63 protein-coding genes (2 of these 63 cut by a window edge) are annotated in these 52,813 nt (G+C 70.2%); 28 read left to right on the forward strand and 35 right to left on the reverse strand.

Translation table 11 applies throughout. From position 1 onward, the window contains the following. From plsX to ACFSC0_RS17105, 3 genes are all read right to left on the reverse strand, one after another. Positions 1–112 carry the 5' end (the start) of a phosphate acyltransferase PlsX gene (plsX, locus tag ACFSC0_RS17095; RefSeq protein ID WP_377282072.1) on the reverse strand. 944 nt of this gene lie to the left of the window's left edge, so the window shows 112 of its 1,056 coding nt (coding positions 1–112); its start codon is at positions 110–112; its stop codon lies off the left edge, out of view. A gap of 99 nt (positions 113–211) precedes the next feature. Next, positions 212–724 carry a YceD family protein gene (locus tag ACFSC0_RS17100; protein ID WP_377282073.1) on the reverse strand — a complete coding sequence of 171 codons (513 nt, stop codon included), beginning with the start codon at positions 722–724 and terminating at the stop codon, positions 212–214. After that, positions 721–1,254 (reverse strand): ubiquinol-cytochrome C chaperone family protein, encoded by a 534-nt coding sequence (locus ACFSC0_RS17105; protein ID WP_377282074.1) that lies wholly within the window; start codon positions 1,252–1,254, stop codon positions 721–723. Before ACFSC0_RS17105 ends, ACFSC0_RS17100 begins: the two co-directional genes overlap by 4 nt. Positions 1,255–1,364: 110 nt before the next feature. On the opposite strand from ACFSC0_RS17105, the gene ACFSC0_RS17110 reads away from it, so the two are divergent. After that, positions 1,365–1,850 (forward strand): outer membrane protein assembly factor BamE, encoded by a 486-nt coding sequence (locus tag ACFSC0_RS17110; RefSeq protein ID WP_377282075.1) that lies wholly within the window; start codon positions 1,365–1,367, stop codon positions 1,848–1,850. A gap of 88 nt (positions 1,851–1,938) precedes the next feature. Next, positions 1,939–2,334: a hypothetical protein gene (locus ACFSC0_RS17115; RefSeq protein WP_377282076.1), complete on the forward strand. Its 396-nt coding sequence runs from the start codon at positions 1,939–1,941 to the stop codon at positions 2,332–2,334. A gap of 85 nt (positions 2,335–2,419) precedes the next feature. Here ACFSC0_RS17115 and ACFSC0_RS17120 read toward each other — a convergent pair whose 3' ends face one another. Together ACFSC0_RS17120 and ACFSC0_RS17125 are read right to left on the reverse strand one after the other, a co-directional pair. After that, positions 2,420–4,546 (reverse strand): sodium-translocating pyrophosphatase, encoded by a 2,127-nt coding sequence (locus tag ACFSC0_RS17120; RefSeq protein WP_377282077.1) that lies wholly within the window; start codon positions 4,544–4,546, stop codon positions 2,420–2,422. Between the two features lie 188 nt (positions 4,547–4,734). Next, positions 4,735–5,172: a hypothetical protein gene (locus ACFSC0_RS17125; RefSeq protein ID WP_377282078.1), complete on the reverse strand. Its 438-nt coding sequence runs from the start codon at positions 5,170–5,172 to the stop codon at positions 4,735–4,737. Positions 5,173–5,234: 62 nt separating this feature from the next. Between ACFSC0_RS17125 and ACFSC0_RS17130 the strand changes: the two genes are divergently transcribed. Continuing rightward, entirely contained in the window at positions 5,235–5,597 is a 363-nt protein-coding gene (locus ACFSC0_RS17130; RefSeq protein ID WP_377355211.1) for a hypothetical protein, read from the forward strand. A gap of 165 nt (positions 5,598–5,762) precedes the next feature. On the opposite strand, the gene ACFSC0_RS17135 is transcribed toward ACFSC0_RS17130, so the two are convergent. From ACFSC0_RS17135 to glyA, 10 genes are all read right to left on the reverse strand, one after another. Continuing rightward, the gene (locus ACFSC0_RS17135; protein ID WP_377282080.1) at positions 5,763–6,287 is read right to left on the reverse strand and encodes a LysM and BON domain-containing protein; all 525 of its coding nucleotides are present in this window, start codon (positions 6,285–6,287) and stop codon (positions 5,763–5,765) included. Between the two features lie 100 nt (positions 6,288–6,387). Further along, on the reverse strand, positions 6,388–6,648 hold the full coding sequence (locus tag ACFSC0_RS17140) for a GlsB/YeaQ/YmgE family stress response membrane protein (RefSeq protein ID WP_377282081.1): 261 nt from the start codon (positions 6,646–6,648) through the stop codon (positions 6,388–6,390). 279 nt (positions 6,649–6,927) lie between these two features. Then, a complete protein-coding gene (locus tag ACFSC0_RS17145; RefSeq protein WP_377282082.1) occupies positions 6,928–7,224 on the reverse strand; it encodes a hypothetical protein in 297 nt (98 codons plus the stop codon). A gap of 94 nt (positions 7,225–7,318) precedes the next feature. After that, a complete protein-coding gene (thiL, locus tag ACFSC0_RS17150; RefSeq protein WP_377282083.1) occupies positions 7,319–8,260 on the reverse strand; it encodes a thiamine-phosphate kinase in 942 nt (313 codons plus the stop codon). Then, positions 8,247–8,693, reverse strand: a complete 447-nt coding sequence (gene nusB, locus ACFSC0_RS17155) for a transcription antitermination factor NusB (RefSeq protein WP_377282084.1) — start codon at positions 8,691–8,693, stop codon at positions 8,247–8,249. Before nusB ends, thiL begins: the two co-directional genes overlap by 14 nt. Then, positions 8,690–9,154, reverse strand: coding sequence for a 6,7-dimethyl-8-ribityllumazine synthase (ribH, locus tag ACFSC0_RS17160; protein WP_377282085.1), 465 nt, complete (start codon positions 9,152–9,154; stop codon positions 8,690–8,692). Before ribH ends, nusB begins: the two co-directional genes overlap by 4 nt. A 30-nt stretch (positions 9,155–9,184) precedes the next feature. Beyond that, a complete protein-coding gene (locus tag ACFSC0_RS17165) occupies positions 9,185–9,775 on the reverse strand; it encodes a riboflavin synthase (protein WP_377282086.1) in 591 nt (196 codons plus the stop codon). Further along, positions 9,775–10,419, reverse strand: a complete 645-nt coding sequence (locus ACFSC0_RS17170) for a RibD family protein (protein ID WP_377282282.1) — start codon at positions 10,417–10,419, stop codon at positions 9,775–9,777. Before ACFSC0_RS17170 ends, ACFSC0_RS17165 begins: the two co-directional genes overlap by 1 nt. 3 nt (positions 10,420–10,422) lie before the next feature. Then, positions 10,423–10,887, reverse strand: coding sequence for a transcriptional regulator NrdR (gene nrdR / locus ACFSC0_RS17175; protein ID WP_377282087.1), 465 nt, complete (start codon positions 10,885–10,887; stop codon positions 10,423–10,425). Between the two features lie 32 nt (positions 10,888–10,919). After that, positions 10,920–12,209, reverse strand: a complete 1,290-nt coding sequence (gene glyA / locus ACFSC0_RS17180; RefSeq protein WP_377282088.1) for a serine hydroxymethyltransferase — start codon at positions 12,207–12,209, stop codon at positions 10,920–10,922. A 179-nt stretch (positions 12,210–12,388) separates the two neighbouring features. On the opposite strand from glyA, the gene ACFSC0_RS17185 reads away from it, so the two are divergent. Then, positions 12,389–12,820 (forward strand): Ros/MucR family transcriptional regulator, encoded by a 432-nt coding sequence (locus ACFSC0_RS17185; protein WP_377282089.1) that lies wholly within the window; start codon positions 12,389–12,391, stop codon positions 12,818–12,820. 2 nt (positions 12,821–12,822) lie between these two features. On the opposite strand, the gene ACFSC0_RS17190 is transcribed toward ACFSC0_RS17185, so the two are convergent. From ACFSC0_RS17190 to ACFSC0_RS17210, 5 genes are all read right to left on the reverse strand, one after another. Next, positions 12,823–13,113 (reverse strand): hypothetical protein, encoded by a 291-nt coding sequence (locus ACFSC0_RS17190; protein WP_377282090.1) that lies wholly within the window; start codon positions 13,111–13,113, stop codon positions 12,823–12,825. A gap of 47 nt (positions 13,114–13,160) precedes the next feature. Continuing rightward, a complete protein-coding gene (gene hemA / locus ACFSC0_RS17195; protein WP_377282091.1) occupies positions 13,161–14,393 on the reverse strand; it encodes a 5-aminolevulinate synthase in 1,233 nt (410 codons plus the stop codon). A gap of 152 nt (positions 14,394–14,545) precedes the next feature. Beyond that, on the reverse strand, positions 14,546–15,439 hold the full coding sequence (gene mmsB / locus ACFSC0_RS17200) for a 3-hydroxyisobutyrate dehydrogenase (RefSeq protein ID WP_377282092.1): 894 nt from the start codon (positions 15,437–15,439) through the stop codon (positions 14,546–14,548). 116 nt (positions 15,440–15,555) lie between these two features. Then, positions 15,556–16,293: a class I SAM-dependent methyltransferase gene (locus ACFSC0_RS17205; RefSeq protein WP_377282093.1), complete on the reverse strand. Its 738-nt coding sequence runs from the start codon at positions 16,291–16,293 to the stop codon at positions 15,556–15,558. A 55-nt stretch (positions 16,294–16,348) separates the two neighbouring features. Then, positions 16,349–17,395, reverse strand: a complete 1,047-nt coding sequence (locus ACFSC0_RS17210; RefSeq protein WP_377282094.1) for an enoyl-CoA hydratase/isomerase family protein — start codon at positions 17,393–17,395, stop codon at positions 16,349–16,351. Positions 17,396–17,487: 92 nt separating this feature from the next. Here ACFSC0_RS17210 and ACFSC0_RS17215 point away from each other — a divergent pair, with 92 nt between their 5' ends. Then, on the forward strand, positions 17,488–17,853 hold the full coding sequence (locus tag ACFSC0_RS17215) for a nuclear transport factor 2 family protein (RefSeq protein WP_377282095.1): 366 nt from the start codon (positions 17,488–17,490) through the stop codon (positions 17,851–17,853). A gap of 211 nt (positions 17,854–18,064) precedes the next feature. Continuing rightward, positions 18,065–18,874 carry a helix-turn-helix domain-containing protein gene (locus ACFSC0_RS17220; protein WP_377282096.1) on the forward strand — a complete coding sequence of 270 codons (810 nt, stop codon included), beginning with the start codon at positions 18,065–18,067 and terminating at the stop codon, positions 18,872–18,874. Between the two features lie 221 nt (positions 18,875–19,095). Here the strand turns inward: ACFSC0_RS17220 and ACFSC0_RS17225 are convergent, their stop codons facing one another. Then, the gene (locus ACFSC0_RS17225) at positions 19,096–20,235 is read right to left on the reverse strand and encodes an acyl-CoA dehydrogenase family protein (RefSeq protein ID WP_377282097.1); all 1,140 of its coding nucleotides are present in this window, start codon (positions 20,233–20,235) and stop codon (positions 19,096–19,098) included. A gap of 3 nt (positions 20,236–20,238) precedes the next feature. Then, positions 20,239–20,592 carry a DUF805 domain-containing protein gene (locus ACFSC0_RS17230; RefSeq protein WP_377282098.1) on the reverse strand — a complete coding sequence of 118 codons (354 nt, stop codon included), beginning with the start codon at positions 20,590–20,592 and terminating at the stop codon, positions 20,239–20,241. A 76-nt stretch (positions 20,593–20,668) separates the two neighbouring features. Between ACFSC0_RS17230 and hemB the strand changes: the two genes are divergently transcribed. After that, positions 20,669–21,685 (forward strand): porphobilinogen synthase, encoded by a 1,017-nt coding sequence (gene hemB, locus ACFSC0_RS17235; protein ID WP_377282099.1) that lies wholly within the window; start codon positions 20,669–20,671, stop codon positions 21,683–21,685. A gap of 138 nt (positions 21,686–21,823) precedes the next feature. Here the strand turns inward: hemB and ACFSC0_RS17240 are convergent, their stop codons facing one another. Further along, on the reverse strand, positions 21,824–22,678 hold the full coding sequence (locus ACFSC0_RS17240; protein WP_377282100.1) for an NAD(P)-dependent oxidoreductase: 855 nt from the start codon (positions 22,676–22,678) through the stop codon (positions 21,824–21,826). A gap of 86 nt (positions 22,679–22,764) precedes the next feature. On the opposite strand from ACFSC0_RS17240, the gene ACFSC0_RS17245 reads away from it, so the two are divergent. The 7 genes from ACFSC0_RS17245 (at position 22,765) to ACFSC0_RS17275 (ending at position 30,656) form a co-directional block, all read left to right on the forward strand. After that, positions 22,765–23,664 carry a flagellar motor protein MotB gene (locus ACFSC0_RS17245; RefSeq protein ID WP_377282101.1) on the forward strand — a complete coding sequence of 300 codons (900 nt, stop codon included), beginning with the start codon at positions 22,765–22,767 and terminating at the stop codon, positions 23,662–23,664. 71 nt (positions 23,665–23,735) lie between these two features. Further along, positions 23,736–24,497, forward strand: a complete 762-nt coding sequence (locus ACFSC0_RS17250; RefSeq protein WP_377282102.1) for an arginyltransferase — start codon at positions 23,736–23,738, stop codon at positions 24,495–24,497. A gap of 43 nt (positions 24,498–24,540) precedes the next feature. Further along, positions 24,541–25,110: a TetR/AcrR family transcriptional regulator gene (locus ACFSC0_RS17255; protein ID WP_377282103.1), complete on the forward strand. Its 570-nt coding sequence runs from the start codon at positions 24,541–24,543 to the stop codon at positions 25,108–25,110. Between the two features lie 95 nt (positions 25,111–25,205). After that, complete coding sequence (locus ACFSC0_RS17260; RefSeq protein WP_377282104.1) at positions 25,206–26,195, forward strand: aldo/keto reductase; 990 nt, start codon at positions 25,206–25,208, stop codon at positions 26,193–26,195. Positions 26,196–26,265: 70 nt separating this feature from the next. Further along, positions 26,266–26,937, forward strand: a complete 672-nt coding sequence (locus ACFSC0_RS17265) for a P-loop NTPase family protein (RefSeq protein ID WP_377355212.1) — start codon at positions 26,266–26,268, stop codon at positions 26,935–26,937. A gap of 55 nt (positions 26,938–26,992) precedes the next feature. Further along, positions 26,993–29,182 (forward strand): RNA degradosome polyphosphate kinase, encoded by a 2,190-nt coding sequence (locus tag ACFSC0_RS17270; RefSeq protein WP_377282106.1) that lies wholly within the window; start codon positions 26,993–26,995, stop codon positions 29,180–29,182. Continuing rightward, on the forward strand, positions 29,163–30,656 hold the full coding sequence (locus ACFSC0_RS17275; protein WP_377282107.1) for a Ppx/GppA phosphatase family protein: 1,494 nt from the start codon (positions 29,163–29,165) through the stop codon (positions 30,654–30,656). Before ACFSC0_RS17270 ends, ACFSC0_RS17275 begins: the two co-directional genes overlap by 20 nt. A 150-nt stretch (positions 30,657–30,806) precedes the next feature. Here the strand turns inward: ACFSC0_RS17275 and rnd are convergent, their stop codons facing one another. Continuing rightward, on the reverse strand, positions 30,807–31,985 hold the full coding sequence (gene rnd, locus ACFSC0_RS17280) for a ribonuclease D (RefSeq protein WP_377282108.1): 1,179 nt from the start codon (positions 31,983–31,985) through the stop codon (positions 30,807–30,809). Between the two features lie 83 nt (positions 31,986–32,068). Between rnd and purM the strand changes: the two genes are divergently transcribed. Then, complete coding sequence (purM, locus tag ACFSC0_RS17285) at positions 32,069–33,094, forward strand: phosphoribosylformylglycinamidine cyclo-ligase (protein ID WP_377282109.1); 1,026 nt, start codon at positions 32,069–32,071, stop codon at positions 33,092–33,094. Between the two features lie 101 nt (positions 33,095–33,195). On the opposite strand, the gene ACFSC0_RS17290 is transcribed toward purM, so the two are convergent. Then, positions 33,196–33,690 (reverse strand): GNAT family N-acetyltransferase, encoded by a 495-nt coding sequence (locus ACFSC0_RS17290; protein ID WP_377282110.1) that lies wholly within the window; start codon positions 33,688–33,690, stop codon positions 33,196–33,198. Between the two features lie 266 nt (positions 33,691–33,956). Between ACFSC0_RS17290 and ACFSC0_RS17295 the strand changes: the two genes are divergently transcribed. Further along, a complete protein-coding gene (locus ACFSC0_RS17295) occupies positions 33,957–34,637 on the forward strand; it encodes an HAD family hydrolase (RefSeq protein WP_377282111.1) in 681 nt (226 codons plus the stop codon). A gap of 8 nt (positions 34,638–34,645) precedes the next feature. On the opposite strand, the gene ACFSC0_RS17300 is transcribed toward ACFSC0_RS17295, so the two are convergent. The 3 genes from ACFSC0_RS17300 to ACFSC0_RS17310 all read right to left on the reverse strand — a co-directional run bounded on the left by ACFSC0_RS17300 (position 34,646) and on the right by ACFSC0_RS17310 (position 36,241). After that, positions 34,646–35,266 (reverse strand): class I SAM-dependent methyltransferase, encoded by a 621-nt coding sequence (locus ACFSC0_RS17300; RefSeq protein WP_377282112.1) that lies wholly within the window; start codon positions 35,264–35,266, stop codon positions 34,646–34,648. A 45-nt stretch (positions 35,267–35,311) separates the two neighbouring features. Further along, positions 35,312–35,731, reverse strand: a complete 420-nt coding sequence (gene ndk / locus ACFSC0_RS17305; RefSeq protein ID WP_377282113.1) for a nucleoside-diphosphate kinase — start codon at positions 35,729–35,731, stop codon at positions 35,312–35,314. A gap of 78 nt (positions 35,732–35,809) precedes the next feature. After that, positions 35,810–36,241: an SRPBCC family protein gene (locus ACFSC0_RS17310; protein ID WP_377282114.1), complete on the reverse strand. Its 432-nt coding sequence runs from the start codon at positions 36,239–36,241 to the stop codon at positions 35,810–35,812. A gap of 186 nt (positions 36,242–36,427) precedes the next feature. Here ACFSC0_RS17310 and ACFSC0_RS17315 point away from each other — a divergent pair, with 186 nt between their 5' ends. The 4 genes from ACFSC0_RS17315 to lpxA all read left to right on the forward strand — a co-directional run bounded on the left by ACFSC0_RS17315 (position 36,428) and on the right by lpxA (position 41,336). Beyond that, positions 36,428–38,308: an ABC-F family ATP-binding cassette domain-containing protein gene (locus ACFSC0_RS17315; protein ID WP_377282115.1), complete on the forward strand. Its 1,881-nt coding sequence runs from the start codon at positions 36,428–36,430 to the stop codon at positions 38,306–38,308. A 202-nt stretch (positions 38,309–38,510) separates the two neighbouring features. Further along, positions 38,511–39,449, forward strand: a complete 939-nt coding sequence (locus ACFSC0_RS17320; protein ID WP_377282116.1) for an aldo/keto reductase — start codon at positions 38,511–38,513, stop codon at positions 39,447–39,449. Between the two features lie 27 nt (positions 39,450–39,476). Continuing rightward, entirely contained in the window at positions 39,477–40,340 is an 864-nt protein-coding gene (locus ACFSC0_RS17325; RefSeq protein ID WP_377282117.1) for a TauD/TfdA dioxygenase family protein, read from the forward strand. 186 nt (positions 40,341–40,526) lie between these two features. Next, positions 40,527–41,336: an acyl-ACP--UDP-N-acetylglucosamine O-acyltransferase gene (lpxA, locus tag ACFSC0_RS17330; RefSeq protein ID WP_377282118.1), complete on the forward strand. Its 810-nt coding sequence runs from the start codon at positions 40,527–40,529 to the stop codon at positions 41,334–41,336. A gap of 13 nt (positions 41,337–41,349) precedes the next feature. On the opposite strand, the gene ACFSC0_RS17335 is transcribed toward lpxA, so the two are convergent. After that, positions 41,350–41,916, reverse strand: coding sequence for a histidine phosphatase family protein (locus tag ACFSC0_RS17335; protein ID WP_377282119.1), 567 nt, complete (start codon positions 41,914–41,916; stop codon positions 41,350–41,352). Between the two features lie 97 nt (positions 41,917–42,013). Between ACFSC0_RS17335 and ACFSC0_RS17340 the strand changes: the two genes are divergently transcribed. Continuing rightward, positions 42,014–42,373, forward strand: a complete 360-nt coding sequence (locus tag ACFSC0_RS17340; protein WP_377282120.1) for a hypothetical protein — start codon at positions 42,014–42,016, stop codon at positions 42,371–42,373. Here the strand turns inward: ACFSC0_RS17340 and ACFSC0_RS17345 are convergent. Both ACFSC0_RS17345 and ACFSC0_RS17350 read right to left on the reverse strand, forming a co-directional pair. After that, positions 42,370–42,861 carry an EF-hand domain-containing protein gene (locus ACFSC0_RS17345; RefSeq protein WP_377355213.1) on the reverse strand — a complete coding sequence of 164 codons (492 nt, stop codon included), beginning with the start codon at positions 42,859–42,861 and terminating at the stop codon, positions 42,370–42,372. The genes ACFSC0_RS17340 and ACFSC0_RS17345 overlap by 4 nt on opposite strands. A gap of 77 nt (positions 42,862–42,938) precedes the next feature. Further along, positions 42,939–43,415, reverse strand: a complete 477-nt coding sequence (locus ACFSC0_RS17350) for an RcnB family protein (RefSeq protein WP_377282122.1) — start codon at positions 43,413–43,415, stop codon at positions 42,939–42,941. Between the two features lie 125 nt (positions 43,416–43,540). On the opposite strand from ACFSC0_RS17350, the gene ACFSC0_RS17355 reads away from it, so the two are divergent. The 4 genes from ACFSC0_RS17355 to ACFSC0_RS17370 all read left to right on the forward strand — a co-directional run bounded on the left by ACFSC0_RS17355 (position 43,541) and on the right by ACFSC0_RS17370 (position 45,818). Beyond that, positions 43,541–44,347, forward strand: coding sequence for an acyl-CoA thioesterase domain-containing protein (locus ACFSC0_RS17355; protein WP_377282123.1), 807 nt, complete (start codon positions 43,541–43,543; stop codon positions 44,345–44,347). Between the two features lie 6 nt (positions 44,348–44,353). Next, positions 44,354–44,737 (forward strand): DUF2784 domain-containing protein, encoded by a 384-nt coding sequence (locus ACFSC0_RS17360; protein ID WP_377282124.1) that lies wholly within the window; start codon positions 44,354–44,356, stop codon positions 44,735–44,737. A gap of 534 nt (positions 44,738–45,271) precedes the next feature. After that, on the forward strand, positions 45,272–45,478 hold the full coding sequence (locus ACFSC0_RS17365) for a hypothetical protein (protein ID WP_377282125.1): 207 nt from the start codon (positions 45,272–45,274) through the stop codon (positions 45,476–45,478). Position 45,479: 1 nt separating this feature from the next. Then, positions 45,480–45,818 carry a hypothetical protein gene (locus ACFSC0_RS17370; protein WP_377282126.1) on the forward strand — a complete coding sequence of 113 codons (339 nt, stop codon included), beginning with the start codon at positions 45,480–45,482 and terminating at the stop codon, positions 45,816–45,818. On the opposite strand, the gene ACFSC0_RS17375 is transcribed toward ACFSC0_RS17370, so the two are convergent. The 4 genes from ACFSC0_RS17375 to ACFSC0_RS17390 all read right to left on the reverse strand — a co-directional run bounded on the left by ACFSC0_RS17375 (position 45,815) and on the right by ACFSC0_RS17390 (position 48,829). Beyond that, positions 45,815–46,345: a sigma-70 family RNA polymerase sigma factor gene (locus tag ACFSC0_RS17375; RefSeq protein ID WP_377282127.1), complete on the reverse strand. Its 531-nt coding sequence runs from the start codon at positions 46,343–46,345 to the stop codon at positions 45,815–45,817. The two genes, ACFSC0_RS17370 and ACFSC0_RS17375, sit on opposite strands and share 4 nt — an antisense overlap. A gap of 213 nt (positions 46,346–46,558) precedes the next feature. After that, positions 46,559–46,879 carry a peptidase inhibitor I78 gene (locus tag ACFSC0_RS17380; RefSeq protein WP_377355214.1) on the reverse strand — a complete coding sequence of 107 codons (321 nt, stop codon included), beginning with the start codon at positions 46,877–46,879 and terminating at the stop codon, positions 46,559–46,561. After that, a complete protein-coding gene (locus tag ACFSC0_RS17385) occupies positions 46,876–47,322 on the reverse strand; it encodes a DNA polymerase III subunit chi (RefSeq protein WP_377282129.1) in 447 nt (148 codons plus the stop codon). Before ACFSC0_RS17385 ends, ACFSC0_RS17380 begins: the two co-directional genes overlap by 4 nt. A 22-nt stretch (positions 47,323–47,344) precedes the next feature. Beyond that, entirely contained in the window at positions 47,345–48,829 is a 1,485-nt protein-coding gene (locus ACFSC0_RS17390; RefSeq protein ID WP_377282130.1) for a leucyl aminopeptidase, read from the reverse strand. Positions 48,830–48,957: 128 nt separating this feature from the next. On the opposite strand from ACFSC0_RS17390, the gene lptF reads away from it, so the two are divergent. The 3 genes from lptF to ACFSC0_RS17405 all read left to right on the forward strand — a co-directional run. Then, on the forward strand, positions 48,958–50,097 hold the full coding sequence (lptF, locus tag ACFSC0_RS17395) for an LPS export ABC transporter permease LptF (protein ID WP_377282131.1): 1,140 nt from the start codon (positions 48,958–48,960) through the stop codon (positions 50,095–50,097). Continuing rightward, entirely contained in the window at positions 50,094–51,197 is a 1,104-nt protein-coding gene (gene lptG / locus ACFSC0_RS17400) for an LPS export ABC transporter permease LptG (protein ID WP_377282132.1), read from the forward strand. The genes lptF and lptG overlap by 4 nt, the downstream gene beginning before the upstream one ends. Before the next feature lie 72 nt (positions 51,198–51,269). Continuing rightward, positions 51,270–52,813, forward strand: partial view of an LPS-assembly protein LptD gene (locus ACFSC0_RS17405; RefSeq protein ID WP_377282133.1) — the 5' portion only. Its footprint extends 832 nt past the window's final position; the window shows 1,544 of its 2,376 coding nt (coding positions 1–1,544); the start codon lies at positions 51,270–51,272; its stop codon lies off the right edge, out of view.

Below are 52,813 nucleotides of genomic sequence, written 5' to 3' on the forward strand. Positions count from 1 at the left end.
AGCGGACGCCCTCGCCCAGCTCGCCGGCCGCGCGCGCGACTCCGGCCGCGACCACGGCGGGCCCGTGGTCGCCGCCCATGGCGTCGACGGAAATGACCAGCGGCTCTGTCACGGCGGTTTTGGCTTGAAGACCCCCTGCGGCGACCTCGCCGGCCGGCGGCCGACGATACAGCCGCGCGCTTCGGCTGCAAATCAGGCCGGGGGCGTCAGATCAGCCCTTCCGGTCCTTCAGCCCTTTGAGCACGGCGAAGGGCGAGTCGTCACCCTCGGGCTTCTGGTACTCGAACGCGACCCCCGGCTTGCGCGGGAACGGGTCGATCTCAAGGGCCAGGTGCTCCACGAGATATTCGCCGAGATCGACCTCTTCGCCCGCCAGCTCGTCGGGCTGGTCGGGGGCGTCCGGGTCGAGCTCCATCTCCGGGCCCTCCGCCGATGGGGCGTGCGGGCTGCCGGCCGGGACGACCCGGACCTCGATGTCGCCCGCCACCGGCTGCTCGAAGGCGTCGAGGGTGACGCCGCACTCCTGCTCCACGACGGCCTCGAACCGGCCGCCGACCTCGGCGCCGTCCAGCCAGGGGCGGACGGTCACGCGGGCGCGCAGCGAAGGCAGGCTGAGAAGCCCCAGCCGCTTGGCGATCGCCTTCCGCTCGGCCTCGTCGGCGACGATCTCCCGCGTCACCGGGCCGCGGGCCAGCTCCGAGAGACGGATGGTGTGGGCGCTCACGGGCGGGCCTCCCAGGCGGCCTCGCCGGCCAGCAGGGCTGCGAGCGGCTGGGCCGCCAGCGCCTGGCGCTTGGCGAGCAGCTCGCGGGCCAGCGCCTCGGGACGCCCGGCGGACGCGCCTTCGAAGGCGGTGCGGGTCAGGAAGGCGACCAGCGGCGCCTCGTCCGGCAGGGCCGCGATGGCCGCATCGTACGACTTGCCGCGGCCGTAGAAGGCCTCCCCCAGCTTGCGCATTTTCTTGCCGACCGAGGTGTCGCCGACCCCCAGCTCGCGAAGGCCGTGGTCGAGCGCGCTGATGTAGGTGTCGAACAGGGCCTGGGAGGTCTCGGCCGCCGCCGGCCCCTGCCCCCGCAGACGCTCGATGAGCAACAGCACGTGCAGGGTGTAGAGTTCGAATCGGCCCTCGGGCGTGTCCGGGGCGCCCAGGTCCGCGTAGAGACGGGGCTGGCGGGCCTCGGCCACCGCCGCTGCATAGAGCGCCCGCCCCGCTTCCTGGGCGGCCCTGGGGCGGAACAGACGGTCCAGGATCATGGGGAAAGCCTCGATTTCGCCGCCGGATGCGCTTAACGGCGGCATTGAACTAAGTAACCACGACGGCTAGGTCAAAGCCGCCGATCCAAATGATAGGTTCCAGAGGCCAGATGTTTCGCAAAGCCGCCCTCGTCGCCGTGAGCGCCGCCCTGCTGTCCGCGGGCGCTTGCGCGCCGATCACCAGCTATCGCGGCTTCCAGGCCATCGAGACCAGCCCCACCGAGATCCAGGCGGGGACGGACACCAAGACGACGGTGCGAACCAAGCTGGGCTCGCCCTCGGCCACCTCCACCTTCGACACCAACACCTGGTACTACATCGCCGAGGTGAAGGAGCGCATCGCCTTCCGCAAGCCGCGGGTGACCCAGCGCGAGATCACCGCCATCACCTTCGACGGCCAGACCGAGGCGGTGGAGCGGGTCGACGTGATCACCCTCGAGCATGGCAAGGTCATCGCCTTCAACGGCCGCGAGACCCCGACCCGCGGCCGCGAGCTGACCATCCTCGAACAGCTCCTCGGCACCGTCGGCCGCGGCTCCATGCTGCCGCGCGACGACGAGAGCGCCCCCGGCAACCGCCCGGGCGACCGGCGGTAGGGGACGCGCGCGGGTTCCGACACCGGCCCCTCTGAAGGGTGAGCCGGCGTGGATTGCAGAAGCTGACTCGCGCGTTCAGTCTTTCGGGATGGTCGCCCGAAATACGCAGTTTGAGATCGAGATTTCTGACGACGGCAGCATCCGGCTAGCAGGTGAGGCTGCCGTTCCGGTGCTGTTGCGCCTCGTCCTCGCGGCCAAGTTCCAGACGGAGCTGAACGCCGAGCATCTCCTAAGCCCTCACGTCGACAGGATGTTGGACGAGCTGATGAGCGTGTCTCCGATCCCGCCCATCGAATGGGACAATCCGGCCATTCGCCGGCCGCCTCGACTCCGCAAGGCCGTGGAGGTCGTTCGCCGCTATCGCGATCTGCATGAACGCGAGCAGGACTTGAATGCTCTCCTGCAGCTCGCGTTCAAGCCCTACGGCGTCCCCCCTGAGTGGCTCGACCTCCCGCCCTCTGGCCGCGGGCCAACCGCCGCTTAGGGGCGCAGCCGCTATCGCCGGGAAAAAAAGAAAACGCCCCGGAGATCGCTCTCCGGGGCGTTCAGCTCAGGACGGATGGATCAGATCAGCCGACCGCGCCGTGGGCCAGGACGGCCAGCAGCAGCAGGGCCACGATGTTGGTGATCTTGATCATCGGGTTGACGGCGGGGCCCGCCGTGTCCTTGTAGGGATCGCCGACGGTGTCGCCGGTGACCGCCGCCTTGTGGGCGTCGGACCCCTTGCCGCCGAAGTGGCCTTCCTCGATCAGCTTCTTGGCGTTGTCCCAGGCGCCGCCGCCGCTGGTCATCGAGATGGCGACGAACAGGCCGGTGACGATCACCCCCATCAGCATGGCGCCGAGGGCGGCGAAGGCGTTCACCTTGCCGGCGATCGCCAGGACCACGAAGAACAGCACGATCGGCGAGGCGACCGGGAGCAAGCTGGGCACGATCATCTCGCGGATCGCCGACTTGGTCAGGATGTCCACGGCCCGGCCGTACTCCGGCTTGACCTCGCCGGTCATGATGCCGGGGTTCTCCTTGAACTGGCGGCGCACCTCGGCGACGACCGACTCGGCCGCCCGGCCCACGGCGGTCATGGACAGGCCGCCGAACAGGAAGGGCAACAGGCCCCCGAACAGCAGGCCGACGACGACGTAGGGGTTGGACAGGTCGAACGGCACCGCGCCCAGGCCTTCGAAGAAGGACCCCGGCTCGGCGGTGGCGGCGAAGAACTTCAGGTCCTCGGTGTAGGCGGCGAACAGCACCAGGGCGCCGAGGCCGGCGGAGCCGATCGCATAGCCCTTGGTCACCGCCTTGGTGGTGTTGCCGACCGCGTCGAGCGCGTCGGTGGAGACGCGCACTTCCGACGGCAGGCCCGCCATCTCGGCGATGCCGCCGGCGTTGTCCGTCACCGGGCCGAAGGCGTCGAGGGCGACGATGACGCCGGCCAGCGACAGCATGGCGGTGGTGGCGATGGCGATGCCGAACAGGCCCGCCAGGTTATAGGTGGCGACGATGCCGACGATGATCACCAGCGCCGGCAGGGCGGTGGACTCCAGGCTCATGGCCAGACCCTGGATGACGTTGGTGCCGTGGCCGGAGACCGAGGCCTTGGCCACCGACTTCACCGGCCTGAAGCCGGTGCCGGTGTAGTATTCGGTGATCACCACGATGGCCGCGGTGACCACGAGGCCCGCGACGCCGCACCAGAACAGGTTCATGGCGCTGTAGGTCACGCCGCCGCCGGTGAGGCTGTCGCCGATCACCGCCGGGATGACGAAGTAGAGGGCGATCACCGACAGCACGCCGGTGACGATCAGGCCCTGGTAGAGCGCCCCCATGATGTTGCGGCTCTTGCCCAGCCGGACGAAGAAGGTGCCGATGATCGAGGTGACGATGCAGATGCCGCAGATGGCCAGCGGCAGCAGCATCGCCGTGGCCACCGCCGCGCTGTCGCGGAAGAAGATAGCTGCGAGAACCATGGTGGCGACGACGGTCACCGCATAGGTCTCGAACAGGTCGGCGGCCATGCCGGCGCAGTCGCCGACGTTGTCGCCCACGTTGTCGGCGATGGTCGCCGCGTTGCGGGGGTCGTCCTCGGGGATGCCGGCCTCGACCTTGCCGACCATGTCGCCGCCGACGTCCGCGCCCTTGGTGAAGATGCCGCCGCCGAGACGGGCGAAGATGGAGATCAGCGAGGCGCCGAAGCCCAGGGCGACCAGCGAGTCGATGACCACCCGGTCAGTGACCGCATTGCCCATCGGGCCGGTCAGGATCCAGAAGTAGACCGCCACGCCCAGGAGGGCGAAGCCGGCCACCAGCATGCCGGTGACCGCGCCCGAGCGGAACGCGGTGGACAGGCCCTTCTCGAGGCTCTCCGAAGCCGCCTGGGCGGTGCGCACGTTGGCCCGCACCGAGATCAGCATGCCCGCAAAGCCCGCCGCGCCCGAAAGCACGGCGCCGATCAGGAAGCCGATGGCGGCCGGGAGGCCGATCAGAAGCGCCACGGCCAGGAGGATGACCGCCCCGACGCCGGCGATGGTGAGGTACTGCCGCCGCAGATAGGCCTGGGCCCCTTCCTGGATCGCGGCCGCGATCTCCTGCATGCGGGGCGTACCCGCGGATAACCGCATCAAGGACGCGGACTGTACGGCGCCGTAGACCACCGCCAGAAGGCCGGCGACGATCACCAGCAACAATATTGGATCCATAACGTATGCGCCCCTTTGCGACTGCGCGGAGGGGCGGACGCCGCCAAAGGCGACGCCAGAACAGCCCCTCGTTTCCTCTCCAGCTTATGGGACGCATATTTGGCGCGCCCCTTTAAGACGGGCGCGAAGTTGCCAAAGTTGCCGAGCCGGCGCAACGGCTCGTCTTGGCCGTAATTGTTTTGACGGCTCTAGGTTTTGCGCGGCCTGGGCTTGGGCAGGTTGCTTCGCCGCTTGGGCGTCTGACGCAGCACCGTGACGCCGGCGATGTCCTTGGGCGAGGCGATCGCGACCGCCTCGCGCTTCATCGCCGCGACGATCTTGGACGCATCCAGGCTGGTGAAGTCGTCGTACCGGGTGAACGGGGTGCGATGGCCCGCCCGCACCAGGGCGTCGCGGAAATAGGGCTCGCGCTCGCGCAGCCGCATGGCGTTGGCCGAGCGGGTCAGGTTGATCCGCACATAGACGAAGACGTAGTTCACCAGCTCGCCGTCGACGATCACCGGCAGGCCGACCGGCAGGAGGTCGACCCAGGGCCCTATCGGCTCGGGCTCGGCCTTGTCCTCGGCGCGGGCGGCGGCGCCGGCGAGAACCAGCGGGGCGGCGGCAATCAGGGCGCGGCGGAGCATGCTCCCGCCATAGCTCGATAAGGTTGCAGAACCCTTCCGGCGGTCCCGCGCGTTTGGTGCGGATGATCCGAGCCCTGACCTTGGCCGCTACGGCCGCCCTCATCGCCACGCCGGCCCTGGCCACAGCCCCGGAGGTCCTCCAGCCGGCGTTCAAGAACACCATCGTCTCGACCTACCCGGACGGACGCCAGGCCAAGCTGTGGCTCAACCCGGACGGCACCTACCGCGCGGCCGGCCGACGCGGGAAGCCCTCCAGCGGCCGCTGGACGCTGAAGGGCGAGGAGATCTGTCTGAAGCAGCAACGCCCCTTCCCCGCCCCGTTCAGCTACTGCACCGCCGTGCGCCGCGGCGGCGTCGGCACGAGCTGGACCGGCAAGGCGGTCACCGGCGAGCAGATCCGCATCAGCGTGGTGGCGGGGCGCTGACTTCCCTCCCCTTTATGGGGAGGGTGGCCCGGAGCGCAGCGACGGGACGGGTGGGGAAGTGATGCGCCTGCGCGGCCCAGGCCGGCCCACGCTATCGCGGCTCGACACTCCCCCACCCCGGCCGGCTTCGCCGACTCGGCCCTCCCTAAGATGGGGAGGGAAGAGCTAGTGCATCGTTGACTTGGGGATGCGCAGGGTCTGGCCGGGATAGATCTCGTCAGGGTCCTTCAGCATCGGGCGGTTGGCCTCGAAGATCTCGTTGTAGCGATTGGCCGAGCCGAGGAACTGCTGGGAGATCTTGGAGAGGGTGTCGCCGGACTTGACCGTATAGAAGGTCGCGGGCGGCTCGGCGGCCTGGGCCTGCTGCGGCGCCTGCCCGGGCTGGGCCGCCTGCGCGGGCTGGGCGGCCTGCGGCTGCGGCGCCTGGCGCTGGACGACGGTGATGTTGTCCTCCACGTGCGCCACGCCCTTGGTGTTGCCGAGGATCAGGATCGCCAATTCCTTCTCGCGCTGGCTGTCGGCCTGGCCGGTGATGCTGACGGTGTCGCCGCCGCGGACGGTGATCTGGCCGTTGGCGATGGTCACGCCCTGGGCCCTCAAAGCCTCGGCGAGTTCGCTGGCCTCGACCTTGTCATCGTTGCCGCCACGCAAGCTCTTGCCGGCCTCGCGTGCGAAATCGAACAGGCCCATGGGTCGTCTCCATGTGGGTGTTGAAGGGAAGCGTGGGTGCAAACAAACGGGGGCGCCCTTCGGCGCCCCCGATCACAGGAACTTGTCTGAGAGGCGGGGCTTAGACCCGGCTGCCGCGACCGCGGACCATGCCCACGATGAACAGCAGCAGGATGGCGCCCAAGGTCGCCACGATCAGCGTGCCGATGAACCCATAGTCGTCGAACCCCAGCATGCCGGCCAGGAAGGCGCCGATGAACGCCCCGACGACACCCACGATCAGATTGGTCAGGATGCCGTGATTACGGCGCATGACCTTCTCGGCGATCCAGCCGGCCACGATGCCGATGATGATCGCCCCAATGATACCGACTCCGTCCACGTCTCACTCCTCCTTGCGCCCAGCCGACAGGGTGCAGCGCACGCGCCGCGCCAGGACCTCCAGGCGGGTTTGGGAAACCAGTTCAGCGCCGGCTCGGCCGCAGGAGCGGCCGGCGGCCAACGCCGCCTCTTCAGACCCCGAAGGATCCTCTGCGGCGAAAACCCCTACTGTGGGGCCTGGGTTCCGCGCCGCGTGGCCACGCTTTCGCGAGCAGGCGCCGAACGGGGGGCGAGAAGAGTGCATCGGGCGCCCGGATGGCCGGGCGCCCGACGCCAGGTGTTACTGGGTGGACGTCTTGGTCGACTCGGTGGCCGTCGTGCTCGACGCGGCAGGCTTGTCGGCCTTGTCCTTGCCGGTCTCGTCCTTCGCCGCCGTGGCGTCCGTAGCCGCCGCTTCCGTGGCGGCGGCATCCGAGGCGGGCGTGGCGGCCGCGTCGGCCGTAGCCGGCTTCGCCGAGGCCTCCGCAGGCTTGGCGGCGTTCGCATCGGCCGTCTTGGCGGCCTTGTCCCCGGCGAAAGCCGGCGCCGAGATCGCGAACGCGAGGGCCGCAGCCCCGATCATCATGGTCGTACGCATGAGGTCTCCCTTGTGGTGAGGCCTCCCCCGACGCCGCGACAGGTCGACCCGAAATCGGACCTCAGCACGGCTCAGTTGCGGCGAAACCGTGGCCTTAGGCGTGTCGCCAGCCGCCGGCGCCCGGATCGAGCACGTCGCCTTCGTAGGTGACGACGATTCCGGCGCCCGCGACGACTTCGCCGATCACCGTCATGCCGAGCCCATCGGCCCGGTCCGGCGCCGCCGTGCAGACCAGCTCGTAGTCGTCGCCGCCGCTCGCCAGCGCCAGCAGGCCTGCGGCCCGGTCCGGCTGACGGTCCAGCCAGCGGCGCGCCCCCGCCGACAGCGGCAGGGCCTCCAGCCGCAGCGCGATCCGCGTCCCGCTCGCCTCGCCGATGTGGCCGGCGTCGGCGATCAGCCCGTCGGACACGTCCGCCGCCGCGCTCGCCCGGGACCGGAGCGTCTCGCGCAGATCGAGCCTTGGGGCCGGCAGCCGGTAACGGTGGGCGAGCGCCGGCTCGTCGATTTCTCCACGCGCGGCGGCCAGGCCCAGGACGCCGTCGCCGATCGGGCCGCTGACCAGCACAAGGTCCCCAGGGCGCGCCCCGCCCCGGCGCACCATGCCGCCCGCCGGGACCCAGCCCAGCAGCGTCGCGCTGGCGGTCATCGGCCCGGGGGTGGAGGTGGTGTCGCCGCCCAGCAGGACCAGGCCGAATTCTTCTCCGTCGGCGCCCAGGCCGTGCGCGAAGGCCGCCCTCGCCTCTTCCGTCCAGGCCGCCGGCCAGGAGACCGCGAGGAAGTAGCCGTAGGGCTCGGCGCCCTTGGCCGCCAGGTCCGAGAGGTTCACCCGCAGCAGCTTGCGGGCGACGAGGTCGGGCGCCTCGCCCAGCGGGAAGTGCACCCCCTCGACGATGGCGTCCTTGGTGATCACCAGGTCGTAGCCGGGCCGGGCGGGAACGGCGGCGGCGTCGTCCAGCAGGCCGAACGCCTCGGGGGCGCCCCGGGTCAGCGGCCGGAACAGCCGCGCGATGGCCTCGAACTCGTCAGGCCCGGACATCCTGGGCCACGCCGTCCAGAGCCCCGTTCACGAAGCCCGGCTCCGGCCCGTCGAAGAAGGACTTGGCCAGCTCGACGTACTCGTCGATCACCACCTCGGTCGGGATCTCCGCCCGATGCTCCAGTTCGTAGACGCCGGCCCGCAGGATCGCCCGCACCGTCGCGTCGAGCCGCTCCAGCCGCCAGTTCTCGGCCAGCCGCTTGACGATGGCCGCGTCCACCTGCCGCTGATGGGCGACGACGCCCCGGACGATCTCGGCGAAGAAGGCCTCGTCCGCCGCGGCCAGGGTCATCCCCTCGACATCGCGGTCGAAGCGGTGCTCGGTGAATTCCCGGATCACGGCCTCCACGCCGGCGTTGGAGACCTCCATCTGGTAGAGGGCCTGCACGGCGGCGAGCCGCGCCACCGAGCGCGCATGGCGGGGCGCGGTCACCGGCTCTGTCCGGTCAGCCGCCGCTTCAGGGCGATCATCTCCAGGCAGGCGCGCGCGGCGCCGCCGCCCTTGTCGCCCTCGCTGACGCGGGCCCGGGCCCAGGCCTGGTCGCCATCCTCGGTCGTCAGGATGCCGTTGCCGATCGCCAGGCGCTTGCCGATCGCCAGGTCCATGATCCCGCGCGCCGACTCGTTCGAGACGATCTCGAAGTGATAGGTCTCGCCGCGGATCACCGTGCCCAGGGCCACATAGCCGTCATAGCGCACCCCGCCCGGGCCGTGGCCGGCCTCCTCGGCGAAGGCGATCGCCGCCGGAACCTCCAGGGCGCCCGGCACGGTCACCACGTCGTACTCGGCGTCGTAGGCCTCCAGCGCCTCGGACGCGCCTTTCAGCAGCTCGTCCGCCAGGTCGGAATAGAACCTCGCCTCCACGATCAGGATGCGGAGCTTGTCGTCGGCCATGCCGGCCCCCTTGTTATCGCGCGGCGTGCTTTAGGCCGTTTCGCGCCAGCGCGCGAGATAGCGGGCCAGCATGTCGATCTCGAGATTGACCGTCGAGCCGACTTTCAGCTGGCCGATGGTGGTCACGTCCCAGGTGTGCGGGATGATGTTGACGCCGAACACGTCGTCCTCGACCTCGTTCACGGTCAGGGAGACTCCGTCGACCGTGATCGAGCCCTTCGGGGCGATGAAGCGGTGCAGCGGCCGGGGCGCGCGGATCCGCACCCGGTGGGAGCCGCCCTCCGGCTCGATGGAGATCACCTCCCCCACCCCGTCCACGTGTCCGGAAACGATGTGGCCGCCCAGCTCGTCGCCGACCTTGGCCGGACGCTCCAGGTTGACCTTCTGGCCCTCCCGCCAGTCGCCCAGGGTGCTCATCGCCCGGGTCTCGCCGCTGACCTCGACGGCGAACCAGCCCGGGCCCTTGTCCACCACGGTCAGGCAGCAGCCGGCGTGGGAGATCGAGGCGCCCATGTCGATCGTGTCGACGTCGAAGTTCGTCTCGATTTCCATGCGCACGTCGCGATTGGTTTCGCGGATGGCCCGCACACGGCCGACGTCGGTGACAATTCCGGTGAACATCAGATCCTCTCGTAGCGCTCCCAGAGGTCCTCGCCCAGAGGCTGGGCCTGGATGCGTCGAAATCTGGGGGCGGCGGACAGCGCCGCAATGGCCAGAGCGCCGACCGCAGGGCGCCCCTCCCCCCCGATGACCACGGGCGCCCGGAACCATTCCAGCCGGTCGACCAACTCGCAGCGCAGGAAGCTCGCCGCCACCTGGCCGCCGCCCTCGACGAACAGGCTGCCGACGCCTTCGGCGCGAAGCGCCTCGACCACTTCCTTCAGCTCCGGGCGGCCGTCGCCGACCGCCGGGACCGTCAGCACGTGCACGCCCGCCTCCAGGAGGTGCGGCGCGGGCGGCTCGGTGGTGACGACATAGGTGGGGATCTCGCCGGCCGTGGCGACCAGCCGGCACGCCGCCGTCAGGCGCTGACGGCTGTCCAGCACGACGCGCGCCGGCTGCGGGCCGTTGTAGCCCGGCAGGCGCACGGTCAGCTCGGGATCATCCGCCAGCGCGGTCTCGATCCCGACCACCACGCCCTGGTGGTCGGCGCGCAGCCGGTGCACGGCCTGGCGGGCCGCCTCGCCGGTGATCCAGCGGCTTTCGCCCGCGCCGGTGGCGATCCGGCCGTCGAGGGAGGTGGCGAGCTTCAGGGTGACGGGCAGAGCCTAGTGCTCCTCTTCCGCCAGGCCTTCCTCGCCGAGGAATCGGGCGAAGTCCTCGGTCTCTCGGAAGTCGCGATAGACCGAGGCGTAGCGGACGTAGCCCACGTCATCGAGCTGCTTGAGGTGCTTCATCACCAGCTCGCCGACCACGCTGGACGGCAGTTCGGTGTCGCCGCGGCTCTCCAGCTGCCGGACGATGGCGTTGATCATCTGCTCGATCCGCTCGGGATCCACCGGCCGCTTGCGCAGCGCGATGTGCACCGAGCGGGCCAGCTTCTCCCGCTCGAACGGGCTGCGCCGGCCCGAGCGCTTGACGATGGTCAGCTCGCGCAGCTGCACCCGCTCCATGGTGGTGAAGCGGCCCTCGCAATGAGGACACAGCCGCCGGCGCCGGATGGCCGCGCCGTCTTCCGACGGGCGGCTGTCCTTCACCTGGCTTTCAGGGTGACCGCAAAATGGGCAGCGCATGATCTAGCCCCTCCGCGGCCCCTTCTACGCTATTAGCTGTAGATGGGGAAACGCCGGGTGAGCGCCAAGACCTCGCCGCGCACCTTCGCCTCCACCGCCGAATTGTCCTCGCCGCGGGCCAGGCCGTCGAGCACCTCGGCCATCCAGCGGGCGATCTGGCGGAACTCCTCCGGGCCGAAGCCGCGGGTCGTGCCGGCCGGCGTGCCGACCCGCAGGCCCGAGGTCTGCATCGGCGGCAGCGGGTCGTTGGGGATGTTGTTCTTGTTGGTGGTGATGCCGGCCCGCTCCAGGGCGATCTCGGCGTCGGCCCCGCTGACCCCCTTGGGCGTCAGGTCGACCAGCATCAGGTGGCTGTCGGTGCCGCCGGAGACGATCTTGAAGCCGTTGGACTGCAGCGCGTCCGCGAATGCCCGGGCGTTCTCCACCACGGCCTTGGCGTAGTCCTTGAACTCCGGCCGCAGGGCCTCGCCGAAGGCCACGGCCTTGGCCGCGATGGCGTGCATCAGCGGCCCGCCCTGCAGCCCCGGGAACACCGCGCTGTCGATCTTCTTGGCCAGCTTCTTGTCGTTGGTCAGGATCATCGCCCCGCGCGGCCCGCGCAGCGTCTTGTGGGTGGTGGTGGTGACGATGTGGGCGTGCGGGAACGGGTTCGGGTAGACGCCGGCGGCCACGAGGCCGGCGTAGTGGGCGATGTCGGCCATCAGCACCGCGCCGACCTTGTCGGCGATCTCACGGAAGCGGGCGAAGTCGATCACCCGCGAATAGGCCGTGGCCCCGGCGATGATCACCTTGGGCTTCTCGGCCAGGGCGACCTCCTCGGCCTGGTCGTAGTCGATGGTGTGGTCCTGGGCCCGCACGCCATAGGCCACCGGCCGGAACCACTTGCCCGACTGGTTGACGCTCTTGCCGTGGGTCAGGTGGCCGCCGTGGTCGAGGTTCATGCCCATGAAGGTGTCGCCGGGGACCATGGTGGCCATGAATACCGCCTGGTTGGCCTGGCTGCCCGAGTGCGGCTGGACGTTGGCGAACTGGCAGCCGAACAGCTGCTTGGCCCGCTCGATGGCCAGCGTCTCGGCTTGGTCCACGACCTCGCAGCCGCCGTAGTAGCGCCGGCCCGGATAGCCCTCGGCGTACTTGTTGGTCAGCACGCTGCCCTGCGCTTCCAGCACGGCGCGGGAGACGATGTTCTCGGAGGCGATCAGCTCGATCTGGTCCTGCTGGCGCTTCAGTTCGTGGTCGACGATCCCGAACAGGTCGGGGTCGGCGTCGGCCAGGCTGCGGGTGAAGAAGGCGTCGGACTTGGGCGGAGCGTGGACGGTCATGGGCGGAGGACCTTTTCGGCAGGACTCGGGGAGCGGCGGTTCGGCGGTCTCATAAACCAAGGCGGGTCGCGCCCAAACCCTCGGAACCGCCGCAGGGCCGTCGGCGTTCCTCGCTGGCCGGTGGTGCACGCGCGCTCGTGCGCCCCGGCGCTTTGTGTTCTCGGTGGAGGGGGAGTTGGATGAGCATGGACGGCGAACCCGAAGGGACTTCGGGTGAGGAGCTGGTGCGCCTCGGGGCCGAAATCGTGTCGGCCTATGTCAGCCGCAATTCCGTGCCGGTCGACGCCGTCCCCGAACTGATCCGGTCGGTCCACCAGGCGCTGGAGGGTCTCGGCCAGGCCCAGCCGGCGCAGCCCGAGGAGCGGCCCAAGCCGGCGGTGCCGATCAACAAGTCCGTCCAGCACGACTTCATCATCTGCCTCGAGGACGGCAAGAAGCTGAAGATGCTCAAGCGCTACCTGCGCTCGCGCTACAACATGAGCCCCGACGAGTACCGCCGCCGCTGGGGCCTGCCCCCCGACTACCCCATGGTCGCCCCCGCCTACGCGGCGCGGCGCAGCGACTTCGCCAAGCAGATCGGCCTGGGACGCGGCGTGAGGCGGCGGAAGTAGTTCTATCGGGCAGACTGCTGCACCTGCGACGAGATCATCTCCCAGAGCTCGCCGCGGCGCTGATAGCTGAGTTCCACCGTGAAGGCCTGCGGAGAACACGCTCCTGCGGCCGGCGAGCACGGCCGCTCTGCAATCAGGAAATACTCGCGACCATCGCTCCAGCCGTCGTGCAGAATCAGGGAGGTAACGCGCAATTGGCCAGGCGTCAGCCCCACCTGGCCTCCCACCACTTTCAAGGCATCCGCTCGAACCTGAGCCTCGTCTGGACTCGAACACGCCGACAGCAGCGCCATGGATAGCGCTGCTGCGACTGTTCGGATGCAGGTGTGCAAAGCTGCTGTTAGGCCGCCACTCCGCCGACGCGTGCGATGTTGCAGTGGGTCCAGAGCTGCTCGAGGGCGTCGAGGAGCTTGTCCATCATCTCGTCCGTGTGAGCGGGCGTCGGCGTGAACCGCAGCCGCTCCGTACCCCGGGGTACGGTCGGGAAGTTGATCGGCTGGACGTAGATGCCGTGCTCCTCCAGCAGGATGTCGCTGATCAGCTTGCAGTGCACGGGGTCGCCCACGAGCAGCGGCACGATGTGGCTGACCGAAGACTCCATCACCGGAAGCCCGGCCTTGCGCATCCGCGCCTTCAGGGTGTCGGCGCGCTCCTGGTGGGCCTCGCGGATCTCGTTGTGGGTCTTGAGCCAGCGGATCGAGGACAGCGCGCCCGCGGCCAGCGCGGGCGGCAGAGAGCTCGTGAAGATGAAGCCGTCCGCGTAGGAGCGGATGGCGTCGACGATCACCGAGTCCGCGGCGATATAGCCGCCCATCACGCCCACGGCCTTGGCCAGGGTCGCCTCGATGATGTCGATGTCGGCCATGACGCCGTCGCGCTCGGCGACGCCGCCGCCGCGCGGGCCGTACATGCCGACCGCGTGGACCTCGTCGATGTAGGTCAGCGCGCCGTACTGCTTGGCGAGCTTCACGATCGCCGGGATGTCGGCGATGTCGCCGTCCATCGAATAGACGCTCTCGAACGCGATCAGCTTGGGCGCGCCCTCCGGCGCGGCGGCCAGCAGCTCCTCCAGATGATCGAGGTCGTTGTGGCGGAAGACCTTGCGCTGCTCGCGGGCGCCGGCGCGGATGCCGGAGATCATCGAGTTGTGGTTCAGCTCGTCGGAGAAGACGATCAGCCCGGGCAGGATCTTGTAAAGGGTCGACAGCGTCGCCTCGTTGGAGACGTAGCCGGAGGTGAACAGCAGCGCCGCTTCCTTGCCGTGCCAGTCGGCGAGCTCGCGCTCCAGCTCGACATGGTAGTGGGTGGTGCCGGAGATGTTGCGGGTGCCGCCGGAGCCGGCACCGGCCTCTTCGATGGCCTGGTGCATGGCGTCGAGCACGACCGGGTTCTGGCCCTGGCCCAGGTAGTCGTTGGAGCACCAGACGGTGACGTCCGCCGTCGTGCCGTCCTCGCGGGTCCAGGTCGCGACCGGGAAGTCGCCGCGGTGCCGCTTCAGGTCGATGAAGACGCGATAGCGGCCCTCCTCGCGGACGCGGTCCAGCGCGTTATGGAAGGCGGCCTTGTAGTCCATCACCTCGAACTCCCCCCGTCGCGGGACCAAAATCTCGGGACCGCAACGGTTCCCCTGACTCTCGGCTATTTGGCGCCGTGTACGGTGAATGTCCACCGGACAGGCCCGCGCCGGCCTTGATCTGCGTCAAACAACGCCTGTTCTTCGCGAGATCACGCCAGTTCGGCGAGCTGGCCGCGGATCAGCTGCAGGATCGCCGAGAAATCCTTGTTCCCGTATCCCAGCCGGTCGAACAGGGCGTAGAGCCCCTCGGCCTGCGCGCCCAGCGGCGTCGCCGCCCCGGCCCTGGCGGCCGCCTCCTGGGCGAGCTTGAGATCCTTCAGCATCATCGCCACGGCGAAGCCGCCCTCGTAGCCGCGGTTCGAGGGCGCCGCCTCCACCGGCCCCGGCCAGGGGCAGTAGCTGGTCAGGCTCCAGCACTGGCCGGAGGACTTGGACGCGATCTCGAAGAACCGTTCGGGCGCCAGGCCCAGCCGCTCGGCGAGCGCGAAGGCCTCGCAGACCGCGATCATCGAGGCGCCCAGCACCATGTTGTTGCAGATCTTGGCCGCCTGCCCGGCCCCGTGGTCGCCGGCCCGGATCACCGCCCGGGCCATCGGCGTCAGCGCCGTCTCGACGCCGGTGAAGTCATTCTCGTCGCAGCCGACCATGAAGGCCAGGGTCCCGGCCGCGGCCGCGGCCACGCCGCCGGAGACCGGCGCGTCGGCGAAGGCGAAGCCCTTCTCCTTCGCCTGAGCGGCGACGGCCCGGGCGCTCTCCACGTCGATCGTCGAGCAGTCGATCAGCAGGGTCCCGGCCCGGGCGTTGGGCAGCACGTCCTCGCCGTAGACCTGCCGCACGTGCGGGCCGGCCGGCAGCATGGTGATCACCGCGTCCACGTCCCGGACCGCCTCGGCAACGGAGGCTGAGGGTTTGCACCCGGCCTCCGCCGCCCGCTCGAGAGCCGCCGCGGACAGGTCGAAGGCCAGGACCTCATGCCCGGCCTTGGCCTGGTTGGCGGCCATCCCGCCGCCCATGTTGCCGAGCCCGATGAAGGCGATGCGCATGCTTGATACTCCTCGTCATCCCGGCCGGAGCGCAGCGAAGAGCCGGGACCCAGCTCAGCGTCTGGGTCCCGGATGAGCCGCTGCGCGGCTCTGCGGGATGACGAACTTAGACCGACCTAGCCCGGCTTGCGGAACTTGAAGACGAACTGGTCCGTCTTGCCGCGGATCGAAGGGTCGAAGACGTTGCCGGTCTTCGGGTCCGCGGGGTTCCGCAGCACGTCGCTCTCGGCCACGAACTGGAAGCCGGCGGCCTCCAGTTCCTTCCGGGCGATGGCCGGGTCGATCCGGTGCAGGCTGTCGGCGACCGTGATCGGCGCGCCGGCGACCGCCGCGTGGTCGACCACGACCAGCAGCCCGCCCGGCTTGAGGGCGTCGAACAGGCCCTTGTTGAAGGCGGCCACGTCCAGCTTCATCTGCGCCAGGTGCAGGTCGTGGTAGTTCTGGGCCGTGAAGATCAGGTCCACCGGCTCCGGCAGCTTGGCGAGAACCGGCGGCTCGACGACCTGGACGTTGGCGTAGGCCGGATCCTTGGCCACCGGCTCGATCTGCTTGGCGTAGGGGCCTGAGGTCGCCGCATAGACCTTGCCGTTCGGCCCCACCGCCTTGGACAGGATGCGGGTGAAGTAGCCGGCGCCCGGGATCAGATCCATGACCTTCTGGCCAGGCTTGACCTCGGCGAAGGCCAGCATTTCGGCCGGCTTGCGGTTTGCGTCCCGCTCCTTGTCGGCGGCCGGGCGGCCGGCGTCGGCCAGGGCGGCGGCGATGTGCGGCGGCGGGCTCTGGGCCAGGGTCGCGGCGGGCGCGGCGATCAGCCAGGCCGCCGCGGCGACGCCAAGGAACAACTTCCGAGACATGTGTGCGCCTCCTCCAGTTTCTCTGGCGGCATAGCGCGCCCGGCCGGCGTCGCCGTCAAGGCAGCGGCGTCCAGGCCTTTTCCGGCGGCAACGGCGCGAACACGTCGTCGACCATCGACTCGGTGACCTCGGCCAGCCGCGTCGGGCTCCAGCGGGGTGCGTTGTCCTTCTCGAGGATCACCGCCCTCACGCCCTCGGAGAAGTCGGGCCGGCGGATCAGGCGCAGCGCGATCCGGTACTCCAACTCCATCAGCTGAGCGAAGTCCTCGATGCCGGCCGCCATCTGCAGCTGCCGGAAGGCGACCGCGGTGGAGAGCGGCGATTTGGAGCGGACGATCGCCAGCTGCTCGCGGGCCCAGTCGGAGCCGTCGGCCTCGAGACCGGCGATCAGCGCCGCAAGCGTCGGCGCGCCGAACAGCCGCCCGACGGCGTCCTGATGCGCAGCGAAGGCCGGGCGGCCGGCCTCGGCCTCGAACTCCGTCAGCAGGGTTTCGACGCGGGCCGGATCGGCCAGCACCGCGGCCTTGAAGTCGTCCAGCCGGGCCGCCTCGACGAAATCGGTGACGACGCCCAGCAGCTCGCAGTCGGCAGGCCCGATGCGCGCGCCGGTCAGCGCCAGCCAGGCGCCGGCGTGGTCGGGCATGCGAGACAGCCGCCAGCAGGCGCCGACGTCCGGAAACAGGCCGATCCCCGTCTCCGGCATGGCGAAGCGGGTGCGCTCGGTCGCCACCCGGAAGGTCGCCGGCAGGGAGATGCCGGCCCCGCCGCCCATCACCACACCGTCCATCAGGGCCAGCACCGGCTTGGGGTAGGTGAAGATCAGGTGGTCGAGCTGGTACTCGGTGAAGAAGAAGGCCTCGGCCGCCTCCCCGCCCTGGGCCAGGCTGTCCACCAGGGCCCGGATGTCGCCGCCGGCGCAGAAGCCGCGCTCCCCGGCATGGTCGATCATCACCAGGACGATCCGCGGATCCTCCCGCCAGGCGGTCAGCGCCTCGATCATCTCCAGGCACATGGCGGTGGTCAGCGCGTGCAGCGCCTGCGGGCGGTTCAGGGTGATCCGCCCCACCTGGCCTTGCGTTCGGATCAGGACTTCCGGGTCCATTCGGCCTCCCTTCCCTTCCATTACCTGAGGCGTAATCGCATCGCACGCACGGCGGCGGCAGCATCGGTCTCGCACAGAAATGGAGACCCGCCATGACCGATCCCGCCCTCGTCGCCAACCGCTACATCGAGCTGTGGAACGAGACCGATCCGCAGCGCCGCCGCGCCCTGCTGGAGCAGAGCTGGTCGCCGAAGGCGAGCTATGTCGATCCGATGGCCGCCGTCGACGGCCACGAGGGCCTGGAGGCCCTGGTCGCCGGCGTCCAGCAGCGTTTCCCCGGATTCCGCTTCCGGCTGGTCGGCGCCCCGGACGGCTACGCCGACAAGGTGCGCTTCACCTGGGAGCTCGGCCCCGACGGCGCCGAGGCGCCGATCCAGGGCTCCGACGTGGTGCTGCTGGAGGACGGGCGCGTACGCAAGGTGATCGGCTTCCTGGACCGGGTTCCCGCCCAGGCGTGACGCCCGAACCTGCCCGCCGGCCGAGCCTCCCCAGAGCCTGTCCGGTTCAGGCGGAACGCCTGAACCGATCAGACAGGCTCTAATTCAAGAGTTAGAGCGCGCCGGACGGGCTAACCGGCTTCCACTTAGCCCTGGCGCGCTCTAGGCCGGCGGGCCCTTCTCCCACAAGGCAAGGCCGCGCTACGCATGATGGGCAAGCAAGGACGATCAGATGAACGTGCACGTCAGGCCGCTGGGCGATCACCTACGCGAGTGGCGCCAGCGCCGTCGGATGAGCCAGATGGACCTGGCCCTGGAGGCCGAGATCTCCACCCGCCACCTGAGCTTCATCGAGACCGGCCGCTCCCAGCCCAGCCGCGAGATGCTGCTGCACTTGGCCGAGCAGCTGGAGGTGCCCTTGCGCGAGCGCAACGCGATGCTGGTCGCCGCCGGGTTCGCGCCGATGTTCCCTGAGCGCCCCCTGGACGATCCGGGCCTGGAGCCCGCGCGCCGGGCGCTGGACCTGATCCTGGCTGGCCACGAGCCCTATCCGGCCATCCTCGTCGATCGGCGCTGGAACCTGGTGGCCGGCAACCGCGCCTTGCCGCTGATGCTGCAGGGCGTCGATCCGGCCCTGCTGGAGCCGCCGGTCAACGTGCTGCGGGTGGCGCTGCACCCCAAGGGCCTGGCCGGCCGCACCGCCAACCTCTCCGAATGGCGCGGCCATCTGCTTGAGCGCCTGCGCCGGGAGATCAGCCAGACCGCCGACGCCGGCCTCATCGCGCTGATGGAGGAGCTGAAGCGCTATCCCGTCCCGCCCGCCCCCGATGGGCGGCCGCAGGACTTCGGCGGCGTCGCCGTCCCCTTCCAGCTGATGACCGACGCCGGCGTCCTCTCCTTCTTCAGCACCACGACGGTGTTCGGCACCCCCGTGGACATCACCCTCTCCGAACTCGCCCTGGAGACCTTCCTTCCGGCCGACGCGGCGACGGCGGAGGCGATGCGCGTAGCTCTAAATGCTCCCCAAGAGGGGGAGCCATAAGAAGCATCACGGGCGCCGGCTCGTCGCGGCAGCGCGTTTCAACACAAAGACCACAAAGGACACGAAGATCACGAAGAGACTGAGTAGCCATGTCCCGTTCGGCAGCGTCGCCGATCAGCGGCAGCGGACACGCGCTCTCGGCGCCTTCGTGATCTTCGTGTCCTTTGTGGTCTTCGTGTCGGAATCCGCTGAGCGGACGAGGATATGCCGCCTTCGGCGGACTACTGCCGGAACATCTCCCGCGAAATGATCACCCGCATGATCTCGTTCGTCCCTTCCAGGATCTGGTGGACGCGCAGGTCGCGGACGATGCGCTCCAGGGGATAGTCCTGCAGGTAGCCGTAGCCGCCGTGCAGCTGCAGCGCCTCGTTGGCGACGGAGAAGCCGGCGTCGGTGGCGAACCGCTTGGCCATCGCGCAGAGCTTGGTGGCCTGCGGATCGCGCGCGTCGAGCGCCGCCGCCGCGCGGCGGACCATCAGCCGGGCCGCCTCCAGCTCGGTCGCCATGTCGGCGATCTTGAACTGCAGGGCCTGGAAGTCCTTCAGCGGCCGGCCGAACTGCTGGCGCGTCTCCATGTAGGCCTTGGCCGTATCGAGCGCGAAGCCGGCGCCGCCCAGCGAGCAGGCGGCGATGTTCAGCCGCCCGCCGTCCAGCCCCATCATGGCGAAGCGGAACCCCTCGCCCTCGGCCCCGACGCGATTCTCGGCCGGCACGCGCACGCCGTCGAAGTTCACCTGCGCGGTCGGCTGGGCGTTCCAGCCCATCTTCCGCTCCTGGGCGCCGAAGGACAGGCCCGGCGCATCCTTCTCCACGACGAAGCAGGAAACGCCCTTGGCGCCCGCCTCGCCGGTGCGCGCCATCACCACGTAGACGTCCGAGACCCCGCCGCCGGAGATGAAGGCCTTGGAGCCGTCCAGCACATAGCTCTCGCCGTCGCGCCGGGCCGTCGTCCGCAGGGCCGCCGCATCCGAACCCGAACCCGGCTCGGTCAGGCAGTAGGAGGCGATCAGCTCCATCGAGGTCAGGCGCGGCACGTACCTGCGCCGCAGCTCCTCCGAGCCGAACCGGTCGACCATCCAGGTCGCCATGTTGTGGATGGTCAGGTAGGCGGTGACCGGGACGTCGCCGTAGGCGAGGGCCTCGAAGATGATGGCCGCATCGAGCCGGGTGAGGCCGGCCCCGCCCATCTCCTCGGAGGTGTAGATCCCCGCGAAGCCGAGCTCGGCCGCCTTGCGCAGCACGTCCACGGGAAAATGCTTCTCCGCGTCCCAGCGGGCCGAGTGGGGCGCAAGCTCGGAGGCCGCGAACGCGCTCGCCGCCTCCTGGATGGCGCGCTGCTCTTCTGAGAGCTCGAAGTCCACCGGCTAGCCCTTCGCGCCGAGCAGCCGGGCGGGCGGCCCGAAGCGGTTGACCCGCTCGTCGGGCGAACCCGCCGCCAGGAACACCAGGAAGATCAGCCCGATCAGCGGCACGAAGCTGAGCAGCATCCACCAGCCGGACTGGTCGCGGTCGTGCAGCCGCCGCACGCCGGTGAGGATCATCGGAACCGAGGCGGCGACCCCGACAAGCAGGGCCATGCTCAGGTCCTGCGGCCCGGCGCCGCGATAGGCGATGAACACCGCCAGCCACGCCACCAGGACTATGGTGAACTCCAGCCGGCTCGCCCGGCCGGAGAGATCGAAGATGTTGAAGGGGCGCTGGGCCCGAAGGTCCGTCATGGCCCCGGACCTTCCCTGAGCCGCCCGCGCTGTCAACGCACTTGCCAGCCGCGCCCACCGGCGCCACAGCCCGGACATGACCGTCCCGAGCCTCGCCCCCTACCCCGCCCTGCGCCTGCGCCGGCTGCGCCAGGCGCCCTGGATCCGCGACCTGGTGCGCGAGAGCGTGCTGACGCCGGCCGACTTCATCTGGTCGATGGTGGTCCATGAGGGCGAGGGCGAGGTCCCGGTGGGCTCGATGCCGGGCGTCTCGCGCCTGTCGGTGACGGGCTGCGCCGAGGCGGCGCGCCAGGCCCGGGCGCTGGGCATCCCGGCCATCGCCGTCTTCCCGCACATCGACGGCGCCAAGAAGGACGCCGGCGGCCGGCTGGCCTTCGACCCGGACAACGTCGTCGCCCGCGCGGTGAAGGCGATGAAGGACGCCGCCCCCGAGGTCGGGATCATGTGCGACGTGGCGCTCGACCCCTTCACCGACCACGGCCACGACGGGGTGATTGAGGGCGGCAGGATCCTCAACGACGCCACCATCGAGCGGCTGGTCGAGCAGGGACTGATGCAGGCCGCCGCCGGGGCCGACATCCTGGCCCCCTCCGACATGATGGACGGGCGGATCGGCGCCTTGCGCGCCGCGCTGGAGGGCGCGGGCCATCAGGACGTGATGATCATGTCCTACGCCGCCAAGTACGCCTCGGCCTTCTACGGCCCCTATCGCGAGGCGATCGGCTCCGGAAAGCTGGGCTCGGGCCCGATCGAGAACCCGGGCGACAAGAAGACCTACCAGATGGACGCGGCCAACACCGAGGAGGCCCTGCGCGAGGTGGCCCTCGACATCGCCGAGGGCGCGGACATGGTGATGGTGAAGCCCGGCATGCCCTACCTCGACATCGTCCGGCGCGTCGTCGAGGCCTTCCACATGCCGACCTTCGCGTTCCAGGTCAGCGGCGAGTACGCGATGATCATGGCCGCCGCCCAGAACGGCTGGCTGGACGAGGAGCGCTCGATCCTGGAGAGCCTCACCGCCTTCAAGCGCGCCGGCAGCGCCGGGATCATCACCTATTTCGCCCCGCGGGCGGCCAAGCTGCTCGGGGCCTGAGCGCACGTCCACGGCTCAACAAGCCCGTCATCCCGGACGGCCTGCAAGGCCGATCCGGGACCCAGAACGCGGCGCTGCTGGGTCCCGGCTCTCCGGCCGGGATGACGGTGGGACTCGGGTTCGAACCGCCGGCGATCCTCACCGCTCCAGCCGCGCCACCAGGCTCGAGGTATCCCAGCGGCCGCCGCCCATCGCCTGGATGTCGGCGTAGAAGGTGTCCACCAGGGCGGCGACCTCGACGCGGGCCCCGTTGGCCCAGGCCTCCTCCTGCACCAGGCCCAGGTCCTTGCGCATCCAGTCGACGGCGAAGCCGAAGTCGAACCTGCCCTCGCTCATCGTCGCCCAGCGGTTGTCCATCTGCCAGGACTGGGCCGCGCCCTTGCTGATCGCCTCGTAGACCTCGACCGGGTCCAGACCCGCCCGCTTGGCGAAGTGCAGCCCCTCGGCCAGGCCCTGCAGCAGGCCGGCGATGCAGATCTGGTTCACCATCTTGGTCAGCTGACCCGAGCCCGGGCCGCCCATCAGCCGAATCGCCTTGGCGTAGGCTGCGATCACCGGCTCGGCCTTGGCGAAGGCCTCCGGCTCGGCCCCGCACATGATGGTCAGCTGGCCGTTCTCCGCTCCCGCCTGGCCGCCGGAGACCGGCGCATCGACGAACGCGCGCCCGCTCCGCGCGGCCAGCTCGGCCATCTCCCGCGCCACCTTGGCCGAGGTGGTGGTGTGGTCGACGACGACCGCGCCGGGGGCCAGCGCCGGCAGCGCCGCCTGCACCACCTGGCGGACATCGTCGTCGTTGCCGACGCAGAGGGCGAGGATCTCGGCGCCCTCGGCCGCCTCCGCCACCGTGGCGCCCGCCCGGCCGCCATGCGTCTCGACCCAGCGGGCGGCCTTCTCCGGGCTGCGGTTGAACACGCTGACCTCGTGCCCGGCCCGCTTCAGATGCCCGGCCATGGGAAAGCCCATCACCCCCAGGCCCACGAACGCCGCCTTCATGAGAAGCCCTCCTCGATCACCGCATCTTAACGCGGCCCGTTCACCATGACGGCTCTCATAGGGGTTGCGCAGAAGGGCGTGGAGTCATGGCGGTCGCAGAAGGCCCCGTAATCATCAAGAAGGTCCGCAAGGGTGGTCACGGCGAGCACCACGGCGGCGCCTGGAAGGTGGCCTACGCCGACTTCGTCACCGCGATGATGGCCTTCTTCCTGCTGATGTGGCTGATCAACACCACCAGCCCGGAGCAGAAGCGCGGCATCGCCGACTATTTCGCGCCCGCCTCGGTCTCCGAGACCACCTCCGGCTCCGGCGGCATCCTGGGCGGCAACGCCCTGGGCGAGGACGGCTCCAAGTCCTCCGGCTCCCGCGCCATCATCGAGGACCTGGCTCCCGAGGCGGCCAGCCCCAGCGAAGGCAAGAGCACCGAGGCCGGCTCGCCGGTGCAGGACGTCTCGACCGAGGCCCTGCGCGAAGCGCTGCAGCGGCGCGAGGCCGCCGCCTTCGCCTCGGCCGCCCAGTCGCTGCGGCAGGCGCTGCAGGAGATGCCCGAGCTCGCCGAGCTTTCGAAGCACATCCTGATCGACCAGACCCCCGAGGGCCTGCGCATCCAGCTCGTCGACCAGGAGGGCCGCTCGATGTTCGCCGAAGGCGCCGCCCAGCCGAACGAGCGGGCCCGCCTGCTGCTGCGCGCTGTCGCCAAGATCATCAACCAGCTGCCCAACCGGATCAGCATCTACGGCCACACCAGCGCCAACCTGAACCTGTCCCGCAGCGAGGGCGACTGGCAGCTGTCGGCCGCCCGCGCCGATCAGTCGCGCCGCGTGCTGCAGGGCGCCGGCGTCGACCCCGACCGGGTGTTCCAGGTGTCCGGCAAGGCCACCTCCGAGCCGCTTTATCCCGACGATCCCACGCTGGCCGGAAACCGACGCATCGCCATCGTGTTGCTTCGGGAGGCTCCGGTGCTTCCGGCTGACGCAGGCTTGTGACGAGGCGCTTGCGCGATGCCGCGGCATACCGCCTAATCCAGGTCTATCCGAGCGAGGCGCATCGTAAGTCCGTGACTCAGCACTTCCCGACGCGGCAGTTGAGATTTTTCCTCACCGCGCCTTCGCCCTGCCCCTACCTTCCGGGGCGGCACGAGCGGAAAGTGTTCGCCCATCTGCCGCTCTCGGACGGCGCCAGCGTCAACGACAGCCTGACCCAGGTGGGGTTCCGCCGGTCGCAGAACATCGCCTATCGACCCGCCTGCGAGTCCTGCTCGGCCTGCATCTCGGCGCGGATCCCGGCCGCCGACTACATCTTCTCGCGCGGAGAGCGGCGCACCCTGTCGCGCAACGACGACCTCGAGCGCCACCTGGTGGAGGCCGAGGCGACCATGGAGCAGTTCGACCTGCTCCGCCGCTACCTGCTGGCCCGCCACGCCGAGGGCGGCATGGCCGAGATGACCTGGCCGGACTACGTGGCGATGGTCGAGGACACCGCCGTCCGCACCCACATCATCGAGTACCGGCTGCGCTCCCAGGACCGCGGCCCGGGCGACCTGGTGGCCTGCGCCCTGGTCGACCTGATGAGCGACGGCCTCTCGCTGGTCTACAGCTTCTACGACCCGACCATGGCCCGCCGCAGTCTCGGCTCGTTCATGATCCTGGACCACATCATCCAGGCGTGCCTGACCTCGATCCCCTACGTCTATCTGGGTTACTGGGTGCGCGGCTCCGAGAAGATGGACTACAAGGTCAAGTTCTCGCCGATCGAACTGCTGCGGCCGGAGGGCTGGACCCTGATGTCCGCCCGCGACATGCCGGCCAGGGCCGGCTGAGCCCCGCCTTGACAGGGCCGCACGCCTGGCGGCCTCTCACGCCATGCTGACCTCGATCCGCACCACCAAGGAGAAGCTGCTGCGCGCGGCGCTGGTGCTCGTGGCCCGAGACGGCTTCCAGGCCGCGACGACCGCCGCCATCGCCGAGCTGGCCGGGGTCGCCGAAGGCACCCTCTACCGCCACTTCTCGTCCAAGGACGACCTGCTGATCGAGGCCTACCGGCGGCTGAAGGCGGAGGTGTTCGAGGCGATCAGCGACCAGGACGACCCGCACGCGGCGCCAGGGGAGCGGCTCAAGCGGCTTTGGCGGGCGCTGTTCGACGCCTACCGGGCCGACACCGAGGCCTTCATGTTCGGCCAGCGGTTCGGCGAGTCCGCGCTCGCCCGGCGCGAAGGCGGCGCCGCGCACGAAGCCATCGCCGGGCGCCTGGCCGAGATCGGCCGCGCGGGCAAAGCCGCCGGGATCTTCAAGGACCTCCCGGCCGACCTGATCGCCAACTTCTTCTTCGCCCCGGTCGGCTACATGCTGAAGGGCGAACTCGCCGGCCGCCGCTGGAGCGAAGCCGACCTGGAAGCGGCGGCCCAGGCGGTCCTGGACAGCTGGAGCCGCTGAATCGCGGTTGACCGAACGGCGGTCGCGGGCGTAGAACGACGGCGATGTGAGTGAGTGCTCACATCAGTTTCTCCCCGAACGCAAGGAGACCTCCCATGATCCGTCGCGAGATCGGCCGCACGGGCCGTCAGGTGAACGCCATCGGCCTCGGCTGCATGGGCATGTCGGTGGCCTACGGCGAACCGATGGCCGAGGACGCCGCTGTCCGCCTGCTCCACGAGGCGCTGGACCTGGGCGTCGACCACTTCGACACCGCCGAGCTCTACGGCTTCGGCGCCAACGAGACGCTGCTGGGCGCGGCCTTCCGCGACCGGCGCGAGAAGGCCTTCATCGCCACCAAGTTCGGGCCGGTGGGAAACCTCGCCGACCGCACGGTGCGCGGCGTCGACGGCTCCGAGGCCAATGCCCGCCGGGCCATCGAGCAGTCCCTGCGCCTCCTGCAAACCGACTACGTCGACCTCTACTATCTCCACCGCCGCGACCCGGCCCGGCCGATCGAGGAAACGGTCGAGGCCATGGCCAAGCTCGTTCAGGAGGGCAAGGTCCGCGCCATCGGCCTGTCCGAGGTCAACGCCGAGACGCTGCGCCGCGCCCAAGCCGTGCACCCGATCGCGGCCGTGCAGTGGGAGTATTCGATCTTCACCCGCGACGTGGAGCGCGAGGTCCTGCCGCTCTGCGAATCGACCGGCGTCACCGTGGTCGCCTACTCCCCGCTCGGCCGCGGCATGCTCACCGGCGCCTTCTCGCGCGAGGCCCGGCCGGCCGGAAACGACTGGCGCGCCAACGTCTCTCCCAGGTTCAAGGGCGAGGCCTACGAGGCCAACCTCGCCCTGGTCGAGGAGATCGGCGCTGTGGCGTCCGCCAGGGGGGTGAAGCCGGCGCAGGTCGCGCTGGCCTGGGTCCTTGGCCGCAGCGAACAGGTCGTGACCATCCCCGGCACCACCCGCCTGGAGAACCTCAAGACCAACCTCGCCGCCGCCGAGGTGACCCTCTCGGCCGAAGAGCGCGGCCGGCTCGACGGCCTGGCCGGCAAGGTCAAGGGCGAGCGTTACGACGAGAACGGCATGCGGCTGGTCAACGCCTGATCGAACCGGAGACGGCGGGGCGCGCCCTTGCTAGAGTGCGCCCCGTGATTTCCCGACCCCGATCCCTCCGATGGCGCGGCAGTTACGGCTGACGCTCAAGCGTCGGGTCGCGCAGAGGCGCGAGGATTACGCCGTGGGTCCCTCCAACGCCGCCGCCGTCGCGGCCCTGGACGCCTGGCCGGCCTGGCACGCCGGGTGCCTGGCCCTGGTCGGGCCAGAGGGCGTGGGCAAGAGCCATCTGGCCCAGGCCTGGGCCGCCAAGGCGGGCGCGGTGCGGCTGGACCGCGAGGACCCGGACGTCTCCGCCGCCGCCGGCCGCCCGGCGCTCGTGGAGGACGTCGACCAGGGCGTCTCCGAAGAGGCGCTGTTCCATCTGATCAACATGGCCGGACGCGAAGGCGGCGGCCTGCTGCTGACCGCCCGCACGCCGCCGGCCAGCTGGCCGGCCGCCCTGCCCGACCTGCGCAGCCGGCTGAACGCCCTGCCGGTGGGGCTGATCGAGGAGCCGGACGACATCGTCCTGGAGGCGGTGCTGAGGCGGCTGTTCGCCGAGCGGAGCATCCGCCCGTCCGAAGACATCTACCCGTATCTGCTGCGGCGCATGCCCAGGTCGGCGATCCACGCCCGGGAGATCGTCCGGCGGCTCGACGAGTCGGCCGACGAGCGCCAGCGGCCGGTGTCCCGCGCGCTCGCCCGCGAGGTGCTCGGAGACGGCGCAGACAATCTTGATCTTTTCGACTGAAGATTTGTCACCATCTGGCGGCTAGAATGGTCGCTTGTCCGCAGAGAGGCTCTGTATGAATTACGCCACGCCCATCGCCCCGACGAAGGCGCCGGCGTGGGACGAGGCGCTGGCCAGCTCGCCCGAGCGGTTCTTCAACCGCGAGCTCTCCTGGCTGGCCTTCAACCGCCGTGTGCTCGCCGAAAGCACCAATCCGCGCCACCCGTTGCTGGAGCGGCTGCGGTTCCTGGCCATCTGCGCCAACAACCTCGACGAGTTCTACATGGTCCGCGTGGCCGGCCTGAAGGCGCAGGTCCGCGAGGGCGTGCGCGTGGTCAGCCAGGACGGCCTGACCCCGGCCGAGCAGCTGGTGCGGGTCAACGCCGAGGCCGCCGACCTGATGGCCGACCAGCAGCGGCGCTGGCGCGAGCTGTGCCGCGAGCTCGGCGAAGAGGGCCTGACGGTGGTGGGCGCCGCCGAGGTGACCCCGTCCGAGAAGGCGGCGCTGCAGGACACCTTCCTCACCCAGCTGTTCCCGATCCTGACGCCGCTGGCGATCGACCCGGCCCACCCCTTCCCGTTCATCCCGAACCTGGCCTTCTCGCTGGTGCTGAAGCTCAAGCGGCTGGGGGACTCCAAGCTGCTCTACGCCCTGGTGCCGATCCCGGCGCAGGTCGCCCGGTTCTGGGAGCTGCCGCCCGGCAAGGGCCCGCGCAGGAAGGCCGAGCGGCGCTACGTCTCTCTCGAGGGGCTGCTCAGCCTGTTCCTCGACCACCTGTTCCCCGGCTGCGACGTCGAGGCCCAGGGCGTCTTCCGCCTGATCCGCGACTCCGACGTGGAGATCGAGGAAGAGGCCGAGGACCTGGTCCGCGAATTCGAGGCGCGGCTGAAGCAGCGGCGGCTCGGCTCGGTCGTGCGCGTCGAGGTCGAAGCGGCCATGCCCGAGGAGCTGCGCGGCTTCATCTGCGAGAACCTGCACGCCGTGAACCAGGACATCATCCTGATCGACGGCCTGCTGGGCCTGGACGAGCTGACCCAGCTGATCCCGTCAGACCGGCCGGACCTGAAGTTCAAGCCCTTCCAGGCGCGCTTCCCGGAGCGGATCCGCGACCACGCCGGCGACTGTTTCGCCGCCATCCGGGAGAAGGACATCCTGGTCCACCACCCGTTCGAGAGCTTCGACGTGGTGGTCCAGTTCCTGCGGCAGGCCGCGCGTGATCCCAACGTGCTGGCGATCAAGCAGACGCTCTACCGCACCAGCCAGGACAGCCCGATCATCGCCGCCCTGATCGAGGCGGCGGACAACGGCAAGAACGTCACCGCCCTGGTGGAGATCAAGGCCCGCTTCGACGAGGAGGCCAACCTGAAGTGGGCCCGGGACCTCGAGCGCGCCGGCGTCCACGTCGTCTTCGGCTTCTTCGAGTACAAGACCCACGCCAAGCTCTCGATGGTGGTGCGCAAGGAGGGCGACGGGCTTCGCACCTACTGCCACTTCGGCACCGGCAACTACCATCCGCAGACAGCGAAGATTTACACCGACCTGTCGCTGTTCACGACCGATCCCGCGCTTGGCCGGGATTCGGCCCGGCTGTTCAACTACATCACCGGCTACGCCAAGCCGCAGACGCTGGAGAAGCTGTCCTTCTCGCCGGTGACCATGAAGCACGACCTGCTGGCGCTGATCCTGCGGGAGATCGAGAACGCCAAGAAGGGCAAGCCGGCGGCGATCTGGGCCAAGCTCAACGCCCTGGTCGACCCGGTGATCATCGACGCCCTCTACGCCGCCAGCCAGGCCGGCGTGGCCATCGAGCTGGTGGTGCGCGGCATCTGCTGCCTCAGGCCCGGCCTGAAGGGCCTGTCGGAGAACATCCGGGTCAAGTCCATCGTCGGCCGCTTCCTGGAGCATTCCCGGATCGTGGCCTTCGCCAACGGCTCGCCGATGCCCTCGGCCAAGTCCCGCGTCTACATCTCCTCGGCCGACTGGATGCCGAGGAATCTCGACCGGCGCGTCGAAGCCCTGACGCCGGTGGAGAACCCGACCGTCCATCAGCAGGTTCTGCAACAGATCATGGTCGCGAACCTCAAGGACGAAGCCCAAAGCTGGACGCTGGACGCGTCCGGCCGCTATACGCGCGAGGCGTCCTGGGACCACCCCAGCGCCTTCTCGGCCCACGAGTACTTCATGACCAACCCCTCCCTGTCCGGGCGAGGCCAGAAGGTGAAGGACATGCCGCGCGCGATCGACCATGTGGCCCAGCGCGGATAGCAGCCCTCCCCGCCAGGCGGCGGTCATCGACGTCGGCTCCAACTCCGTCCGCCTCGTCATCTACCGCCTCGAAGGCCGCGCCATCTGGACGGTCTTCAACGAGAAGGCCCTGGCCGGCCTCGGCCGCGACCTGCCCGCCACCGGCCGCCTGTCCGCGCAGGGCGTCGAGCTGGCCCTCACCATCCTGCGGCGCTTCAAGGTGGTGTTGGACGGCTGGCCGGTGGAGGACGTGGTCATCGTCGGCACGGCCGCGGTGCGCGAGGCCCAGGACGGCCCTCGCTTCCTCGAACGGGTGCGCCAGGAGACCGGTTTTGAGATCCGCGTCCTGACCGGCGAAGAGGAGGCCCGCTACGCCGCGCTCGGCGTGATCGCCGGCCAGCCGGACGCCGACGGCGTGGCCGGCGACCTGGGCGGCTCCAGCCTGGAACTGGCGCCGGTCTCGGCCGGCGCGCCCGGCGCGGGCCTGACCCTGCCGCTCGGCCCGTTCGCGCTCGGCGCGCCCAAGCCGCTCAACGTGGAGAGGGCCCGAAAGACCATTGACGCGCGGCTGGCGCCGCTGGCCCGCAGCTTCCGTGCGCCGCTGTTCTATGCGGTCGGCGGGGCCTGGCGGAATCTCGCCTTGCTGCACATGGCGCTGACCGACTACCCGCTCCGGATCGCCCACCAGTACGAGATGAGCCGCACCGACGCCCTGGCGGTCGCCCGCTTCGTCGAACGGCAGTCCAAGCAGTCGCTGGAGCGCATCGAGGGAGTCTCGAAGAAGCGCTTCGACACCCTGCCCCACGCCGCCCTGGTGCTCGAGGCGCTGATCGACCATCTGGCCATCGAGCGCATCGTCGTCTCCGCCTACGGCGTGCGCGAGGGTCTGCTGCTCGAGGCGATGGCGCCGGAGATCCGCAGCCGCGATCCGCTGATCGAGGGCTGCGAAGCGCTCACCGCCCTGCGCGGCCTGACGGTCGAGCTGGGGCCGTCCCTCGAGGCCTGGCTCGCCCCTGTCTTCGGCCAGCTGGAGCCGATGTTCGGCCACCGCGACCGGATCCTGCTCGCCGCCGCCTGCCGCCTGGCCGACCTCGGCGCGCGGCTGCACCCCGACCACCGGGCGGACCTGGCCTTCGATCAGGTGCTGCGCGCGCCCATCGCGGGCATGAACCACTGCGAGCGCGCCTTCCTGGCCTGCACCGTCTTCTCGCGCCACACCGCCCAGGCCGACACGCCCGACCGGGCGGCCATCGCCCGCGTCCTGACGCCCGAACGGCGCCAGCGGGCGCGGGCGCTCGGCGCGGCCATCCGGCTGGGCGCCGACCTGTCGGGCCGCAACCCCGCCCTGCTGGCCGGCACCAGCCTGCGCATCGCTGGCGGCAAGCTGGTGCTGAGCGCCGACCCCGCTTCACGCTCCGTGCTCCACGGCGAGCAGACGCCCAAACGCGCCGGGGCCCTGGCCCAGGCCCTGCGGCTGAAACTGGAGATCGTTTAGACCTCTCCCCCCGCTCCGCGGGGGGAGAGGGTTGGGTGAGGGGGGCCTATCCGCCCGCCCAGTGTCCGCCGCTTCGCGACGGGCGCGGTCATGGCCGCGCGCCCCTCACCCTACCCTCTCCCCGCCTTGCGGGGAGAGGTCGAAGGGGCCTTACCCGTTCGCGGCGGCCTTCGGGGCGCGGCGGACCTCGACGACGCGGACGCGGGCGCCGTCGAGCACCAGGGCCAGTTCGCCACGCTTGAGCTTCAGGGCGTCTTCCCCGAACGCCTCGCGGCGCCAGCCGGAAAGGGCCGGCGTCGCCGCCTCGTCGTCGTTGGCGATGGCCTCGAGGTCCGAGACGGTGGCGATCAGCTTGGAGGCCACGCCGGCGTCCTCGGCGCGCGCCTTGAGCAGCACCTTCAGCAGCTCCACCACCGCGCCGGCGGCGGGAGAGCTCTGCGGTCGGGCCTTCTCGATGACCGGGGCGTAGGCCTCCGGATCCTTCAGGGCCTCGCGGATGGCGGCCAGCAGCTCGGGCCCGAACCGCGACCCGGAGAAGCCCTTGGGCACCGAGCGCAGCCGGTCCAGCGCGTCGGCGTCGGTGGGGCACTGGGTGGCGATCTCGTCGATCGCATCGTCCTTCAGGATCCGGCCGCGCGGCTGGTCGCGCAGCTGGGCCGTGCGCTCGCGCCAGGCGGCGACGGCGCGGAACACCGCCAGGTACTTGGCCGTGTGGCGGCGCGGGCGCAGCCGCTTCCAGGCGTTGTCCGGCTCCACGTCGTAGAGCGCCGGCTCGGTCAGCGACTTCATCTCGTCGGTGACCCAGGCCAGGCGCCCTTCCTTCTCGAGGCGGGCGCGCAGCATCGGATAGAGCTTGGCCAGGTGGGTGACGTCGGCCAGGGCGTAGGCGAGCTGGGCGTCGGTCAGCGGCCGGCGCGCCCAGTCGGTGAAGCGGCTCGACTTGTCGATCTCCACCTTCAGCATCTGGCGGACCAGGGCGTCGTAGGCGATCTGCTCGCCGAACCCGGCGGCCATGCCGGCCACCTGGGTGTCGAACAGGGGCCGCGGCATCGCCCCGAGGTTGTTGAAGATCTCCACGTCCTGGCGGGCGGCGTGGAACACCTTCTCGATGGACGGATCCTTCAGCACCTCCAAGAAGGGCGCCAGGTCGAGACCGTCGGCGAGCGGGTCGATGACCGCCTCGGCGCCGGGAGCTGCGGCCTGGATAAGGCACAGCTTCGGCCAATAGGTCGTCTCGCGCATGAACTCGGTGTCCACGGCGACGAACGGCTGACCCTTCAGCTTCGCGCAAAACGCCGCGAGGTCTGCGGTGGTCGTGATCGGCGTCATCGGCTAGCTATAGCCCCGGGCTCGACCGAGTCTGCAAGCGCCTGTTGCGCACGGTTCACTGTTTTCTTTAAGGCCTTCCCGCCATGACCTACCGGCCGAACGGGCTCACCTACGCCGAAGCGGGCGTCGACATCGACGCCGGGAACGCCCTTGTCGAGGCGATCAAGCCGATCGCGGCCTCCACCCGCCGCCCGGGCGCGGACGCCTCGCTCGGCGGCTTCGGGGCGCTGTTCGACCTGAAGGCCGCCGGCTACGCCGATCCCCTGCTGGTCACCACCACCGACGGCGTCGGCACCAAGCTGAAGATCGCCATCGAGACCGGCGTGCATGCGACCATCGGCGTCGACCTGGTGGCCATGTGCGTCAACGATCTCCTGGCGCAAGGCGCTGAACCTCTTCTGTTCCTCGACTATTACGCGACTGGGAAGCTGAACGTGGAACAGGGGGTGTCGGTTGTCTCCGGCATCGCCGAGGGCTGCCGCCAGGCCGGCTGCGCCCTGGTCGGCGGCGAGACCGCCGAGATGCCCGGCATGTACGCCGAAGGCGACTACGACCTGGCCGGCTTCTGCCTGGGCGCGGTCGAGCGCGGGGCGGTGCTGCCCCGGCTCGGCGACCAGCAGCCCGGCGACCTGATGGTGGCCCTGGGCTCGTCCGGGCCGCACTCCAACGGCTACTCCCTGGTGCGCAAGGTCATCGAGCGCTCGGGCCTGGCCTGGACCGACCCGGCCCCGTTCGAGCCGGAGGTCAGCCTGGCCGATGCGCTGATGCGGCCGACCAGGATCTACGTCCGCTCGGCCCTGCCCCACATCCGCATGGGCCGCCTCAAGGGCGCCGCCCACATCACCGGCGGCGGCCTCATCGAGAACCCGCCGCGGGCCATCGCCAAACACCTGGTCCCCAAGTTCGACTATTCCGCGTGGACCCTGCCGCCGGTGTTCGAGTGGCTGCAGCGGATGGGCGGCCTCTCCGAGCAGGAGCTGCGCCGCACCTTCAACTGCGGCGTCGGCATGATCCTCATCGTCGCCCCCGCCGACCTGCCCGACGTGCTCGACGGCCTGCTGCACGCCGGCGAAGAGGCGTTCGTCTGCGGAGAGCTGGCCGCGGCCTAGGGGTTCCGACCGTTCCGGCGGACGGGCGACGCGCCCCCCGACCCAGTATGGGCCGGGGAGCGGGTTGAAGGCGGCCATGTCCAATGCCGCCGTCCTGCGGTTCACTGCTGAAACGCTGGATGGAACGAGACATCGCCCCTTGCGGGCGGGCCTCTCAGAACGAGCCGCTGGAAGTAGGTCGATGCAGCGCCACGGTAGGTGAGCGCCGGATCGCTCCTGAACCCGAACCTGCGATAGTAGGCGGGATCGCCCAGGAGCACGCAGCCGGCCGCTCCGTCGGTCCGGAGCTGTTGGAGCGCAGCGCGAATAAGCGTCTGGCCGATGCCCGACCGCTGTCGATCCGGCCGCACCGAGACGGGTCCCAGGCCGAACCAGGAGCCCTGAACCGGCGTGATCGTCACGGGCGAACAGGCCACGTGCCCAAGGACTTGATCCTCCTCCACGGCGACAAGAGAGACGCTCAGGGCGCCTGCGGCCCTCAAGCCCTCGATGATGCGTGCCTCCGCGCCACTGCTGTGGGCCAGTCCGTAGAATGCGGTGGTCGTCAGCTCGCGAATTACAGCGACATCCGTGTGTCGCTCAGGTCGGATTTCCAATGTTGTGAACCCTTGCAGAAACCGAGATGAGCGCAGTCCGTCCGCGTGTCGCCGTCTGCGCGACACGGGCGGCTGCGGCCGCCGTCTCAATCGAGACGATCAGAGGGTTCCCACAGTCTCCAACATTGGCGGAAGCTTAGCGAAGCGGTCGACGAAGGCAACGGCCCGACGACCCAAGGTCCGCCCGATCGATTCCGGCGCTTGGTCCAAGACGCCTGCTCGGATGTGGAAGGACGAACGCCAAAGGCTCGGTGCTAAGCTAGGACATGAGTCTTCCGCGCGCACCTAGAGCCGTCGTCTTCGACATGGACGGGCTGCTGTTCGACACGGAGGCGCTGTATCAGCAGGCCTACTTCGAAGCCGCTGAGCTCGGCGGCTTCGAGGTTTCGCCTGAGGCCATCCGACTCGCAATCGGCATGCCTTGGGTGCGCGGACGTGAGCTGATGCTCGGCGCGCTCGGCGAGCAATTTCCCATCGACGACTACTACGCGCGGATGACCGACCGGTTTTTGGAGTTGTCCGCCACAGACCTCAGGCTGAAGCCCGGCGTTGTCGAACTGCTCGACGTGCTGGACCGCCTCAAGCTCCCAAGGTGCATCGCGACGTCGTCGGCTCAGTCCACTGTCCGGGATCACCTATCCGCACATAACCTGATCGATCGCTTCCACGCGGTGATCGGTCACGGCGACTACGAAAACTCCAAGCCTGCCCCTGACCCATTCTTGCTCGCCGCCAAGCGCCTGGGCGTCCCTGCCTCCTTCTGTCTGGCGCTGGAGGACTCCCACAATGGCGTCCGCTCCGCATCAGCGGCCGGCATGATGACGATCATGGTCCCCGATCTGGTCCCGCCGACCAAAGAGATCGCGAAGCTTTGCCATTCCGTGGTCGAAAGCCTCCACCAAGTGGCGGCGCTAGTGATGCAGGCGTGGGGGCCCAACGCAGAGTGAGCTCGCGCTCATACGGGCCGCGCCGAGCCCCAGGCGTCGAAGCCCGCCCACTTCGGCGCGTTGGGGCGATAGCCGGTCTCCACCTGGTCGATGCGGAAGCCCGCCCCGGCGATGAGGCCGCGGATGTCGCGGGTGACGTGGCAGCCGCCGCCGATCGGCTTCCAGATGGGCTCGAGCAGGCGCTGGGTCCGCTGGACCTTGGGGTCGGGGGAGAGGCCGTGCTCGCAGAACAGCAGCCGCCCGCCCGGCTTTAGCGCCCGCCGGACGCCGGCCAGGGCGGCGCGCACGTCCGGTATGGTGCACATGCAGTAGGTGGTCACCACGGTGTCGACGGCGCCGTCCGGCAGGGACAGCCGCTCGGCGGGCTCGGGCAGGATGTCAATGGGAACGGGCGAGGCCTGCGCCGCCGTTCGGGCGCGGGTCAGCATGCCTTCGGAGGGCTCCAGGGCGTAGAGCCGCGAAACCTTGGCTGGGTCGTAGTGGGGAAGGTTGAGCCCGGTCCCGAAGCCGAGCTCGAGGACGACGCCTTCGGCGTGCGGCACCACCTTGCGCCGCTGGGCGTCGATGTCCGGCTGGGCGCAGGCGGCGCCGATCAGCCTGGGCAGGATGTGGCGGTCGTAGAAGCCCATGGCTCACCCCGGCCGGCGAGAGGCCGGCCGGGGGAGCTTAACGCATCAGCCGACGATGTCTTCGTCCTTGAAGAATTGGGCGATCTCGATCTTGGCGTTGTCCTGGCTGTCCGAGCCGTGGACCGAGTTGTTCTGGATGCTTTCGGCGAACAGCTTGCGGATGGTGCCCTCGGCGGCCTGGGCCGGGTTGGTGGCGCCCATCACTTCGCGGTACTTGGCCACGGCGTTGTCGCCTTCCAGCACCTGCACCACGACCGGGCCCGAGGTCATGTACTCGACCAGCTCGCCGTAGAACGGGCGCTCCTTGTGCACCTCGTAGAACTTCTCGGCCTGGACGCGGGACATGCGGATCCGCCGCTGAGCGACGATGCGCAGGCCGGCGTCCTCGATCACCGCGTTGATCTTGCCGGTGATGTTGCGGGCGGTGGCGTCCGGCTTGATGATCGAGAAGGTGCGTTCGGTCATGGCTCACGTGTTCTGGCTGGCGCGGGCGCTCCCGCAAAGAGGCGGCTCCTATAGAGGAGCGGCTCCGGCCCGCCAAGCCTAGCCGAGCGCCTTCCCGAGGTTGCCGAGGATGAGGGTCCAGCCTTCCTCGACACGGCCGACCCAGTCGGCCCACTTCGGCGCCATACGGTGGGTGAGCGTCAGCTCGCAGCCGTCACCCGCCGGCGCGATGTCGATGTCCACCTGGCTGAACTCGCCGTCCCAGCCCTCGTTGCCGAACATGAAGACCAGCTTGCGGGGCCGCTCGATGCGGACGAACTCGCCCAGGTGCTCGGCGTCCTCGTCGCCGCGCCGCTCGACGATGGTGAACCGCCCGCCGACCCGGCCGTCGACCTCGCAGCGCACCAGCTCGCCCGCGGGCGTGCGGAACATGAACCTGCCCGCCATCGCGGGATCGAGGAAGGCGTCGAACACCCGCTCCGGGGACGCGCGGAACCGGCGCGTGACGCGCACCACGGGATCTTGGCTCATCCTCGCCTCGCTAGTTATTAAACCGTTTGGGTGAACAATAGCGGGCGCCGCCCCGGTTTCAAGCCCGCGCGGGAGATGCTATCTGCGCCTCGTCAGGCCTCCGGCGGCGCGACAATCGCCTGACTCCCGCCCGCAGCGATCCTCCCTCGCCTGCGCCTTTTCGGCCGCCTGACTGTCCTCGCATCCATGCTTCAGATCTACGAGCTCACCTTCGACGCCTGGGGCCGCCGGTTCTTCGACCGGGCCACCGTCACCCTGCCCAAAGACGCCAAGGTCGGCCTGGTGGGCCGCAACGGCGTCGGCAAGTCCACCCTGTTCCGCCTGATCAAGGGCGAGTTCACGCCCGGCTCCGGCGAGATCGGCATGCCCAAGGCCGCGCGCATGGGCTCGGTGGACCAGGAGCATCCGGCCACACCCGTCACGTTGCTCGACACGGTCCTCGAAGCGGACGTGGAGCGCGCCGCCCTCCTCTCCGAACTGGAGACCGCCGCGCCGGAGCGGATGGGCGACATCTACGCCCGCCTGGCGGAGATCGGAGCCGACCGGGCGCCGTCCCGGGCCGCCGAGATCCTGGCGGGCCTGGGCTTCTCCAACGCCGACCTGGCCCGGCCGATGGCCGAGTTCTCCGGCGGCTGGCGGATGCGCGTGGCGCTGGCCGCCTCCCTGTTCGCCGAGCCGGACCTGTTGCTGCTCGACGAGCCGACCAACTACCTCGACCTGGAAGGCGCCCTCTGGCTCGAGTCCCGGCTGAAGAAGTATCCGCACACCGCCATCGTCATCAGCCACGACCGCGAGCTGCTGAACAATTCGGTGGACCACATCCTCCACCTGAACGAGGGCAAGCTCGACCTCTACGTCGGCGGCTACGACAGCTTCGAGCAGCAGCGGGCCGAGAAGCTGCGGCTGGCCGAGGCCATGCGGGTGAAGATCGAGGCCCAGCGGGCGCATATGCAGTCGTTCGTCGACCGCTTCCGCTACAAGGCCTCCAAGGCGCGCCAGGCCCAGTCGCGCCTGAAGATGATCGCCAGGCTGCCGCCGGTCACCCAGACCATCGAGGGGCACGTGGCGCCCTTCCGCCTGCCCTCGCCCGAACGCCCCCTGCCCCCGCCGCTGATCCGGCTGGAGGACGGCGCGGTCGGCTACGGCGGGCCGCCGATCCTGAGGAAGCTGGACCTTCGGCTCGACATCGACGACCGCATCGGGCTCTTGGGCGTCAACGGCGCGGGCAAGTCGACGTTCGCCAAGCTGATCGCCGGGGCCCTGCCGCTGCAGGCCGGCGAGATGAAGCGGGACAAGCGGCTGCAGGTCGGCTGGTTCCACCAGCACCAGATCGAGGCGCTGGACCCCATGGACACGCCGCTGGACATCATCCAGCGCGCCCGGCCGCTGCTCACCGAGCCGCAGCGGCGCTCGCAGCTGGCCAGCTTCGGCATCGGCCACGGGAAGATGCAGACCAAGGTCGCGGACCTCTCCGGCGGCGAGCGGGCCCGGCTGCTGCTCAACCTGGTGGCCATGGACCGGCCGCACCTCTTGATCCTCGACGAGCCCACCAACCACCTGGACATCGACAGCCGGCGGGCCCTGCTGGACGCCCTCAACGACTACGAGGGCGCGGTGATCCTGATCACCCACGACCGCTCGCTGATGGAGCTGGTGGCCGACCGGCTGTGGCTGGCCGCCGACGGGACCATCACGCCGTTCGACGGCGACCTGGAGGACTACGCCCGCTTCGTCATCGAGCGCGCCAAGGCCGCCGCCCGCGGCCCCTCGCAGGTCAAGGCGCCCGAGCCCGAGCCGCCGCCGAAGCCCGCCGAACGCAAGGCCAAGGTCCCCACCGGCCCCGCCCGCCGCCGGGCCGAGGCCGCCGAGGCCGCCCTCGCCCGCGCGACCGAGGCGGTGAAGGCGATCGATGCGGCGCTGCTCGATCCGGACATCTTCACCAAGGATCCCGCCAAGGCCGCTGAGCTCGGGCGCCGGCGGGAGAAGGCCCAGGCCGCCCTCGACGCCGCCGAGGCCGAGTGGCTGGAGGCCGTCGAGGCCTACGAGGCGCTGAAGGCGGACGCCTGACCCTCACGAGCGGGGTGACAGGTAGCGCGATGGCGGCGCAACCAGTCACCGGAGGCGCCGGTGACTGGTTGGGCGCGAGCCCTACCTGTCACCCATCCCCGCGTCATCCCGGACGGCCGCAAGGCCGATCCGGGACCCAAAACGACGCGTGGCCAGACTGGGTCCCGGCTCTTCGGCCGGGATGACGGTGTATGGTGGCCCGATGACCCTGACGCGCCGCCAAGCCGTGCTTGCAGCCGCCGCCCTGCCCTTCGCAGCCTGCTCGGCCGAGCCGGAGCCCGCGGCGGCGCAGGCGCCCGCCAAGGAGACCCGCCCGTTGCTGACCCGCGCCATCCCCTCGACCGGCGAGCAGATCCCGGCAGTCGGCCTCGGCACCTGGCAGGCCTTCGACATCGGGCCCGCCGATCCCGACTGGGGCCAGGCGCGGGAGGCGCTGAAGACCTTCTTCGACGGCGGCGGGCGGGTGGTGGACTCATCGCCCATGTACGGCCGCGCCGAGGCGGCGATCGGCGCGCTGGCGGCCGAGCTGGGCATCGCCGAGCCGCTGTTCCTGGCGACCAAGGTCTGGACCCGCGGCCGGAGCCAGGGGATCGCCCAGATGGAGCAGTCGCTAGCCCTGCTGAAGGTCGCCAAGCTCGACCTGATGCAGGTGCACAACCTGCTGGACCTTGAGACGCACCTCGCCACCCTCGCGGAATGGAAAGCGGCTGGCCGCGTCCGGCTGGTGGGCGCGACCCACTACACCGAAGGCGCCTACGATGCGCTGGAGGCGGCCATGCGCCGGCACGACCTCGACTTCATCCAGATCAACTACTCGGTCGCCGAGCCGGACTCGGAGGAGCGCATCCTGCCGCTGGCCCGCGAACGCGGCATGGCCGTGCTGGTCAACCGCCCGTTCGCCGGCGGCGACGTGTTCTCGCGCGTGCGCCGCCTGCCCCTGCCCGCCTGGGCCGCCGAGCTGGAGGCGGCGAGCTGGGCGCAGATCCTGCTGAAGTTCGTGCTCGCCCATCCGGCGGTGACCTGCGCCATCCCCGGCACCCGCAACCCGCGCCACGTGGCCGACAACCTGGGCGCGGGCGCAGGCCCCCTGCCCGATGCGGCCCAGCGCCGGCGCATTGTCGAAGCCGTCCGAGCGGCCTAGCGTCGGGGCCGGAAACAGGAGGCTCCCATGCCGAACCTCGAAGTCCGCCGCATCGCCGGGGCGCTGGGCGCCGAGATCTCGGGCGTCGACCTCGCGGCCGACCTATCTGACGCGGTGATCGCGCAGATCCGCCACGCGCTGGTCGAGCACCAGGTGATCTTCTTCCGCGGCCAGAGCCTGACGCCGGCCCAGCAGGTCGCCTTCGGCGCGCGCTTCGGCCCCCTCAACATCCACCCCTACGTCGCCGGCATGGCGGGCCACCCGGAGGTGATGGAGATCGTCAAGGAGCCGGAGGACAAGGTGAACTTCGGCGGCGGCTGGCACTCGGACATGAGTTTCCTACCCAATCCCAGCATCGGCTCCATCCTCTACGCCGTGGAGGTCCCCGAGTGGGGCGGCGACACCCTGTTCGCCAGCCAGGCCGCCGCCTACGAGGCGCTGTCGCCGGGCCTGAAGGCGACGCTGGAGGGGCTGAACGCCGTCCACTCGGCCAACCGCGAATACTCCTCGGCCGGCCAGTCGGCGCAGCAGCGCAAGTCGATGAAGGTCGTGGAGGCCGAGGGGATGGCCGGCGAGGCCGTCCACCCGGTCGTGCTCACCCACCCGGAGACCGGCCGCAAGGCGCTCTACGTGAACCCCGCCTTCACCGAGCGGTTCGAGGGCTGGTCGAAGCGGGACTCCAAGCCGCTGCTCGACCACCTCTTCCAGCACTCCAGGTACGAGGCCTTCACCTGCCGCTTCCGCTGGGAGCCCGGCTCGGTCGCCTTCTGGGACAACCGCTCGGTCTGGCACTTCGCCCTGAACGACTACCCGGGCCAGCGCCGCCACATGCGCCGGGTGACCGTCGATCCCCTGCCCGCGGCCCGCCCGCAACTCGCCGCCGCAAGCTAGGGCCCGGAGTCACGTCCGGCGAGGTCCGCTTCCTGCCGGGACGCGGTGTGCATTCGACCCACCTTGGACGTTCGCCGCGCCCGGCTCGCGGCCGCATCTGGCGTAGCGATCGGTCACCTGACTTGATTGGATCGCTCTCGTCCGAGGCCTTAGCCAAGCTCATCGGTAGGTCTTGGCGCGTACTGAATGTCCCGGCTCTCGATCCACCCAACGGCTGTTGTCGCCGCCGGCGCGCGGCTTGGTCCGGGATGCCGCGTGCACCCGTTCGCCGTCATCGGACCGGACGTGAGCATGGGACCGAACAACGAGGTTCACTCGCATGCGGTCATAGAGGGCAGAACCGAGATCGGCGCCGGCAACGTGTTCCACACGCACTGCCACGTGGGCGGCGCCCCTCAGCACGCGGGCTGGAGGCGCGACCACGCGCAACATCTGCGGATCGGCGACGACAACGTCATCGGCGAGTACGCCAGCGTCTCGGGCGGATCACATGACCCTGCCGGCGGAACCCGGCTCGGAGACCGAAACCTGCTGATGGCGTACGCTCACGTCGGGCACGACTGTGTCCTGGCGAACGACATCCGGATGGCCAACGCCGCCACGCTTGCGGGGCACGTGCAGGTGCACGATCGCGCCTGGCTCAGCGGGCATACGGCTGTTCATCAGTTCGTGCGCATCGGCGAGCATGCGTTTGTCGCCGGGGGAGCCATCGTCACCCAGGACGTGCCGCCATACTGCTTGGTTCAGGGGGACCGAGCCAGACTTGTCGCTCTCAACCATGTGGGCCTCACGCGAAGCGGCGTCGCCTCAGCGGAGAGAGCCGCCCTACGGCTCGCTTTCCGAATGCTGTTTCTGCGGCCCGGGAGCCTCGCCGACCGCATCGCGGCCGTGCGCGAGGAGCTCGGTTGGAGCCCAAGCGTCGCACGGCTGGTGGCCTTCCTCCAATCATCCGAACGTGGCTGCATCACCGCGGTTCGGCACGCAGCCGCGACCTGAACGCGGCACTTGCCTAGCCCCGCGCGTGCACCCGGCCATCCCAGGTCAGGGCGTCCGGATCGAGCACGAGGTAGGACGCAAGCCCCAGGCTCTCCCACAGCGGAAACGGCGCAAGGCCGTTCGCCCGGCTGACCAGCAGGGTGATGACCGTGCCGTGGGCGACCACGGCCAGGGTCTCGCCGGCGCTCTCTTGCACGGCGGCCCGCACCGCCGCGGAGAAGCGCGCGTGCGCGGCGTCGGCCGACTCCGTCCCCATCGAGACCTTTGCCGGCTCATCGAAGAAGGTGTGGAATCGGCGGACGTGGACCTCCTGGCTCGCAAAGCCGACACCGGTCCGGTCGTTCTCGCCCAGGTCCGCCCGCGGCCGCACCTCCAGCCCGAGCGCGGCGGCGGCCAGGGCCGCGGTCTCCAGCGCCTTCGGCTCCAGGCTGGCGTAGATCCGCCGCACGCCCTCGCGGGCGAACGCCTCGGCGAGCCAGCCGCAGCTTTCCTGCCCCGCCTCAGACAGCGTCCAGCGCTGGGCGTTCACCTCCGGCGCCATCTGGGGCTGGGCGTGCTTGACGAGGAGCAGCTTGGCCATGGCCGACCCATAGCGGGAGGCCGCCCGCGCCGGAAGCGGAACCGGCCGCCCGGCCCGAGGATTGGAGCGGGGCTGGGCGGGCCTGCGAGGGGAACGCATGAGACGCAATGCGCTGCTGATGGGCGCGCTGGCGATGGCGTTGAGCGCCTGTGTCAGCTCTCCGAAGGAGACGGTGCTCAATCTCGACACCACGGACCGCAAGTGGACGTCCAAGCGGTGCGTCGCCGCGCGCAAGGCGGTCGCGCACTACAACGACCTGGAGAGGGAGCGGGGCCTGCTCGGCTTCGTCGGCAACATCGCCGCGCCGTTCGCCGGCACGGCCGCCTCGCTGGCGCTGAGCGCGGCCAAGGACAAGGAGCGGGCGCGGCTGAACCACGAGGTGCGCGCGGCCTGCATCTCAGACCCGCTGAAGGGCCGGCGGGTGGCCGGCAAGGGGCGCCGGCTGGCCAGTCGCTAGCCGCCGCCGCGCATCCTTTCGAAGGCGGCCCGGCGCTCGTCGGCGGTGACGGTCCCGTTCCCGTCCGCGTCCATCCGTTCGAAGCGGGCGCGGGCCTGGGCCTCCATCTCCGCAAGCGTGACCTGGCCGTCGCCGTCGGCGTCCGCCCGGGCGATCATGGCGCCGCCCCGTCCAGGCCCGCGGCCTTCGCCGCCGCCGAACTGAGCCCGCATCGCCTCGCGTTCCTCGGCCGTCACCTTGCCGTCGCCGTCCTGGTCCATGCGCGCGAAGCTCGCCCGGCTGCGCTCCAGCATCTGGTCGAGGGTCTGGTCGCCCAGCGGGCCGAATCCGCCCGGCGGCCCGGCGTCCGGCGCCGGCGCGGATGCGGCGGGGGCCGCAGGCGCGTCGGCCGTCTCGGCCTCTTCGGACGGGCTGCAGCCGCCGACGCCCATGGCCAGGGCGCAGCCGGCGATCAGGAAGGCTCGCACGATGGTGATCTCCGCTTCCAAGCTCGAGGCGCACATCAAGCGCCGCGCAGGTTTCGCCCGCGCGGCGCCTTGTTTCCCGGCCGCAACGGCCGCCGCTCCTAGCGGAGGATGTCGGCCAGCACCTGGGTGATGAGGCCGCTCGCCAGCGACGTCAGCAGCACGTCGTCGTCGTGGCGGACGTAGCCGTAGCCGCGGGGCGGCGGCGGCAGGCGGTAGGCCCGGTAGTCGTGGATGATGTAGCGGCTGGAGCGGTACTCGGCCGGCAGGTACTGGCCGCGCGACCAGCGCCGCTGCGCCCGCTCATACTTGCGCTGGGCCTTGTAGTAGTCGCGCTGCGCCTCGCGCAGGTCCTTGGCGCGCTCGCGCTGGTCTTCGCGCCAGTCCTTGTAGGCCTCGCGTTCGCGCTCGCGCAGTTCCTTGGCGCGCTCGCGCCGCTCCTTGCGCCAGTCGTCCCAGTCGTCGTCATCATCGATCAGCACGACGCCCGGGAAATTCTTCAGCGGCTGGGCCTGGGCCGCAGCCGCGCCGGTCAGCGCCACGGCGGCGGCGGTGAAGGCGAGCAGGGTGCGTCTCATCGGTCTCTCCATGGCTGACGGAGCAGTCTGACGCCGCAGGCCTGAGGCTTTGCGGAACGCCCCGTTCATCGGCGGTTCAACCTCGGCCTCGCCGGGCCCTCGGGAATCCGCCATAAGCGCCCGCGATGTCCAACGAACCCTTCTTCACCCGCGACGGCGAGCGCTTCGTCCCCACCCAATCCGCCAGAGGCCCCTGGGATCCCAAGTCCCTGCACGGCCGGGTCATCGTCGGCCTGCTGGGCGCCGAGATCGAGCGCCGCCATGGCGAGCCCGACCTGATCCCGGCCCGGCTGACCGTCGACATGTACCGGCTGCCCGACCTTTCGCCCGTGGAGGTGACGACGCGCATCGTGCGCGACGGCTACCGCATCAAGGTGATCGACGCCGAGTTCTTCTCGGGCGGGATCAGCATGGCGCGGGCGACCTGCCAGCTGCTGCGCCGGAGCGCGCCGCCGGACGGGGTCGTCTGGAGCCCGCCGAACTGGGAGGTCCCCACCCCCGAGAGCATCGAGCCGCCGCCGGACCGGCGCGCCGGCATGGGCGGGATGTGGGCGATGCGCCCGATCAGCGGCGGCATGGGCTATTTCGGGCCCAAGCGCACCTGGATGAAGGAGGTCCGCGACTTGGTCGAGGGCGTCCCCCTGACGCCGTTCGTGCGGGTGGCCGGGGCCGCCGACTTCGCCAGCCCGTTCGCCAACGCCGGCGACAAGGGCCTGGGCTACATCAACAGCGACGTGACCCTATATCTACACCGGGTCCCGACCTCGGAATGGATCGGCTTCGAGGTCGTCAACCACCAGGCGAGCGACGGCGTGGCGATCGGCGAGACCTTCCTCTACGACGAGAACGGGCCGATCGGCTCGGCCGCCGTCTGCGCCCTCGCCCAGAAGCGCGCCCCGCAGCCGCCGCCGCCGCCGCCGGCCAGGGACTAGGCGGCCATGGGCCGGGACGACGCCGCCCAGCTCGTCCTCGCCGTCCACCTGCTGGTGATCGGCTTCAACCTGTTCGGCCTGGTCGCGACGCCGCTGGGCGCCTGGCGCGGCTGGGATTTCGTGCGGATCCGCTGGTGGCGCGCCCTGCACCTGATCTCCATGGCTGCGGTGGCCGTGCAGGCCCTGTTCGGCCGCGCCTGCTTCCTCACCGACTGGCAGGCGGCGCTGGCGGGGGAGCCGGGCGACGCCGAGCCGCTGATCGTCCGGTGGGTCAACCAGGCGGTCTACTGGCCGATCCCGCTGTGGGTGTTCACCGCCGGCTACGTGGTCCTGCTGGCCTACGTCCTGCTGCTCTGGCGCCTCGTCCCGCCGCGGCCCTGGCGGGGATGACCCCAGCGGCTGCGACGGCTCACCACATGGCGAAAAAGTGGCGAATGTTTAGAACGGCGGTATCGCATTTGCGGTCCTGGCGCGCTGGCGGCGAGCCTTGGCTGCACTGTTCGGGGGAACAGAGGGAGGAGCGTCCCGGGCTTCGGCCAGGGGCGCTCCTTTCCTTTCCGGGGCCTGCCCTTGCGGGCGCCAGCGTCGGCGCCTAACTGCCCCTCGAGGGCTGCAGCGGTCTACGACGGCCCATCGGCGCGCCAGTTCCGGTCCCATTCGGACGGTGGGTCGAAGCATTCCGTAAGGGTGCTTATACGCTGCAGCCCTTACTTATCCACAGCCCGCGACTCGTATGGCGCCAATCTAGACGCGAGTCCGCCGCAATCTCGCCTTTTCCGTAAACATTGCTCGACAGATCGCTTGCGGCCTCACCGCCGTAAACGAAGCGTCCCCCCATTCAGGTCGTCGTCAGGTCGAATCGAGGCACGTAAGGGAACCGTAAAGCTTGCCGAGCGCTGAGTTCGCAAAAGCGCGAGGATTTCGATGGTCCAGTACGCGGTAGCCCTTAAGAACGGCGAATGGAGCGTCTTCCAGGACGGCGAGGTGCTTGCTCATGACCTGACGCGGTCTGCGGCGATCCAGATGGCCAAGGAACTTGCGTTTGAAGCTGAGGAAAGAGGCGACACCGTGGAGCTGCTGATCCAAGGCTACTACGGCGAACTCACCCGCAAGGTCTCCGGTGGAGACTAGGATGCCTTCGCTGCACGCCCGCACCCGCCGGTTGTCCGGCCGCTCGCGCCCACTGCGGGCATTCGCCGCCTGGGCCTGCCTGCCTGACTCGTCACATTATGGCTTGGGGGGCCCTGTGACGAATATCATGGCGGCCAAGACGCGTAAGACCACCAAGGCCAAGAAGGCAGCCGTCTCCGAGAAGCTCCGGGCGATGGTCGAAGACGTCGAGCGCTGGCCGCTCTCCGAGCAACTGCTCAAGACGCTCGACGAGCTCGACGACGGCCCCGGCGCGGAGTCCTCGGCGGACAAGCCGGCCCCCGCGGCCACGCCGAAAGGGAAGAGAAGGAAGAAGACCTAGTCTTCCGACATCGCCTGGGCTTCCCCGGCCAGCTCGAAGCCGATCAGGTCGGCGAGCGACGCCCGGGCCCGCTTGACCCGGCTCTTCATGGTGTTCACCGGACAGTTGCAGATTCGCGCCGCCTCCTCGTAGCTCATGCCCGAGGCGGCGACGAGCAGCAGCGCCTCGCGGGCGTGCGGCCGCAGCTGTTGGAGCGCCTGCAGCATCTCGCCGTAACGCAACCGCCATTCCTGGTTCGGTCCGGCCGCCAGGCGCGCCGCATGGTGGCCGTCGACGTCCTGCGTCGTGCGGCTGCGGATCACCGTCTCGGACAGGAAGGCGTTGCGCAGGATGGTGAAGAGCCAAGCCTGCAGGTTCGTGCCCGCCTCGAAGCTGGCGCGGGCGCGCCAGGCCTTCATCAGGGTCTCCTGGACAAGGTCGTCCGCCTCCACGTTCGAGCGGGCCAGGCTCATGGCGTAGGCCCGCAGCCGCGGGATGAGCGCGATCACCTCGCGCCGGAACGCCTCTTCCTCGATGGTCTCCTGCATGGAACGGGCCTTAAGCCCTGCCGCGCGCCGCATCGGGCGCAGGCACACACTCGACCGTTCTGGTCGTACGCATCGCCAAGCTCTCTCCCGTGCCGGCGCTTGAGCGGCCGCAGAGGCCCGCTCGTCACTGGGATGAAGCCTACGGGTACGAGGGTGACGCGTTGCTGAACGGGGCGTTTCAGACGGCGTTCATCGAACGCGGTATTTCAAAGCTCAGCCGCACTTCACCTCGCGGATGATCCCCGTCGCCGCGTCGAACAGGAAGTTCAGCCGCCGCGGATTGTGGTCCATGGTCATCGGACAGGTGGTGCAGACCACCCGCTGCTCGGACGGATTCACCGGGACCGGGATCTCGCTCCGCGGCCGCCCCACCAGGTGCTGGTGATCGCGCGCGCGGCACAGGTCGCTCGGCGGCGGGGGCGGCGGCGGCGGCGGAGGGGCCGACGGCGGCCCGGGCGGCGGCGCGGGCGGCGGCGGCGAGGCGCAGCCCGCAACGAGCAACAGCAGTCCCACAGCGGCCAGCTTCGCCTTCATGCCTGCTTCTCCCATCCCCTGGCGGCCTGCCGCCAGTAGGAACAACTATAGCCCCGCGCCTTTGCCTGGCTCCACTGCGCCCTGGCGGCGGTCAGTGCAGGCTCGTCGCGGCCGTCGAACAGTACGATGCAACGCTCGTAGCCGTCGATCTCTCCGAATTCGGCGCCGTCCAGCAGGAACAGCGCCTGGGCGCCGTTGTGGTTCTCGGACCCGGTGGTGAGCAGGATCGGCTGGCGCTCGGCCTGCGGCTCGCCGGCCAGGCCATGCGGCAGGAAGCTCTCGTCGCGATAGCTCCACAGCCAGCCGTCCAGATGCTCCACGCGATCGGCGGAGGCGGCCCGCACCAGCGCGCGCCAGCCGCGGGCCAGGGTCTTCTCGAGAAGCTCGGGAAGCACCTGCTCCAGGCCGCTGCGCTCCAGATGGTAGAACCAGACCTCCGTCACCGCGCGCTCCCGCCGACCGGCGTCAGGCCTCGTAGCGGTCGGCCACCATCCGGTTCAGCAGCCGCACGCCGTAGCCCGTCGCCCCTTCCGGGATGGTCGGAACCGTCGACGGCTTCTTCCAGGCGGTGGAGGCGATGTCGAGGTGGGCCCAGGGCAGGCCGTTGACGAACCGCTGCAGGAACAGGGCCGCGGTGATCGATCCGCCCGGCCGACCGCCGGTGTTCTTCATGTCGGCCGCAGCGCTCTCGATCTGCTTCTCGTAGGCGCCAGGCAGCGGCATGCGCCACAGCCCCTCCCCTTCCGCCTGAGCGGCGGCCAGCAGGTTGTTGGACAGCTCGTCGTTGTTGGAGAACAGGCCGGCGAAGTCGTTGCCCAGCGAGATGATGATCGCGCCCGTCAGGGTGGCGAGGTCCACCATGAACTTCGGCTTGAACCGCTCCTGGCAGTACCAGAGGGCGTCGGCCAGCACGAGGCGGCCCTCCGCGTCGGTGTTGATCACCTCGATGGTCTGGCCGGACATCGAGGTGACGATGTCGCCGGGACGCTGGGCGTTGCCGTCGGGCATGTTCTCCACGAGGCCGAGGATGCCGACCGCGTTCACCTTGGCCTTGCGGCCCGCCAGCACGTGCATGAGGCCGGCCACGGCGGCGGCGCCGCCCATGTCCCACTTCATGTCCTCCATGCCGTCGGCCGGCTTGATGCTGATGCCGCCGGTGTCGAAGCAGACGCCCTTGCCGACGAAGGCGACCGGCTGGGCGTTCGCATCGCCCGCGCCGTTCCAGCGGATGACCACCAGCTGGCTCTCGCGCACGCTCCCCTGCCCCACGCCCAGCAGGCTGCCCATCCCGAGCTTGGTCATCTCGGCCTCGCCGAGGATCTCCACCTCCAGGCCGAGCCGCTCGAGCTCCTTCACGCGGCGGGCGAACTCGACCGGATAGAGGATGTTGGCGGGCTCGGAGACCAGGTCGCGGGAGAAGGCGATGGCGTCGGCCAGCGCCGCCAGCGGCGCGAAGTCCGACAGCGCCGCGTCCGGATCGGCGGCCACGATCTGGGCCCGGGTGACGGTCGGCTTCTTCTCGGCCGGCTCCTTGGTGCGGTAGCGGTCGAAGCGGTAGGCGGCCAGGCGCACGCCCAGGCCCGCGCGGGTCGCCCGCGAGGCGGCCGCTTCCGGAAGGCGCAGGCGCAGCACCTCCAGGCCCGAGGTCTTCACCGCGTTGTAGGCGCTGGCGGCGGCATGCTCGACGGCCACGTCGTCCAGGGCCTCGGCCTTGCCGGCGCCGACCAGCAGCACGCGGGCCGCGCCCGCCTCGGCCGCGCCGAGCAGGTCGAGCACCTGGCCCTTGGCGCCAGTGAAGCGCGCCGCGCCGAGGGCGCGCGAGATCGCCCCGCCGGTCCGCGCGTCCAGCGCGCCGGCCTCCCCGGCCAGGGGCTCGCCTTCCAGCACCACCAGGGCCAAGGCGCTACGCTCTGCGAACGGGGCGTCGGCCCCAACGAATTCGATATCCATACCGGTCTCTTGCACAGGGTCGGGGTGGGCCTGCCGCTGCGCCGGTTGCGCCGGGCGGCGGCGGATGATTTAGAACAGCTTCACGGCCGGGGCGCGCCGAATCTCCCAGGAGAGAGCGAAAAAATTCGATGGCCCTGATCGACCGCTATCTCCTGAAGCAGCTGCTGGGGCCGACGATCCTGGCCACGCTGGCGCTGACGGCGGTGGCGCTGCTCAGCCAGAGCCTGGCCGCGCTCGACATCATCGTGAGCCAGCGCCAGACCGCGCTGGTGTTCGGCAAGATCACCCTGCTGGCCATGCCGCAGCTGATCAACATCGTGCTCCCGATCGCCCTGTTCGTCGCCGCCCTGGTGGCTCTGAACCGGCTGCACACCGAGCAGGAGATCGTCGTCTGCTTCGCCGGCGGGATGAGCCGGGCCCGGGTGCTCGCCCCCGCCATGCGGCTGGCCAGCGTCGTGGCCCTGATCGCCCTGGTGATGAACCTGTGGGTCCAGCCGGCCGCCTCGCGGGAGATGCGCCGGACGGTGTTCAACGTGCGGACCGACCTGGCCTCCACCCTGGTGCAGGAGGGCGAGTTCACCCAGCCCGCGCCGGGCCTGACCGTCTACGCCCAGTCGGTGGGCGCCGGCGGACGGATGCGCAACCTGTTCATCCACCAGGAGAAGGCCGACGGCGGGACCACGACCTACACCGCCGACCAGGGCCAGATGGCGAGCCGCGCCGGAAAGCCGGTGCTGGTGCTGCAGAAGGGCTCGACCCAGGAGTTCAGCCGCGACGGGGTGCTGCAGTTCCTGGCCTTCCAGGAGTACGTCTTCGACCTGGGGCCGCTGTCCGAGACGACGGAGCTGGTCCACTACAAGCCCTCGGACCGCTACCTGCACGAGCTGTTCTTCCCCGACCTGACGCAGATCTGGGAGCAGAACAACCGGCTCGACCTGCTGGCCGAGGGCAACCGGCGGCTGGCGACGCCGCTCTACAACCTGGCCTTCATGTCATTGGCCCTGTGGGCGATCATCGGCGGCGGCTTCAGCCGGCTCGGCTACGGTCGGCGCATCGCCATCGCCAGCGCCACGGCGGGGGGCGTTCGCATCCTTGGCTTCATCGTGGAAGCCGGTTGTGAATCAGAGGCCTGGCTCAACATCTTCCAGTATCTGATCCCGCTCGGGACGATGATCATCGCCCTCCGCGCCCAGTTCAGGCAGCGGGCCTCCCGCTACATCGACATCCGGCAGCGCCGCGCGCCCGTGGTGGGGGCGACGCCGGCATGATCCGCGTCGGCGCCCTCGAACGTTATGTGATGACGCGCGCCTTCGGCGGCGTCGGGGCGGCCCTGGCGGTGATCGCCTCGGTGGTCGTGCTGGTGCAGTTCGTGGACCTGTCGCGCTCGGTGGGCGTGCGCGCCGACACCACGGTCGCCCAGCTGTTCGGCCTCACCCTCCTGCGGGCGCCGTCGGTGATCCTGGTGCTCCTGCCCTTCATCTTCCTGTTCGGGGCCATGGCCGCCTATGTCGGCCTGAACCGGCGCAGCGAGCTGGTCGCGATGCGCGCGGCCGGCGTCTCGGCCTGGCGGTTCATCCTGCCGACGGCCGGCGCGGCCCTCCTGGCCGGCGCCATCGCCGTGGGCGCGATCAACCCCCTCGCGGCGGCGCTGAACGCCCGCTTCGAGCGCGAGCGCGCCGAGCTGATGGAGAACTACCTGACCGACGTGCCCAAGGAGGTCTGGCTGCGGCAGGGCGACGCCAACACCCAGATCGTCATCCACGCCCGGGCGCGGGACATGGTCGAGGGGGTGGTGCGGCTCAAGAAGGTGTCGCTGTTCATCTACCAGAAGAACGCGCAGGGCCTGCTGGAATTCCGCCGCCGGCTGGAGGCCGAGGAGGCCCGGCTGATGCCCGGCTTCTGGGACCTGCGGAACGTGCGCGAGGCGACCGCCGGCGAGCGCAGCGTCCGCTCCGAACGGCTGACGATCCGATCCAGCCTCGACAGCGAGGGCGCGCTGGAACGGTTCTCCTCGCCCGAGGCGATCGCCTTCTGGCGGCTGCCGAGCGCCATCCGGCTGACCGAGCAGGCCGGCTTCACCGCCGCCCCGTACGAGCTGCGGCTGCACCAGCTGCTGGCGACGCCGGTGCTGTTCGCGGCCATGACCATCCTGGCGGCGGCCTTCTCGCTGCGCCTGGCGCGCCTGGGCGGCCTGGGCGGGCTGGCCGGCGCCGGCGTGGCGCTGGGCTTCGTGTTCTTCTTCTTCAACGAGTTCGCCGGCGCGCTGGCCGAGGCGGACATCATTCCGCTGATGCTGGCCGCCTGGGCGCCGCCGCTGGTGGCGTTGCTGTGCGGCCTCACCCTGCTCTGCTACACCGAAGACGGTTGAATCGCGCGCCGTCCGGCGGCTATCCATCGCCAAGGCGGCGGGCCGCTTCGAAGTTGGGGAACCCACGATCTCATGAGTTCGCTTCGGCGCCTGGCGTCCACCTCGGCCAAACGCGTCCTGCTGGCGGGCGCCGCGTGGGCGATTCTGTCCGGCGCGGCGGCTTACGCTCAGGCGCCGGAGGCCCCCGGCCCGGACGGCCTGCGTCCCGACGAGCTGTACATGGAGGCCGACCTCGTCACCTATGACGACAAGGCCGGCGTCGCCACGGCGACCGGCGAGGTCGAAGTGCGCTATCAGGGCCGGACCCTGCGGGCCAACGAGCTCGTCTACGAACAGACCCGCGGCGTCATCACCGCCCGCGGGAACGCCCAGATCCTCAACGCCGACGGGACCAGCGAGTACGCCGACGAGATCGTCCTGGACGAGGACCTGAGGGCCGGCGCCGCGATCGGCTTCTCCGCCCGGCTGCAGCAGAATGTGAAGATGGCGGCCGCCACGGCTGTCCGCCGTGACGAGACCCACCACGAGCTCAACCGGGCGATCTACACGCCCTGCGACATCTGCGAAGGCGACGAGCCCAAGACGCCGACCTGGTCGATCCGCGCCGACCGCGTGGTGCAGGACAAGGATCGCCAGATCGTCTGGTACCGCAACGCCGTGATCCAGGTGTTCGGCGCGCCGGTGCTCTACCTGCCGGTCTTCTGGCACACCGACCCGCAGGCGCAGCGCAAGTCCGGCCTGCTGCCCCCCAAGGTCGGCGTCTCCGACCGGCGGGGGCTGTCCTACGAGCAGCCCTACGTCCAGGTGATCTCGCCCTACTCCGACCTGGTGATCAGCCCGCAGATCAACACCGAGGTGAACCCCTTCCTGAACCTGCACTATCGCAAGCGGTTCTACTCCGGGACCATCGATGCGCGGGTCGGCTACACCTACGAGCAGGACTTCGACGGCGACGGCGACCGCTTCGGCGACGACACCAACCGCAGCTACATCCTGGCCTCGGGCGCGTTCCGCCCGGCCGACCACTGGCGCTGGGGCTTCACGCTGGAGCGCACGTCGGACGACTTCCTGTTCGACAAGTACGAGGTCGGCGACGTCTTCCAGTCGCGCGGCCCCTTCGTGGCCGACGACCGGCGGCTGATCTCGCAGGTCTACGCGATCCGGCAGGACCAGCGCTCCTATCTTTCGCTGGCGGCGATGAGCATCCAGGGCCTGCGTCCGGACGGGTCGCGGCCGCCGATCGTCCTGCCCGACGGCGAACGGCTGGTGCAGGCCGAGAACGACCGGACCTTCCCGGGCATCGCGCCGCTCATCGAGGGCCGCTGGGAGCCCGAGCAGAAGATCGCCGGCGGGCGGCTGCGGCTGCGCGGCAGCGCGGTGGGCCTGATCCGCGAGCAGTCGCACCTGACGCTGCCGGGCCAGATCGCCAGCACCGTCGACACCCCCTACGCGCCGGGCCTGGACAGCTTCCGCTCCACGGTCGAGGCCGACTGGCGGGCCAGCTACACGACCTCGGCGGGCCTGCGCGTCGACCCGTTCGTCCAGGCCCGCTTCGACGCCTACCGGCTCGAGGATGTGCCGGGCCGCGACTTCGGCTCGGACAGCGTGACCCGCGG

Origin of the sequence: Phenylobacterium terrae (assembly GCF_042681205.1) — a bacterium.
Taxonomy (GTDB): Bacteria; Pseudomonadota; Alphaproteobacteria; order Caulobacterales; family Caulobacteraceae; genus Phenylobacterium; species Phenylobacterium terrae.

Bases quoted from the DNA above. Each gene is read 5' to 3' on its own strand.
- ACFSC0_RS17245 (WP_377282101.1), top strand. From the start codon at position 22,765: ATGGCGGTCGCAGAAGGCCCCGTAATCATCAAGAAGGTCCGCAAGGGT.
- ACFSC0_RS17340 (WP_377282120.1), top strand. From the start codon at position 42,014: ATGAGACGCAATGCGCTGCTGATGGGCGCGCTGGCGATGGCGTTGAGC.
- ribH (WP_377282085.1), bottom strand. From the start codon at position 9,154: ATGGCCGACGACAAGCTCCGCATCCTGATCGTGGAGGCGAGGTTCTAT.
- ACFSC0_RS17130 (WP_377355211.1), top strand. From the start codon at position 5,235: ATGATCCGAGCCCTGACCTTGGCCGCTACGGCCGCCCTCATCGCCACG.
- lptF (WP_377282131.1), top strand. From the start codon at position 48,958: ATGGCCCTGATCGACCGCTATCTCCTGAAGCAGCTGCTGGGGCCGACG.
- lpxA (WP_377282118.1), top strand. From the start codon at position 40,527: ATGTCCCGGCTCTCGATCCACCCAACGGCTGTTGTCGCCGCCGGCGCG.
- ACFSC0_RS17295 (WP_377282111.1), top strand. From the start codon at position 33,957: ATGAGTCTTCCGCGCGCACCTAGAGCCGTCGTCTTCGACATGGACGGG.
- ACFSC0_RS17135 (WP_377282080.1), bottom strand. From the start codon at position 6,287: ATGGGCCTGTTCGATTTCGCACGCGAGGCCGGCAAGAGCTTGCGTGGC.
- ACFSC0_RS17230 (WP_377282098.1), bottom strand. From the start codon at position 20,592: ATGACGGACCTTCGGGCCCAGCGCCCCTTCAACATCTTCGATCTCTCC.
- ACFSC0_RS17380 (WP_377355214.1), bottom strand. From the start codon at position 46,879: ATGAAGGCGAAGCTGGCCGCTGTGGGACTGCTGTTGCTCGTTGCGGGC.
- ACFSC0_RS17205 (WP_377282093.1), bottom strand. From the start codon at position 16,293: ATGTCTCGGAAGTTGTTCCTTGGCGTCGCCGCGGCGGCCTGGCTGATC.
- mmsB (WP_377282092.1), bottom strand. From the start codon at position 15,439: ATGCGCATCGCCTTCATCGGGCTCGGCAACATGGGCGGCGGGATGGCC.
- ACFSC0_RS17315 (WP_377282115.1), top strand. From the start codon at position 36,428: ATGCTTCAGATCTACGAGCTCACCTTCGACGCCTGGGGCCGCCGGTTC.
- ACFSC0_RS17260 (WP_377282104.1), top strand. From the start codon at position 25,206: ATGATCCGTCGCGAGATCGGCCGCACGGGCCGTCAGGTGAACGCCATC.
- hemA (WP_377282091.1), bottom strand. From the start codon at position 14,393: ATGGACTACAAGGCCGCCTTCCATAACGCGCTGGACCGCGTCCGCGAG.
- ACFSC0_RS17240 (WP_377282100.1), bottom strand. From the start codon at position 22,678: ATGAAGGCGGCGTTCGTGGGCCTGGGGGTGATGGGCTTTCCCATGGCC.
- thiL (WP_377282083.1), bottom strand. From the start codon at position 8,260: ATGTCCGGGCCTGACGAGTTCGAGGCCATCGCGCGGCTGTTCCGGCCG.
- ACFSC0_RS17355 (WP_377282123.1), top strand. From the start codon at position 43,541: ATGTCCAACGAACCCTTCTTCACCCGCGACGGCGAGCGCTTCGTCCCC.
- ACFSC0_RS17215 (WP_377282095.1), top strand. From the start codon at position 17,488: ATGACCGATCCCGCCCTCGTCGCCAACCGCTACATCGAGCTGTGGAAC.
- ndk (WP_377282113.1), bottom strand. From the start codon at position 35,731: ATGACCGAACGCACCTTCTCGATCATCAAGCCGGACGCCACCGCCCGC.
- ACFSC0_RS17255 (WP_377282103.1), top strand. From the start codon at position 24,541: ATGCTGACCTCGATCCGCACCACCAAGGAGAAGCTGCTGCGCGCGGCG.
- ACFSC0_RS17365 (WP_377282125.1), top strand. From the start codon at position 45,272: ATGGTCCAGTACGCGGTAGCCCTTAAGAACGGCGAATGGAGCGTCTTC.
- ACFSC0_RS17165 (WP_377282086.1), bottom strand. From the start codon at position 9,775: ATGTTCACCGGAATTGTCACCGACGTCGGCCGTGTGCGGGCCATCCGC.
- ACFSC0_RS17120 (WP_377282077.1), bottom strand. From the start codon at position 4,546: ATGGATCCAATATTGTTGCTGGTGATCGTCGCCGGCCTTCTGGCGGTG.
- ACFSC0_RS17115 (WP_377282076.1), top strand. From the start codon at position 1,939: ATGGTCGCCCGAAATACGCAGTTTGAGATCGAGATTTCTGACGACGGC.
- ACFSC0_RS17185 (WP_377282089.1), top strand. From the start codon at position 12,389: ATGAGCATGGACGGCGAACCCGAAGGGACTTCGGGTGAGGAGCTGGTG.
- hemB (WP_377282099.1), top strand. From the start codon at position 20,669: ATGACCGTCCCGAGCCTCGCCCCCTACCCCGCCCTGCGCCTGCGCCGG.
- rnd (WP_377282108.1), bottom strand. From the start codon at position 31,985: ATGACGCCGATCACGACCACCGCAGACCTCGCGGCGTTTTGCGCGAAG.
- ACFSC0_RS17370 (WP_377282126.1), top strand. From the start codon at position 45,480: ATGCCTTCGCTGCACGCCCGCACCCGCCGGTTGTCCGGCCGCTCGCGC.
- ACFSC0_RS17275 (WP_377282107.1), top strand. From the start codon at position 29,163: ATGTGGCCCAGCGCGGATAGCAGCCCTCCCCGCCAGGCGGCGGTCATC.
- ACFSC0_RS17300 (WP_377282112.1), bottom strand. From the start codon at position 35,266: ATGGGCTTCTACGACCGCCACATCCTGCCCAGGCTGATCGGCGCCGCC.
- ACFSC0_RS17270 (WP_377282106.1), top strand. From the start codon at position 26,993: ATGAATTACGCCACGCCCATCGCCCCGACGAAGGCGCCGGCGTGGGAC.
- ACFSC0_RS17360 (WP_377282124.1), top strand. From the start codon at position 44,354: ATGGGCCGGGACGACGCCGCCCAGCTCGTCCTCGCCGTCCACCTGCTG.
- ACFSC0_RS17220 (WP_377282096.1), top strand. From the start codon at position 18,065: ATGAACGTGCACGTCAGGCCGCTGGGCGATCACCTACGCGAGTGGCGC.
- lptG (WP_377282132.1), top strand. From the start codon at position 50,094: ATGATCCGCGTCGGCGCCCTCGAACGTTATGTGATGACGCGCGCCTTC.
- ACFSC0_RS17335 (WP_377282119.1), bottom strand. From the start codon at position 41,916: ATGGCCAAGCTGCTCCTCGTCAAGCACGCCCAGCCCCAGATGGCGCCG.
- ACFSC0_RS17190 (WP_377282090.1), bottom strand. From the start codon at position 13,113: ATGGCGCTGCTGTCGGCGTGTTCGAGTCCAGACGAGGCTCAGGTTCGA.
- ACFSC0_RS17375 (WP_377282127.1), bottom strand. From the start codon at position 46,345: ATGCAGGAGACCATCGAGGAAGAGGCGTTCCGGCGCGAGGTGATCGCG.
- glyA (WP_377282088.1), bottom strand. From the start codon at position 12,209: ATGACCGTCCACGCTCCGCCCAAGTCCGACGCCTTCTTCACCCGCAGC.
- ACFSC0_RS17125 (WP_377282078.1), bottom strand. From the start codon at position 5,172: ATGCTCCGCCGCGCCCTGATTGCCGCCGCCCCGCTGGTTCTCGCCGGC.
- ACFSC0_RS17390 (WP_377282130.1), bottom strand. From the start codon at position 48,829: ATGGATATCGAATTCGTTGGGGCCGACGCCCCGTTCGCAGAGCGTAGC.
- purM (WP_377282109.1), top strand. From the start codon at position 32,069: ATGACCTACCGGCCGAACGGGCTCACCTACGCCGAAGCGGGCGTCGAC.
- ACFSC0_RS17265 (WP_377355212.1), top strand. From the start codon at position 26,266: ATGGCGCGGCAGTTACGGCTGACGCTCAAGCGTCGGGTCGCGCAGAGG.
- ACFSC0_RS17320 (WP_377282116.1), top strand. From the start codon at position 38,511: ATGACCCTGACGCGCCGCCAAGCCGTGCTTGCAGCCGCCGCCCTGCCC.
- ACFSC0_RS17310 (WP_377282114.1), bottom strand. From the start codon at position 36,241: ATGAGCCAAGATCCCGTGGTGCGCGTCACGCGCCGGTTCCGCGCGTCC.
- ACFSC0_RS17110 (WP_377282075.1), top strand. From the start codon at position 1,365: ATGTTTCGCAAAGCCGCCCTCGTCGCCGTGAGCGCCGCCCTGCTGTCC.
- ACFSC0_RS17210 (WP_377282094.1), bottom strand. From the start codon at position 17,395: ATGGACCCGGAAGTCCTGATCCGAACGCAAGGCCAGGTGGGGCGGATC.
- ACFSC0_RS17105 (WP_377282074.1), bottom strand. From the start codon at position 1,254: ATGATCCTGGACCGTCTGTTCCGCCCCAGGGCCGCCCAGGAAGCGGGG.
- nrdR (WP_377282087.1), bottom strand. From the start codon at position 10,887: ATGCGCTGCCCATTTTGCGGTCACCCTGAAAGCCAGGTGAAGGACAGC.
- ACFSC0_RS17325 (WP_377282117.1), top strand. From the start codon at position 39,477: ATGCCGAACCTCGAAGTCCGCCGCATCGCCGGGGCGCTGGGCGCCGAG.
- ACFSC0_RS17350 (WP_377282122.1), bottom strand. From the start codon at position 43,415: ATGAGACGCACCCTGCTCGCCTTCACCGCCGCCGCCGTGGCGCTGACC.
- ACFSC0_RS17145 (WP_377282082.1), bottom strand. From the start codon at position 7,224: ATGCGTACGACCATGATGATCGGGGCTGCGGCCCTCGCGTTCGCGATC.